Origin of the sequence: Anabaena sp. UHCC 0187 (assembly GCF_009712035.1) — a bacterium.
Classification (GTDB): domain Bacteria; phylum Cyanobacteriota; class Cyanobacteriia; order Cyanobacteriales; family Nostocaceae; genus Dolichospermum.
The window spans coordinates 61,465-119,135 of sequence record NZ_VILB01000010.1 but is presented as its reverse complement, the minus strand read 5'-3'; the positions used below and the strand labels follow the sequence as shown (position 1 = coordinate 119,135).

Genomic DNA, 57,671 nt, shown 5'->3' with positions numbered 1-57,671 from the left:
TGCGTTCTTTTACTCGATTTTCTAATGTTTGAAAAGATTCTTGTAACTGTTGTGCCATCAAATTAAATGAATTAGCCAGAGTTGATATTTCTGTAATATTTTTAGTTTCTAATAAATCATTTTCTATATCAGAATTTTGCCATTCTCCTAGTGCTAAAGCCTGACTAAAACGACTTAATTCTAAAATAGGAATAGTAATCCAACGAGCAGTGAGAATACCAATTATTATGGCAACAATCAGGGTGAGACCACAGAATACAATTGTCAAACGCGCATTTTCCTGAATATGTTCCATGAAGTCAGATTCAGGAATGACAATAACTGTTAGGAAGTTTAAATTTTGTTGGCTCACTGGAAAAACCTGCACAAAATAGTTCTGACCATCAACTGACAAATTAAGTTTTTGAATGTTTTTAATATCTTCTAGCTTAAAGTTATCTGTTAAATATTGGGATGTTGATCTAATAACTTTATTTTTACTAGCTGTTGCTTTTAAGCGGCGGGAACTAGCATTAACATTTTGAGATAATTCACTTTTAGCGGTAGTTATAAATGGGACTTCGTTAATAGAATTGGCGATCATTTGTCCTTGTTGATCTATCGAAAATGCTTGTCCTGTATTCCCAATTTTTAAATTTTGAAGAAAGTCTCCAAACTGAGTTAGATTTAGACCAGAAACAAGTACCCCTTGAAATTGTCCCTGTGCATCTTCAAATGGCAAAGTATAAGCTGCTGCTAGAAGTGGGTGATCTTTTCCCCGTGATAAATTGACCAAAATATTCCAATTTCCCATCTTCGCTTCCCTTGCAACACCATACCAAGGCTTTCAATGATTTTGAACCAGGTTTTCCATAAAAATAACCGAAGAACCGTATTTTATAACTTAGTTTTTTGTAAAATTATAATTATCTATTTTTTAATATACTTCTCTCGATAATAGGTAATAGCCCAAATTAGCAACTATTACCCATTACCAAGAATCAAATTAACCCAATAAACCTTGGATTAATCCAGAATTAACTGTCAAGAAAAAAGCGACTACTGCGCCACCGATACCACCAATTAAGAAAGCACTGGCAAAATTATTCCAGCTTTCCTTAGAGTTAAAAGCATCAACTGGAGGATTGGGGACAGCAATACTAGCAAGAGCCTTATCAGGATTGCTGTTGGCATATAAGGATAGGCAAGCTGTCAAAATGACAACCAACCCAATACTACCCAACAAACCAGCTAAGGTAGCATTGGGGGCATTGCGTAAAGGGCCTAATCTATGGAAAGGTCCAAATAGTAAATAACCATGAGCCATACCAACTTCCAAACCGCGTCTAAAGGGATTTAGACCGGGGCGATAAGCTGGTAAGTTGCTGATAAACCACTTCACCAAAGGAGCGGAATTGATGGGGGTTTCTAGATCGCCTCTTTGTGGATCACGTGCTGCTACTGCCATAACTATTTTTCGATCCCTTGAATCACTAGGTGGGTTTTTGATGAGCTTACTGCTTGAGTCATGTTGTTTGCTCGCTTTTAAATTAGAAAGATGGCATTTTTAATGAAAATTAATTTTGCCACTTTCTAATTTAGAAAAGTATGAAACCCGCAAACAGTAGACAACATGACGAGTTTCATACATTAGTGAAGATTGCTAATTTGAGTGATATTTTCACCTAACTAGTCCACTGCGGCGTAAGTTAATGAACCATTTTCAATCGTTCAAAAGCTGATTCTATATTGCTTTTGACTTTTGACTTTTGACTTCCGCCTTGCGGTACTAGGTTTGATAACTTAATTAGACAATCTACAAGCAAAAGCTAATTTACTTAGCTTTTCTGAACCGGATTTTCAACCTATAGTGGGTGGAAAAGGAGGTCAGGGAAGAAGCGATTAAATTCAATCAAAATCCCGGCTGTGATTGTCAACCAAATGGTAGCTGCAACGGGAGCAGTGGAAATGAATGTAATCAAGTAGTTGGTTTCGTTACCTTTTTCAGCCATGAATTTAGTCTCCAGAATAAGTGAGTGACAACAAATGAATTAACGTGGTGAAACGGTAATTTCTGAATCCTTCGCTGTTAACTCCCCAGAGAGCAATTCTTTGATTGCTGCTGCTGGCCAAGCAAAACCGGAGGTGATGATAGGTAGAGCAATACCCAAATCAATTTGGATTTCTTTTTGCTCGGCATTTGCTCCTTTTTGGATTGCTTGGAGATAAGCACGGCCTACCCAACCAATCCAACCAGCAATGTAGAGGAAGAGAATACTAGGGATTAAAAAATCACCAGCATGATCAAGACGGCCATCTACAATCAAGTGAGGATAACCTTCTGGTCCACAGAGTGCCTGGGAATAACGCTCAAACCGCTTTTTACCTGATTCAGGGTCAGGGGTGGTGTTACGGGCATTTCGTGCTAGCTCTTGAAAGGCGGGAGAGTCTTTACAAGGGACAAGGTTTGCGCCTAATGCTTTAGCTTCAGGAGCAAAATTGAACCAAAGAGTAATCGCCAAAAGCAAAGCAAACAATCGTCTCATGGAGTTGTTTCCTTTTATTACAAAACGAGAAGTTTCTTGTACAAAACGAAGCGGCTTGTACAGTCTTTATTTTAGATAACTAGGAAGTTATCATACTCTTGGCTGGGGACTGAGTAAAGTTTAAGTCAACAAAAGTTAAAGCTTCTCAATCAAAAGATAGGGAAGCAGGGGGCAGGGAGCAGGGGGCAGGGAGCGGGGAGCAGAGGGCAGGGGGCAGGGGGCAGGGAGCAGGGAGCAGGGGAGGTATGAGAGAATGTATGTTGCCCATTAGCAATTACCAATTACCAATTCTATGACAACCGTTTTAGCCATTGAAACCAGTTGTGATGAGACTGCTGTTGCAATTATTAAGAATCGTGAAGTGTGTAGCAGTATTGTTGCTTCACAAATTTCTGTTCATCAACAATATGGTGGGGTAGTACCAGAAGTGGCCTCACGTCAGCATTTGGAAACGCTGAATTATGAAATAGAGCAAGCGATGGAGTCTAGTGGTCTAGATTGGGGTCAGATTGATGGGATAGCTGCCACTTGTGCGCCTGGACTTGTGGGGGCGTTGCTGGTGGGCTTAACGGCTGCCAAAACCCTGGCAATTGTCCATGATTTGCCTTTTTTGGGAGTGCATCACCTGGAAGGTCATATTTACGCGACTTACTTGAGCGAGCCAAGTTTAAATCCTCCCTTTCTTAGCTTACTTGTTTCCGGCGGTCATACAAGCTTGATTTATGTTAAGGATTATGGTATTTACGAAACCCTGGGAGAAACCCGTGATGATGCGGCGGGTGAGGCTTTTGACAAGGTAGCACGGTTGTTAAAACTGGGTTATCCCGGTGGGCCAATAATTGACAAACTGGCACAAACAGGTAATCCCCAAGCTTTTGCATTACCGGAAGGAAAAATTTCTTTACCAGGTGGGGGTTATCATCCCTACGATTGTAGTTTTAGCGGATTAAAGACAGCGGTATTACGTTTAGTGCAGCAGTTGGAGAAAGAAGGTAAAGAAGTACCAATAGCTGATGTTGTGGCTAGTTTTCAGGATACCATAGCGCGATCGCTGACCAAAAGAGCGATCGCCTGCGCTCGTAATTATGGACTAGATACCATTACTGTAGGTGGTGGCGTAGCTGCTAATAGTGGACTGAGAAAGCATTTACAAGCAGCAGCCAGCAAACATAACTTGCGGGTTCTATTTCCCCCGTTAAAATTTTGCACCGACAACGCCGCCATGATTGGCTGTGCAGCCGCCGAACACCTATCACTTGGTAGAACATCACCTCTCACTTTAGGAGTCCATTCCCGGCTCTCACTGAACCAAGTTATGCAGTTGTACGAAAATTAGTTCAGGAGTCGCCGAGTCAGGAGAAAGAAAGAAGAATTTTCTCAATAACTAATGACTAATGACTAATGACCAATAACTAATGACCAATAACTAATGACCGAATATGTTCAGCTACGGCTTCTGGTTGCTCTAACATAGCCAGATGCCCACAATCAGGAATTTCAATCACATTGTTGCCAACGGATTGAAAAAGCCAATGAAAACTCGCTAAATGGCGGATATATTTGGGTTCCATTACCTTATCGTCAGCACCAGCTAAAAAATACACTGGCTGCTTTAATTTAGATACTAATTCAGGTAAACAGTTAATTTCTGCTTCCGTAGTGGATTCAAAAAGAGTTCCCAAAGCAGCTTCGGGATCAGCGACAATAAAATCAATTAGTCGTTGACGCGCCCAATATCGCTCTAAAGGATGCAATACACTAGCTTTGGTAAACAACAAATCAATCCAAGGCATTTGGGAAAGCCAACGGGGACGGACTTGTAAAAATTTCTGCCCTGCGGCACGGAATTGCTCAAATGCTTCTTTGAGATAAATCCCACCACCGGCATTAATACAAATTGCACCTTGAACACAATCAGGTAATTGAGTCGCTGTCCATAAAGCAATAGTGCCACCTAAAGAATGACCTATTAACCAAGCACTAGAAATATTCAAGTGTTGGAGAAGAACAGCTAAATCCTGAGCATAAGCAGATGGAGAATATAGAGAATCCAAGGACGAACTAACCATACTAGAGTCTGTGGAAGTCAGTTCTATATCTGATGTTACCTGGGACTGTGATTCACCAAAGCCTCGTAAATCATAAGATAAACACTGCAAATCTACTGATAGACGAGAAATCACAGGTTGCCAGTATACACGGCTATTCAGCCAACCGTGGATAAATACTAAAGTATGGGGGCATGATGTAGGAGCGGTTAGCTCATAAGTATGTGGAACGCCTAAGATTTCTATTGTTGCCATAGTTAAATATCGTCCCCTTAAAAATGGGTGCGACTCAATACAAACAGAGAACGAATAACTCAAAAATTTTGAATTTTGAATTAGCTAATTCTATTGACCAAGTAACCTATTTTTAACTCCTTCCGCAATTCTGTGACCCAGATATTCAGGAATTAGACTTTCATTTGGACCGAGTAAGTAGAGAATTAGCCGAGTGCGTCCGCGCCACACCAGTAAATTGGCGTTAACTACCAGTAGGTCTTCTTGCCAGATAGCGTACATGACTTTGTAAAATAATCCGGGTTGATTATCAGCTTCAATGACTAAAGCGGGAAGATGAAAGACAGGATCAACATAGAAGTCGGTTTGTACCTGCTCTAAACCAGCATCAAGATTAAATTCTACCGCCAGCATTTCTTCTACTTCAAATCTGCCTCCTAATGCTTCACGAATAGCACGGCAAACATTATCAGCGGTTTTTTCAGTCAGTGCTTTACTACCACGAGATACCAGTAATTTAATAAAAACTAGCATCGGTGGTCGAATTTGACCGTATAAACTCAGACCGTGAATAGTTAAACCATAAGCTGCCAGGACACCAAAAATATCGCTCAGAAGGAAAGATTGATTGCGGTAGGCAAAATGCAGGGCGCTTTTGCTCCCTTCTGACTTCATCTCGATTACAGCCCGTCTGGTTTTATAAAGACGGTATGCCAGACGTAAATTTTGCAGTTGAATCTCACTGCTAACAAATTGCTCATAGAATTGGGGGAACGCTCGATTAAAGCGTTTAAGGAGTTCTAGAGTTGAAGATTTTAAACCAGAAGCCATTGTTGGGGGTAAGACTTACTTGTTTTGTACAAACTGGGGATTGGGGACTGGGGACTGGGGACTGGGGACTGGGGACTGGGGACTGGGGACTGGGGACTGGGGACTGGGGACTGGGGAGCAATAAGAATTTTTCTTGCCTCTTGCCTCTTGCCTTTTGCCTTTTGCCTCTTGCCTCTTGCCTATCCCGAATCCCCGGACTTAGTTAGAATTCTGAAATAATGTTATCTCTCAAAGTCTACAGCGTATCAGTTAAATTACCTGTTCTCATTGTGTCATTGAAGTTGACATTGATTAGCACAGGGTCAGCTTTATCTTGTTTATTTATAAAACTGTGCTGCCAAAATTTATCACTTAAGGCGGAAAGATACTTGGATTTTGGAAATTTTTTGCCTTTGGGTGAGTTTTATTGAGTAGTGTTAAAACAAAATGCTAGAGTTGAAAGTGATTGGTAAGAAACACCTGATAACTAGCTATGACTATTGCAAATCGCCAAAACACCTAGATTATTTCTAGCTGATTGGCTAACAATGATCATAGTAATGTTAAATGTGAATCAACACTCTTAAAAAGTGGCAACCAATTCAGTCATACTACCCGAACTGCATTGGCATGGGTTTTTGGAAAACTTGGTTTAGCACTCCTGAATCTTTAGCGGCAAATAAAAACACTGCTGTTAATGAGCATACAGCGGAAGTTGATGGTAATTCTAGTGTAGGTAAGGATCAAATCCTTTTCAGTACGGAAAGAGATATTGACCTCTATGAACTAGAAGAACTTTGTGATGCAGTTGGCTGGTCACGTCGCCCTCTCAGAAAAGTAAAAAAAGCGATTGAGCATAGTTTTCTCGTGGCCTCTATGTGGCAAGTGCGAGGAAATAAAAAGCGTTTGATTGGTTTTGCCCGTGCTACCTCAGATCATGCTTTTAATGCCACTATTTGGGATGTAGTCGTTCATCCTGATTTTCAAAGTAGAGGGCTAGGTAAGGCATTAATGAAATATGTCCTCAAAAAACTTAGGAGTGAAGAAATTAGCAATGTCACTCTTTTTGCTGACCCTCATGTTGTAGATTTCTATAAGACAATGGGCTTTATGTCAGATCCTGAAGGTATAAAAGGAATGTTTTGGTATCCTCAGTGATCAAGGTGGCTGGGGTTTGGGGATTAGGGAATTTAAAATATTTCCCTAAATCTTATTTTTTCTAGATTATTGGGTTTGCATTTATTTTTTTTTGTGATATGATAGTCGGGATGAGCCAAAAAAACATAATTTGATTTATGTGGAGTTTGGTTTCTATGACTTTACGGGATGTAGCGCAGCTTGGTAGCGCGCCTGCTTTGGGAGCAGGATGCCGCAGGTTCGAATCCTGTCATCCCGATTTGTGAGATAATAGAACCCCAACCCCAAATTATTGGGGCAATCACGGGGGATTGCCCCTACGATTCTGGGCAACCCCGAAAATTGCCCCTACGTGGGGAAATTTTCGGGGTTGTTGGGATGAAGGGTGTCAACATCCCATAATATTGGATTATCTCTTATATATTCTCGTAAGCGATCGCATGATTTTTCGTTACGAATAATGTGTTCATGATAATTGCGTTGCCATAGTCTCTTTTCAAAAGCTGGCCATTCTTTTTCATAAACACCATGACGATATCTAGCAGTGGTTAAAGATTTAAACCGATGAACTACATCTGGTAATTTCATGGAACAATTAGGTTCAAGGATAATAATACCATGAATATGATTAGGCATTAAAACGAAAGCATCAATATCAATTCCTTGGTAATGGGCAGGAATTTCATCCCAAACAATTTGTACCATTTCTCCTGCTGGTGAAGGCTGCATTATACCTTCTTGAATATTACCAAGGAGAGATCGCCTTTGGTTAATACAAATAGTCACAAAATACGCCCCTGCCTGAGAATAATCATATCCTTTCAGGCGAATAGAACGGCGACGATGAATATCAGGATTATACGCCATAAAAATATGTAGGGGCAATCCCCCCGTGGTTGCCCCAATAATTTGTGGTTGCCCCGATATCAATTATATATGGGTTTTGATTTCATGCGATCGCCCAAATAAATCGCATAAAATACGTAGGGGCAATCCCCCCGTGGTTGCCCTCATAATTATCGGATTAATGATCAATTCTACATGGGTTTTGATTTAATGCGATCGCCCCAATAATCAATTTATTGATCAATACAAATATCGGGTCAACCAAATGATTACCACAAATATTAAGGTAATCGCGTGGTAATTATAAATATCGGGGCAACCACGGGGGGTTTGCCCCTACACACATACTACACGAAAACCGAAGCTGAAGTAGTAGTAGCCCGCGCTATCGTTTTCCCGATAGCCAGCAGTGCAATTATTACTAACATTGCACCAACTACCCCCACGTAATAGCTTGTTGCTTTCAGATGTATTAACATAGGATTTACCATTTTTAGGTAAATCAGCAACATTACTTGTCCAGGAATCTGCACACCATTCCCAAACATTACCGTGCATATCCACTAAACCCCAAGGGTTAGTATGGGTATCCTCTTTTTTTATCACGGAATGGGTTTGACTATTAGAATTATCTGTGTACCAAGCATGGTTTTTTAACTGGCTGTCATTCTCTCCAAACCAGAATTTTGTGGTTGTACCAGCACGACAAGCATATTCCCATTGGGTTTCACTAGGGAGGGTAATTTTGACGTTAATTCCCTGTTTGTTTAGGTGTTCAGTCAGCTTTTGACAAAATTCCGTTGCCTGATGCCAATTAACGCGCTCAACCGGGTGATTTTCCTTACCAATACCTAAGAAATGGGAGGGGTTTGTACCCATAACTGCTTGATATTGTGCTTGGGTAACGGGATATTTACCTATGCGAAACTCGGAAAGATTTACAGTATGTCCACCTTTCATTTTTAATACTCCAGCATCAATCCAAACTAATTGTAAGGTTTGATTATTGGGTAAAGGTAAAATCAAAGCTCGACGACGTTCTTCTTCCTCAGCACGTTTACGAACAGCTTCAGCTTCACGGCGTTTACGTGCTTCCTCTTCCTGACGACGGGTATCATTCCATTCTTTTTGCAAAGCATCCCGTTTATCGGTGGAATGTCCTAAAGTTACCGATTGATTATAGTTAGCTAGGGCAATTTCATCGTTATTTAATTTTAGGTAAGTATCACCCCGTAAATCGTAAAATTCAGCCCTTTGAGGTTGGAGAGAAATAGCCTTATCTAAATCAGAAATAGCACTATTATATTCCTTCAATCCATAACAAGCCATAGCTCGTTGATAGTAAACACTTGCTTGAGGATTTAAAGAAATAGTCCGATCAAAATCAATCTTGGCTAGATCATGACGTTGGACTTGTAAATGTTCCATGCCACGCTTAAAACATGATTTAGCAATATTAAGATAATTCGTTACTCCTAAAACTTGTAAATAAGCATTGAAAGATTGGACAAAATTACTATCTTCAGGTACAAGCATTTTACCAATGTCAATAATTGGATCAACACTATTATTAATACCTCGTTGTTTCAACCAGGTTTTCATAATTGCTTGTACTTGATTAGCAAAACTATAGCGTGACGGAACAGACTGTAAAATTTTTGCCCAACCTAAACGCAATTCCACCATAACAGCGGGTTCAGTTTGTTCTAAACCATCAAATAGGGCATTACAGTAGTCAATTACAGCTTTTGTTAAAGCTATACGTTCATCATCATCAAGATTAGCTTCATCAAATAAATCAGGCAATAATGTAGGCAAAAGGGGTAATTGCCGTTGGGGTGCATAAATTAAGAAATATTCATCTGTCACCATTCCCACATGAATAGAGTGTAAAACTTCCATGTAGTGAGTGAAAGTTTCCCGACTACGGCGACTAAATTCGGCTCTATCCAAGTCTGTTTGTATGGCTTTTCCTTGTTGTTGCCATTGTTGGAATAGGTTTTGAGAAATTTCGCTAATGGTATCTTGCCAACGCAGTTTACGCACAACGGTTTCAAAACGAGCATCATCAAAATCATTGTTCCAAAAACCGATGTTGATGTTAAAAAAAGATTCTTCTACTTCAGTTTCTAAAACCAGCACGGGAATAGAACGTAATTCACTAAATATCTGATTAACTGCTGACTCTGCACGACGGTTTTTTGTTACCCATTCTCCCGCCATAAATTTTACTGGGCGTTGGTTGAGGGTATATTGTTTAAATAGTTCTCGTAAAGCACCAGAAAGGGTAGATTCCATCATGGGAAATTGACTCTGAGCGGTGCTATTTGGTAAAGGGTCGTAACGCAATACCGGAGGGGAAAAGAAGACTGTTAGGGGCATTTCTGGGCGGTTGTGGACTATTTCCAGAATGTCATCAGCAACGGCAAAAAAGGGACTATTGTGATCTCTTCTAATTTGTTTATCTCGTTGTCGGGTAATTTGCGCGTCAAGATAGCGGATTTCAATGGCAAATTGTTGATCTGTTTCAGTTTTCCATTTTTGAAAGGCAATATTATCAGTTTGGATGGCAATTTGTACTTCTGCTTTGAATTTTTCAATTGCTTGGGTAAATTCTCGTTGTTTTTCTGCTTCTAATGCTTGAAATGCTTGCCGCATTTTTTCTTGTGTGAGCAAAGTTTCTGCTTCCATAGCTTTAAGAGTAAGGCTAAATTCCTTATCTCCTTGACGTTCTCTAGCTCTGACACTTTGCCGCATCATTTCCATTTTGGCATCAAATTCCATGCGTTTCATTGCCAACTGTTGAGTGTCATTATCCCGTTTTTGAGCAAGTGCTAAAGATTGTGTTTGGGTAGTAATGATCCGGGTTTTATTTACTGCCATTAATGTGGGAGCGATAGTCCCAGCTAATTTAGCAATACCACCGACTATAGCACCGAGAATACTCATGGATAAACTCTTTTTTTGTGGTTATTTATTGTGATGATTGAGATTCTTTTTCGAGTAAATTTTGTAATTGTCCTGCTATTTTTCTAAATCTTTTACTTCTTTGGGAACTCCCGCAGTTAAAACCTCATTTCCATCTTCAGTAACTAAGACATCATCTTCAATGCGAATCCCAATTCCTACCCAACGGGGGTCAATTTCCGGTTGGTCTTCGGCTGGTTTGGTGTCGGGGACTATATAAAGTCCTGGTTCTATAGTTAGCACTTGGCCAGGTTGTAAGGTTTGGGGGTTTTCTCCATGTTGATAAACTCCCACATCATGGACATCTAAACCTAACCAATGACTGGTGCGGTGCATATAAAAGGGTTTATATTTTTCTTCTTCTATTAATTTATCAATTTCTCCTTTGAGTAAACCCAGTTCGACTAATCCTTCTGTTAATATCCGCACGGCTGCATTATGAGGTGCATGGAAGGAATTACCCGGTTTTACTTCTGCTATTGCTTGTTTTTGTGCAGCTAATACAATTTCATATAATGCTTTTTGTTCTGGTGTGAATTTACCACTAACGGGAAATGTCCGGGTAATATCAGAGTTGTAATAACCATAAGCGCAACCAGCATCAATCAAGAGTAAATCATTCTCTTGCATTTGACAGTTGTTTTCGATGTAATGTAAAACGCAAGCATTCTTACCTGATGCGACTATGGAAGGATAAGCTGGCCCCATGCCACCCCGAAGACGGAAAATATGTTCTATTTCCGCTTGGATTTCATATTCATAACGTCCTGGTGCGGTGGTTTTTAAAGCATGATTATGAGCTTCTACGGCAATTTCTGCGGCTCGACGCATTAGGTCTAGTTCTGTCTTGCTTTTATATAACCGCATATTGTTGAGGACAATACCAGGATCAGCTATGGATGTTGGTCCTGTACCGCGTTTGGGATAGGTTCGCAGTAAGTTTTGGTAATGTTTGAGGATTTTGTCGTTGAAATTGTGATCGCGTCCTAAATGATAATAAATACAATCGGCTTTTTCTAAATATTGGGGTAGCTTCTCATCTAACTCCGCAATGGGGTAAGCTGCGTCTGCACCATAAAATTCTTTGGCTGCGTCTATTCCACAACGATAACCACTCCAAACTTCTTTTTCCCGGTCTTTGGGTTGAACAAATAATATAAACCGATGTTCTGGGTGATGGGGTGCTAATACTGCTACTGCTTGGGCTTCATTAAAGCCAGTTAAGTAAAAGAAATCACTATCTTGACGATAAACATACTCGACATCGTTGTGCATTACTGCTGTGGGCGCACTTCTAAAAATTGCTGTACCACTGCCTATTTTCGCCATTAACTGCTCACGACGTTGCCGATATTCTGTTTGCATAGTTGATGTATTGATAGTGTTGTTTTTGGCTTTAACAATTATAGACTACTGAGAAGGATGTCAGAAAAATTGCTAATTTTGCCTATTCTAGCCAATTTTTAATTTCCTTGACAATCCCCTAGGAATTCTATAAATAAGATTGTCAAGAAAACAGGATTTGATCTTTAAATAATGACTTTGATAAACAGAATATAAAATATTTTTTGATTGTTTAGATATTACTTTTAATTTTTAATATTAGTGGTTATGAACATTATCAAAATATCTATAAACAATGACATTCAATTAAAATAATTAAACAAATGTTTGTTATTTACAGAATCTTCATAAAAATCAAATTAAAAATGGATATTAATTACCGATAAAAACACACCATGTTTCAATCAGCAAATCGCTCAGGATTAGATTTAAAAGAACTAGGCACATCAGGATTAGTATCTCTCGAAAAATCACAAGGTTTGATAACATCTCTTGATACTCGTCAAAGTTCTGCACCTCAAGCACAGGAAGATCCATTAATTCCTTTACCAATTGATGCTTTACCGGATCTCCAAATCCCAGTTGGAGGTAGTGCTAACCCCAATCCTAACCCCTATTTAACTAGTGCGGCCATTGTTCCTGATTTCAATGGTGATGGTAAAACAGATAAACTTTGGGTAAATGTACAAACAGGTGAAATTTTAGTTCGCCTCATGAACGGAACACAAGTTTTAGAACAGTCTTCTTTAGGTCAATATGACTTAACAACCTGGGAATATAAAACTGCTGATTTTAACAGCGATAATAAGACTGATTTCTTATTACGCAATAAGACAACTGGTGAGAATGTAGTTGTGCTAATGGATGGAGCAAGAGTTGCTAGTTTCATGGCTTTAGATCGCGTTGATCCAGGTTGGAATGCAAATATTGGCGATTTCAATGGCGATCGCAAAACTGATATTTTCTGGCATAATGACACCACTGGTCAAAACGCTATTTGGCAAATGGATGGAACAACAGTAGTTAGTGCTAATGTTCTAGAAACTACAGATCCATTATTGAGTGCAACCATTGTTGATTTCGATGGTAACGGTAAGAGTGATATTTTCTGGCGCAATACCACCACAGGCGAAAATAGCGCGTGGTTTATGAATGGTAGTGAGGCTACTAAATATGATCTTCAATCCCAAGATGCTTCCTGGGGTTATAGCCTAGGCGATTTCAACGGTGACTTAAAAACTGACGTTCTGTGGCGCAACTCCCAAACAGGGGAGAATAAGATTTGGACAATGAATGGTATTTTTGTGACCGAAGGTGTTGTTAATACATTGGGTACAGATTGGACTGCTAATATTGGCGATTTCAATAGCGATGGTAAAACAGACATCTTCTGGCACAATGCTACCACTGGTGAAAACACCGCTTGGTTGATGGATGGTACAGCAGTTAGTTCTGAAGCCTTCTTACCCAGCAATGCTCCTGGTTACACCGCATCTTTAGGCGATTTCAATGGCGATGGTAAGACTGATATTTACTGGAGAGATCAACAAACATCCGCAGATAAAATCTGGACTATGGATGGAACTCTAGCTACTGAAACTCCTGTTGCTGATGCAGATAAGCTAACTCCAGAATGGTATACAGGTTGATTTGGTAATGGGGACTAGGGACTGGGGACTGGGGACTGGGGACTGGGGACTGGGGACTGGGTAATTAGGAAAAATTACCCGTTTACCAATACTTTTACTAACGATTATACAGCGGTTTCCGCTCTTATGAGTTACATCTTAGCCCCCTCATCGCTTGCGGGGAGGGGGTTGGGGGTGGGGTTCTTGTACCTCATAACACCTGGAAGTGCTGTATTAAGCGATCGCTATCCATGATTTCTAGGAAAGCGATAGCGAAGCGCGACCTAGGAATCGCTTTTTATGTTCTATTTTCTAATCAAGAACTCATCAAAACTTATAACTCAAAACCTGAATTTCCATATTTTCCGGTAAATTCTGAGAATTAATCATCAGAGAATCACTGTTACTCCGGCGGATATTAACACCCTGCATCAAAGTCAGAAAATCATCTATTGGGGTAATGTCACACTGGTTAGGATCAGCGGCTTGGGTGCGGTAATGGGTGGGAATGACTATCTTAGGATTTAGGACTTCAATAGCTTGTTTTGCTTCTTGGGGATTGTAGGCTTTAGCACTGCCTCCCACGGGAATAAATAACACATCGGGGCTACCCATGAGGATTTTTTGTTCTAGGGTAATGGGTGCAGCCGAACCCCCTAAGTGCAGCAGATTCATTCCCCCTGGGGTCAATTTCCAAACCACATTTTTTCCAAATCGGTTTCCACCGTTACGATCATGGTCTGTGGTAATTCCCTGAAATTTAACACCGCGAAACTCATAAACCCCCGGCTGATAAACTACTTTGGGATTTCCTGATAGTTGATCTATTGCCCCTTCATCTAACAGTTGACTGCTAATTAATACCAAATCTGCGGCAACTTTTGGGGGACGATACTTAGCTGTACATCCTAAAGTCCGAAAGGGATTAATGAGAATTTTGACCTTTCCATTAGTCAATAGAAAGCAAGTATGGCCTAACCACTGAATTGATACACCGCTAGTTTGGGCATTTACTGGAACTTGAGAACTTAAATTAGTAATTACAGCCGTTACTAAACCCGCCCCAGCACAGCCTATCAATTGTCGTCGTTTCATTTATATTCTCGCTTTATAAAGTTCGCAAAAAATTTCTCAGCAATTCCTTACCCAAAGAAGTGAGGACACTTTCTGGATGAAACTGGACTCCTTGAATATGAGGATAGTTCCGGTGTCTCACGCCCATGATTGTGCCATCTTCTACCCAAGCAGTGATTTCCAATACTTCCGGGCAAGTTTCGCGCTCAATAACTAAACTATGATATCTGGTAGCGGTCAATGGATTTTCTAATCCCTGAAAAATTCCTATGCCGGTGTGCGATACCTGAGAGGTTTTACCGTGCATCAATTCTGGGGCAGAGACGATTTTACCACCGAAAACCTGACCAATACTTTGATGTCCTAAACACACGCCTAAAATCGGTATTTGAGATCCTAGTTGAGCGATCGCATTCAGGGAAACTCCGGCATCATCTGGACGACCGGGACCTGGTGAAATCACCACTGCATCGGGGTTTAATGTCTTAATTTCGTCTACAGTAATCTTATCATTTCGGACTACTTGCAGGTCATTAGCCACTGGAAAATCTGCTGCTAATTCTCCCAAGTATTGTACTAAGTTATACGTAAAGCTATCGTAATTATCAATGACTAATATCACAATTTTTACCTAATTATATTTAAAAATATCAAAGACGTTCCCCGGAAACGTCTCTACTATTCACAATCTACTATCTAGAAAGTAGATAGGATTAAAGTTGCTAAAGGAGGCAATATTAGTGTAGAGGCAACCAATAATGCAACTAAAGCTGAAACAAGTACAGCACCAGCAGCGCAGTCTTTAGCGACTTTTGCCAACTCATGATAAGACTGTTTTACCGTTAAGTCTACAATGGACTCAATGGCAGTATTTACTAACTCTAAGGTCAAAACTAAGCCGCTGGTAATAGCAATTATGGCTATTTCCACTGTTGCCAAGCGCAAAAATACACTTAAACCAATAGCCAAGGCGCAGACGGCTACATGAATCCGAAAATTCCGTTGAGTCTGAAAACCATAGGTAATTCCAGCCCAAGCATACTTAAAACTAACAAGTAAATTAGAGGCAATTTGCCAGGAAAGTTCCCTATCTTTGGACACAAGCGTTGGTAAGCTGTTATTGGTGGATGATGACGAAACTTTTGGGGACATAGACACAAAAATACGAGATATGAGGGAGTAAGAATTTACCGATTTTCATAAGGATATCCGGTAAGTGGGAAACGAGCGTGGCTTTAGCCCTGAAAGGAAAGCGACACGGGCGGTTTTAACCGCTTTGAATCTTTTTTCATTACCGCCTTGGAGTTAAGAAATTCGGGGTACTTTTGTGGTGTACTTTCAACGGGACAATTACCGATTCAAATTTCCCAACTCTGTACGCATAATGTGTTGCTCCGAAGAGCCTCCCATTTCTGGGGTAATGTTAGCTTTGTCAATGTTTTAAGAGCTTGTTAGGCTTGCAACACTGTTTCAGTGACTTTGAAACTGTTTAATCACAAGCGACAGAGCAGGGAACTAGCTACGCATTCCAGGGTGTCGTGACTCAAAAAACGTAGTCAGTGAAGACTTAAACTGGTCAGTACAGCTTGCAATTTCTTACAAGCTCAGTCCCTTTAGGGCTGAGTTACTGACAGCCAGATAAACTTTGAGGTAATTGTAGGCTATTTTAAATATCTCAACTATAAAGTAATTACCAAGATTCGCAGTTGTCAAGATACATCTACAACTCTAAGTTAATAATAATACCTATTTTTTTCAGTAATACAACTTGCTGGGTTAACATTTCCATCAAACTTTCTTCGTCAGGATGATCCCAACCTAACAAATGCAATAAACCATGAGCCGTTAACCAAGCTAATTCTGTAGATAAGCTATGTTCCTGCTGTTGTGCCTGACGGTTTGCTGTATCTATAGAGACAATAATATCACCCAAATACAAAGGCATAGAAGCCAGCATTTCTTCGCTTTGTGGTAAATCTGCTTCTAGAGATGCAAAGGCTAACACATCTGTAGGTTTATCCTGCTGACGATATTGAGAATTGAGGGTTTGAATTTCTGTGTCGGTTGTCAAACGCAAGCTGATTTCATAACTAGGTGCAGTTGGTAGATAATCATCAAGAATTTCTAACCATTGCCAAAACCAGTTTTCCCAAGTTTCGAGAGGAATTGCTGAAGAGTCATCAACACAATTTTCTAAATATAATTCTACCTGTAGAGGCACTATTTTTCCTCACTTAGCGGGTAAGATATGCTAAACCCACAAGGACAGATAAAAGTCCTACGGCAGTTAGGGCAAAGTGTTTGAGGGAAGTGCCGCCTTTTCTGACCATGTTTCGCATGGCGAGTTTGACATAGCTAGGTTGGGGTTCTGTGGCAGGAGATTTGTCCATAATTCATTGAAGATCATTTCTTTTATTAATGTAACCGGTTGTGGGGGAATAGGTGATGAGGAAGATGAGTTACATATCTTGATTTTGTTTCGCGCAAAGAGGCAAAGGAGCAAAGACGCAAAGGAAGAAATTTCTCCCCCTGTTCCCTGTTCCCTCTGACTTACGCGTCAACTATTTGGTTTTCTTGTCTGAGATAGGCTTGAATGAACATATCAAGTTCACCATTCATGATATCGGTGACGGCTGTTGTTTCCATGTTTGTCCGGAGGTCTTTCACCATTTGATAAGGGTGAAATACATAGTTACGGATTTGATTACCCCAGGAGGCTTCGACCATATCGCCACGAATTTCGGCAATTTCTTGGGCGCGTTGTTCTTTGGCAATGATTAACAACTTGGCTTTAAGACGGGCTAGGGCTTTTTCTTTGTTTTGCAGTTGGGAACGTTCTTCTGTACAACGGACTGCTAGACCGGTGGGGAGGTGAACAATTCGGACTGCGGTTTCTACTTTGTTGACGTTTTGCCCACCTTTACCGCCAGAACGGGTGGTGCTAATTTCTAAATCTTTTTCTGGAATGTCCAATTTGACGGTGTTATCTATTTGCGGCATGACTTCGACTCCAGCAAAGCTGGTTTGTCGTTTTCCGTTAGCGTTGAAGGGAGAAATTCTGACTAGACGGTGAGTACCCATTTCCGAACGCAAATAACCATAGGCATAACGTCCGGTAATTTCTAGGGTGGCAGATTTAATGCCGGCTTCGTCACCTTCTGATTCTTCGGCTAGGGTGACTTTATAACCATGATCTTCTGCCCAACGGGTATACATCCGCATCAGCATAAATGCCCAGTCTTGGGCATCTGTACCACCAGCACCGGCGTTAATTGTCAAAACTGCGCCTTTATCGTCGTAAATGCCGGAAAGTAGTTGTTGTAATTCCCATTGGTCAAGGTCATGATTGAGTTTGGTAATGGTAGATTCCGCTTCTTGCAATAGTGCGGTGTCGGTTTCTAGTTCCAATAGCTCAACTACTACCCTAGTATCATCTAGGTGAGAATGCCACTGATAATACTGATCTAAATGGGATTTTAGATCATTGAGTTCTTGCAGGGTGTTTTGTGCCTGGGTTTGGTCTTCCCAAAATTCTGTTTGGGCTGAGATTTGTTCTAAGTCGTGAATTTTGGCTTTGAGTGCGGGTACGTCAAAGATAGTCCTGGGTTTTACCCAGGCGGCTAGATAACAGTTCGATTTCGCGTTTTAGTTCTAATACGTCCATAATTTTGGCTCAAGTTGTCAGGACTTGAGATTTGTCTAAGATAATTTGTATTTTAAATTTTACTGGATTTTGGTCAGGTCTCAGGGTGTTGCTGAGTTAATGGGATGATTTTTTTCTCACGCAGAGGCGCAGAGGCGCAAAGAGAAAGAGTTGAGGGGAATTAGAATTTGATGGGGAATTTGGGGATGTTTTGGGCTTTTGTGCGGGCTTCTATGGCTTGCTGGTAGTCTGGTTTATATTCTATGGCTTTGTCGTAGGATGTGATCGCTTGTTGATATTGTTGCAAATTTAATAAGGCGTTGCCTTTACTGTACCAACTTTGATAATGATTTGGTTTATAGCGGATTGCTTTGTTATAGGAAGTGATCGCTTCTTGATATTTTTGTAAATTATATTGTGTATTTCCTAAATTATACCATACTAAATAATCATTTCCCTTTAAACTAATAGCTTTCTGATAAGATTCTATTGCTTCTGGATAGCGTTTGACTTGATGCAATGCCCAACCCCGATTATACCATGCTTGATATTGTTGAGGATTAGATTTAATAACTTGGCTAAAAGAATCAATTGCTTCTGGATATCTACGTAATGTCATCAATACATTACTTCTAGATAACCAGGCGGCGGAGTTATTTTGATTATACTGTACGGCTTGATCATAAGCCTGTAAAGCATATTCATAACGATTTAAATTAACTGAACAATTACCTAAGTTATACCAAGCTAATTCATAATCAGGTTTTAATTCTATGGCTTTTTTGTAAGCTACAATTGCTTCTTCATACTGTTTAAGATTTTGTAATGCTGATGCTTTTTTGTACCATAATTGAGCATTGTCAGGTTGCAAGTTAACCGCTTGTTCATAAGCTTTAACTGCATTATTATATTGATTAATTTTTATAAAAACATCACCTTTAATTTGCCAAACTTGAGGATTATCATTTTTTAGTTGTAATGCTTTATCAAAGGTGGCAAGGGCTTCCGAATAACGTTTGAGGCTGACTAAAACAAAACCTCGATTAGTCCAAGCTTCTAAATAATTAGGTTGAATTTGAATGGCTTGATCATAAGCTATTAAAGCTTCTTGATATTTCTTTAATTGAAATAATGCTTTACCTTGACCATATAAAGCTTGAGAATAACTAGGTTTAATATCTACAGCTTTTTCATAAATTGCTAAAGCTTCTTCATAGCGTTGTAATTGAATCAGAGTATTTCCCTGATTATATAATTCTATAGCATTCTGATTGTTGATACGATTGAGCATAAATATTGCGCCAACACTACCAATACCTAACACAAATATTCCTAATAATAATTTCCAGAATATCCCTTTTTTAGTTTTGGAAGTATTTGCTTGAGTTGGTAAAGTAGCAGGAGAAAAAACTATAGTTCCCGATGTATTTTTATTTAAGTTTTCTAAGGCTTGTAATGCTATGGTCGCGGAAGCATAACGTTGACGAAAATCATAACACACCATTTGATTTAAAAATTGTGCGAATTCTGGAGATACAGTGGCATAATTTTGCCAAATAATCTCATTATTTTCGGGATCTTTGTCTAATTGTTCAGGAGATAATCCGGTTAAAGCTTGAATAGCAATAATTCCCAAAGCATAGATATCACTACTAAATTTTGGTGTGCCTTGTGCTTGTTCCCCTGGAGTGTAACCGGGTGTGCCAATAGCAACAGTAGATTTAGTAATATCTAGAGAATTTACTAATTTTGTCGTAATTTGTTTAACTGCACCAAAATCAATTAGAATTAATTTATGATCTTGTTCCCGTCTGAGAATATTCCGAGGATTGACATCACGATGAATTACTTTTTGTTGATGTACAAAGTCCAAAATTTCTAAAATTTCTTGTAATAGGCAAATTACCTGATCTTGAGTGAAGATTATACCAGGTTTTAATTCTTGACTAAGATCATTACCAACAATAAGTTCCTGAACCAGATAGAATTCGGCATTTTCTTCAAAGTAAGCTAAAAGTTGCGGAATCCGATCATGAATCCCTAATTTGTATAAAACTTGGGCTTCTGTGTCAAATAACCTTCTAGCTATTTCCAGGTGTAAAATATCAGTGGACTGAGGTTTGAGTTTCTTGACTACACACTGAGGTGAGCCTGGTAATTGCGTATCATTAGCGACATAAGTTTCACCAAATCCTCCACCTCCGAGGTAATTGGTAATTTGATATCTGCCTACAAGGGTGTTTCCCAACATTTCACCAGCCTATTTGACTATAATGTTACATTATGACAATCTTGCCACACAAAAATGAGAAGATAAGCAAAAATATTGATTAGTAACCAAAAACCAGTAACCCAAATGCTAAAGTTAAGATGATTCCTATAGATGACAATATCCACAGTTGGCAAAAGCCAATTATTAATTATTGGTTAGTTGGGATTAACCTAGTGATATTTCTCTGGGAAGTCAAATTAAACTGGAGTGATGAATTAGGGAATTTAATTAATAATTGGGGGATTATCCCTGAGCAAATAAATATTGCAATTGCCAATGCTTTTTTTGACAATTCTGCGGCTTGGGTAGTTGTATTTTGGCGGTTACTTTCTTTACTGGTGTCGCTATTCCTCCATGGCAGTTTTAGCCAAATTTTAGGTAATATGCTGTTTCTATGGGTATTTGGGAAAACGGTAGAAAGTATTTTGGGGCATAAACAATATTTACTACTTTACTTAACTGCTGGCTTTTTTTGTGGCATAGTCCAAATTATTTTATCATCGGATATAACAGTTCCAATCATTGGGGCAAATGGAGCAATTGCAGCTATTTTAGGTGCATATATCATCAAATTTCCCCAGGCAAAAATATATTCAGTTCTGACTTTATTAGTTTTATATATACCTGTTGAAATACCAGCTATTTTCTATTTATTTTGGTGGTTTGTACAGCAGTCATTTTATGGAATAGGTAGTTTAAACATTGTCGGTGGTCGTTCTTTCTCTAGTGTCAGTTACTGGGGACAATTTGCCGCTTTGGTGACCGGTGCGACTTTCATGAGAATCAGGCAGAGACTTTAAAATATTTGGATAAATCATGTTAAGATGTTATATTTACTTATAATATTTTTTTAGCTAAATCATAAAAATTAATTTTCTTAAATAACCATAGCAATAACTAAGGAAAAGGTAAGAATTTTATGACAAGACTTAATCCTGAGAACTGCTTAATTTTGGTGGTAGATGATGTCCTCCTAAATTTACAAGTTATGGCACAAGCCTTAGAATCAGCAGGCTATGAAATTACCTTAGCCTCCAGTGGGAACCAAGCTTTAGAACGAATGCAATTGGTACGTCCAGATTTAATATTATTGGATTTAATGATGCCAGATATGAATGGTTTTGAGGTATGTGACAAAATTAAATCTGATCTCAGTTTAGCAGATATTCCGATTATTTTTATCACTGCCAGTAATGAACAGGAGCATATATTACAAGCTTTTGACAAAGGTGCTGTTGATTATGTAGTCAAGCCATTTAATACCTATGAACTTTTAGCTCGTGTCAGGACTCATTTAGAGTTGAGATATACACAAAATCAACTAAAAAAAATGCTGGAGGAGCAAAAAGAATTAGTGAAAAGTCTAGAAAAATTAGCTAATACAGATTCATTAACAGGAGTTTGGAATCGTCGTTATCTTTTAAATATAGCAGAACAAGAAACTCAACGTTCTCGAAGATATAATCGTCCCTTATCTGTACTAATGATTGATATTGATCATTTCAAAAATGTTAATGACACTTATGGACACGCTATAGGAGATGAGGTACTAATTATCATGACAGAAACTGTCATGAAATATTTACGCAATATAGATGTTTTAGGGAGATTTGGGGGGGAAGAATTTGTGGCATTATTACCAGAAACTGACAGTCAAGCCGCAGTAATTACGGCTGAACGGATTAGAGTAAATATAGAAGAAATAAAGATTCCTATTGATGACAAATTAGTATCAATCACAGTTAGTATTGGTGTGGGTAGCTATCAGAAGGGTGATACAGATATTGATGTCCTGATTCAACGGGCTGACAAGGCACTTTATCAAGCTAAAAATCAAGGACGTAATCGAGTAATTGCTCATCATTTTCCTCAAGAAGTATATTCTTGAATGAGAGTTTTTCGCACAGATGGAAAATCATTGACGATCTGAGTTATGTTTACTATATCAAAAGTATTTAAATTAGTTTTGAGATGATCAGCATAGTCTAATAATAGCTGGCAATCATAGTTTTTTGCTAACTTTTTTAGGCGTTGATTAAATTTCTTTAATTCACGAATTTTAAGAGTTTTACGTAAGGTAAACCAGACTATTTCTTCTTGATCTAACTTAATAAATAAATCTGGTAAATTAATTGGACAAGTTAATATTATTTGGGTAGTAGGATCAGAAATATCAGGTTCTTTATTTGTTTGTTCTTGGATTACAAGACCCAATTTTAAATGTTTTTTGAGTTCACTAACTAGTTGTTGACGACTAACTGGTTTACGTAAAAATCCTTGACAGATTTTCTCAAGTTCAAACTGCTCTTCTTGTTGAGATGAAGCAGTAAGAATAATGATGGGAATATCTTGGGTATTTTGATCTTGTTTCAAATATTTTAATGCTTCTTTTCCATCCATGCGAGGCATTCTCAAATCGAGTAATATTAGATGAGGATGATGCAATTTGGTTAAATTAATAGCCTCTTCTCCATTCTCTGCAAATATCAGGAAATGGTGAGTTTTTTCAAAATATCCTCTAATTAATTCCCGATTTGATTCTATATCATCAACTACTAAAATTTTACTGGGTAAAAATTGGTTGAAATTATCGTCTTGACGAGATGATGTTATTTCTTTAACCACAGTAGCAGGTAAAACTTGAGGAAATACAAAAGTAAAAATACTACCTTCACCTAAGGTACTTTGAATTGTGACCATTCCCCCCATCATATTGATTAATTTGCGTGTGATTGCTAGTCCTAAACCTGTACCACCATATTTGCGATTACTTTGTCCATAACTTTGGACAAAAGCTTCAAAAATACTTTGTTGTTCTTGGCTATCAATGCCGATTCCTGTATCTTTAATAGCAATTTCTAGCCAGATATTTTCTTCATTTTCTATAAAATATGTTTGAGCGCGAAGAAATATTTGAATATATCCTTGTTCTGTAAATTTTAAAGCATTACCAACTACATTAAACAGAATTTGCCGTAATCTAATTTGATCAATATAAATAGCATTAGGAACTGTTTCTGAAATATGGCAACATAGGTTTAATTCTTTTTCAGTTGAGAGAGGTTTAAAAATATGGATAATTTCTTGAATTAGCGATCGCAAATTTACAGGTTCATAATATAGTTCGAGTTTACCAGCTTCAATCTTAGACAGATCAAGAATATCATTAATTAATCTGAGTAAAGTTTTACCACTGGCAGCAATAGCATCAACATAAAAACGAGAACGATCTTCAATTACTACTGATTTCAACAAATCCGCAAAACCAAGAATAGCATTCATTGGTGTCCGAATTTCATGACTCATATTAGCCAGAAATTCACTTTTAGCACGGTTAGCAGTTTCTGCTTGTTGTTTTGCTTGCTCTAGGGCTGAGTTTTTTAGTGTTAATTCTTCCCGTCTATAGGTTTCTGTTTCCAAAAAAGTTGCTTGAGCTATAGCAATACCGACTTGAGCAGCTACAGCTTCTAATAATTCAATTTCATCAGGTGTCCATTTCCGAATTTTTGGCTTTATATTCTCTTGTTCCCAGCAATAATGTAAGCCTATTATGCCATTGGGTTTTCCTTGATAAGAAGTCTGAATAGTTAGCAAGGACTTAAGTTGCAATTGGTGACAAAGATTAATAGCAGATTGCAATAATGGTTCATTATCAATATCAGGTGTAGCAATTGCCAGATCTGTTTTTAATACTTCTTGAATATGAGGATTACCTATAACCGGAACTTCTATTCCTTTCATTGATTGATAATTGCCATTTAAGTATTCTGCAACTAAAGGTAAATGCGGCTCTGGTTCAGCATTATAGGTATGAATGAGACAGCGATTAACAGCAAACGCCTGGCCAATTTGCACAGCAGCAGCTTCAAAAACATCCTGTGTTTTCAAATTCTGGCGAATTTCATCAGTAATTTGCTTAAGTAGCAACATTTTTTGTAATTGCTGTTGCAAAGCTACTTCTGCTTTTCTCCGTTCACTAATATCTCGAATTACACTTAATAATCCCATCTGATTACCATATTCGTCTTTGAGAATTGTCACTGATGATTCAACAAATATCTCTTCTCCATTCAGCTTGCGATGAATATTTTCCCCTTGCCAATAACCTATAGTGACTAAAGCTGCAAAAGCATTTTCTTCATCTGTTGATTTTATCCAAAGATATTCATAACATTCATTGATCTTTTTACCTATTGCTATTGCCGCAGTAATACAATACTGTTTTTCAGCAGCAGTATTCCAATGAATAATCTGGTGATTGAGATCAACCGCTACTACTGCATCACTAACTTGTGCTAATAACTGGGCTTGAAATTTGACTTGTTTTTCGGTTTCTTGACGCTCGGTAATATCCAAAATAACAGCTAAAAATACTTTTTTCCCCAACTCTTTCATCAGTTGTAAATGAACTTCCACAGGATACAAACTACCATTTACCCGTTGATGAATAGTCTGAAACTGGATAATTTCTTGTTCACTAGCTATTAAGGGAGCAATTAAAGATTGGAATTTAATCACTGTCATTTCTGGTTTAATGTCCAAAGGTGTCATTTGTTGGATTTCTGTCAAAGAGTAACCTAAGTTTTGAAGCGCCCCCTGATTTACGTACCGAAAAACTAATGTTTTGGCATCAAAAACGTAAATTTCATTTAAACTAGCTTCCAAAAGATTTGACAGATAAACTCTCTCTGCTTCGATCATGAAACGGGCGCTCATATCCTCAACAAAATATGTAAATTGCGGATAATTATGATCACCACTGCCAATATAATTAACTGTAGCCGATAAATATTTAGGAATATTATTAACCGTTAGCTGAGACTCAAAGTGGACAGATTCACCTGTGTATTGACTTTTTTGGTAATATTCTATCCATTGGCGAATATCTTTTTCAGACCTACCCATTTGACTAGCAAGTTTATTGGGTATATCCTCTGGAGTAGTTCCTAAAAACCTAGCAGTAGTTGAATTATCAGATAAATGACGAATATCATCATCTAGTAATTCCACCACACCCATCATCATGGGTGCAGAATCATAAAAGCTACGCAGGATAGCTTCCTTGTCTCTGACTGCTGCTTCCGCTTTTTGTAAGCGTTGGTTAATAGCTTCTAATTCCGCAGCTTGTTCTGCTAATTTAGAATATACACAGTGTAGCAACTGTTGATAAAATTCGTATAACTGCATTTTTCAGCAAAATTATACCATAACCAATAAATCTAGGGTGTGTCAAGAATCACCTTCCTAACACACCCTATAAATTGAAAATTTTTTGCTAAATTTAGTACACAACAGCGGAAGTCAACTAACTATTAAAAATTCCTAAAAAGCTTGTATAGTCTGCTTTTTTAATTTTTAATTATTAATTTTTAATTCCGAGAAAGCGGTACTAGCGTTTACCACGGTAAGGAACAGCATTTAGGTAATCAATGTCAAAGGAAGATAGCTTTTGAGCGTAATTACCTTTACCAGATACAGCACCAGCCATAGCGGCAAACTTGCGAGGATCTCCTTCTGCCATGCGCTTTTCTTTGGCTTTGGCACTGTAGAAGTTTTCCAAGGTAAAGCGCCAGTCGGTTTTGACTGTACCGGCTGTTTCTTGGAAGTCTACACCGTAACGAGGAGTTACCAAGTTAAAAGGACGATCTACAAACCGTTTACGTTGGTAAGGAACGGTATTTTCACCAAAGTTTTGGTTGTACTCTTCGCTATCTAATAAAACATCAACAAAGCCGCTAAAACCTTTGTTGCAAATGACAATTGACCAAGCAATTTCTTCTCTTTTATTGTAAGCACAACGACCCAATAAGCGTTTGAGGGTGATGTCTACTAAACGGTAGTTGTTGTTAACAGAAACAACTAAACGATAGAAAGCTTCAGATTTAGCCAAACCCCGGATAAAGTCACGAACTGACAAAGAACCGTTTTTAAGTTGAGATTCTAAAGTCACTTGACGGTTAAACTTGAGAATTTCATGTTCGCTGAAAACTTGGCGATAAGCAGCCCAAATGATGTTTGTCATGTCAGTGTAAGAACTAACATCTTCAATCCGATAGATATAAGGTGTATCTTCATTTTGGTCAGCAACGCCAAAGCTGCCCACCCGATGATTTTGACTGCTTGGATTGTATTGAAGTAATGGCAATGCCATATTAATTTTCTCCTTTTATGATCTAATTAAACAAAGATAATGAAACAGGGAATAGGGAATAGTTTTACCCTATTGCTTATTCCCTATTTCCTCTTGATCTTATTTTCCCCTTAAAAGGTTAGTAGATATTACTCATTCCTAACCAATGGAGGATAAATAAGAAAGTAATGCCTGCGGTTATTACTAGTAATACAGCAGACAATGCCCCCAAATCAACATTTGGCCTTGAGCTTGGGAAGAAAAACCGACCTTTTTGGACAATACCTGCCCGGTCACGATAATCAGCACCATAGCGAGGCGTAAAGCTGATTGGGCGGTCTGTGGTCATCCGTTTGCGTTGATAGGGTACGGTATATTCGCCAAAGGCTTGTTCATACTCGCTACTATCAATCAGAACATCCACAAATTTTCCCCAACCTAGAGTAGCAATTTGAATTGACCAAGCAATTTTTTCTTGCTCATTGTAGGGAGAACGACCTAAGATCCTTTTCAGGAACATTTCTACCAACCGATAGTTGTTATTTGGTGTCACAACTAGCTGATAAAACCTTTCTGATTTCACCAAACCACGAATGAAGTCTTTAACCGTAATTGACCGATTTTTGAGTTGGGTTTCTAAGGTAATTTGGCGGTTAAATTTGAGAATCTCCTGTTCGTTGAAGACTTGGCGATAGGCCGCCCAAATTAGTTGTTCAATTTCGCCGGCAGAGTTAGCATTTTCAATGCGGTAGATATAAGGATTGTCTTCGTTAATATCTGCCGTACCAAAGCTGCTAACTCTTTGGTTTTGAGTTGTAGGTTTGTATTCAAGTAAAGGAATTGCCATTTTAAAGAACCTGCCTTTTGGTAAAGTTGGCATCTTAAAATGTCGTCATACTTAGCAAACTAACTAAAATTAAAATCCTTAAAAAAATACAAACTTTATCACTTTTGTAACCGAGATTACCCAGCTAGTTAAAAAACTATCTAGCGTCCGGGAAACCCAGCACTAGGACTAATGGAAACAGGAATACCTGTTGATGTTGTTTCCCTAGTAGTGTTAGGAATTTGGATATTGGCAGTGCTAACTGGTTTGTGAGTCACTGTTTTAATCTTAATGGAATTTGCCATATCCAAAAAGTTTTTGATGTCACCCCATTTATAACGAGCTTCTTCAAGTTGGTCGCGCCAGTAATCGCTGTATCGTGGTGTTACCAAATTAAAGGGTCTATCTTTATAACGTCGTCTTTGGTAGGGAACGATATTTTCACCAAAGTTGCTTTGATATTCTTCAGAATCTAGCAAAGCATCCACAAAACCACCCCAACCTTTGGTAGCAATCACAATTGACCAAGCGATTTCTTCTTCTTTGTTGTAAGGTGCGCGACCTAATAACCGTTTCAGCCCAATTTCTACTAATCTGTAATTAGAATTACTCTGAATTACCAAACTTTGGAAAGCTTCAGATTTAGCTAAACCTCGGATAAAATCGCGGACGGTAATAGCCTTGTTTTTTACTTGGGATTCTAAATGAACTTGGCGGTAAAATTTGAGAATTACGTGTTCGCTAAAAAGTTGCCGATAAGCTGCCCAAATTAATTCTTCTACTTCTCCACCAAAGCCATAGTCTTCGATGCGGTAAATTGTGGGTGTATCTTCGTTGGGGACTTCATAACCAGAAACGCGCTGGTTTTGAGAACTGGGTTTGTATTCTAGTAAAGGTATTGTCATGTTTGTTAGTTGTCAGTTGTCAGTTGTCAGTTGTTAGTTGTTAGTTGTTAGTTGTTAGTTGTCAGTTGTTAGTTGTTCTTACCAATGACTAATGACTAATAACTAATTTTTAGCGTTAGCAGGAATATAACGATAAGGTAAAGAAACTGCTACAGGTTTAACTGTGGGTTGTTCTTGATTATCTCTGCTTGTATCAGGGATTTCGCCGCTACTAACGAAAGATTGGGCGGTAGCCAAACTGCGTTGGTAGTTGCATTCGTTGGTAATAATTGCCCCTGCCATAATGAAGAAGTTGGCAGGAATTGCCCGACGGATATCTGCTGTAGTTAGTTGTCCTGATGTGCGGATGCTATAGTAGGAACGGCCAGCCATACCACGAATGTTTTGAGTATCGCGCCAGTCAGCACCATAACGGGGATTAACTAGATTAAAGGGGCGAGAACCAAAGCGACGACGTTGAAAAGGGACAATGTCATCACCAAAGTTGTCTAAATACTCGTCTGATTCTAATAAAGCATCTATAAAACCGTGTAACCCTTTGGTAGCAATCACAATTGACCAAGCGATTTCTTCGTCTTTGTTGTAAGCAGCCCGGCCTAAGAACCGTTTTAAGGTGATGTCAACTAAGCGATAGTTGGTGTTTGTCTCTGCTACTTGGGTGCGGTAAACGTCTGATTTACCCAAACCTCGGATAAAATCACGCAGGGTAATCGCCCGATTTCGCAATTGTGATTCTAAAGCGGTTTGCTTATAGCTGGCTAAAATCAGGTGTTCGCTGAAAATTTGGCGGTATGCAGCCCAGATGATACTATCAATATCTTTATCTGACGTAGCCCGATCTAAGCGATAAATAGTTGGGGTGTCTTCGTTGGGAACTTCATAACCTTCTACTCGCTGGTTTTGCGATTTGGGCGCGTATTCTAGTAGTGGTATTGACATCTTTACTTTTACCTTGTTATATGGTATATAAATCAGTTTACTGGGCTAAGGCCAACTGAACGCGAGCGCGAACGGCTTTTTCAGTATCGTTAGTCAGCATTAATTGCAATTTAGCAAAAATAGGCGATTGAACTATAGCTACTTTTGCCAAAGCTTGTAACCCAACAATAGCAGCATAACGAATTGACCAATCTGTATCTTCGCAGATAAACAGAAGTGTCTCTAGGGCGCGGTTGATGGCTATTTGACTTGCAGAAATGTCTAGCTTCTGCCATTGTAGATTTCCTAGTCCCTTAGCAGCGGCACGGCGAACACTGGGGGCAAAATCAGTGAGTGTGGTAGAGATGAGAATATCCAAAGCACGGGGATCGGAGATCGCAGCTATTGTACGAATCGAATAAGCCCGTGCGCCATAGTTATAATCATCAATTTGGTCTAGCAATTGTGGAACTGCTATCTCTCCCAACTGCGTCAATGCTGCTGCTGCCACTATGCCCGCTTCTGGATTGTTATAACCAAAGACAGCAATTAAAGTCGGAATTGCCGATGGATCTTTGGTTGCTGCCAGATTTTTAACCGCTGTCACCATTTGGTCAGGTGTTTCTGCTACAGTGACAGCCCGAATTAGTTCATCCATTTTTCCGTTGTCAGTAGCAAAAAACAACTTTGTGGGCGGGGAAACCCCATCATGGGCGGGGAAACCCCATCATGGGCGGGGAAACCCCATCATGGGCGGGGAAACCCCATCATGGGCGGGGAAACCCCATCATGGGCGGGGAAACCCCATCATGGGCGGGGAAACCCCGCCCCTACAAGAGTGAATCCATGAGATTCATGACTCGGATAGCTTGTTCAGATATACCAAAAGTATCAGACTGTTGTGGCAGTTGATACTCTAATAATCCTTTCAAAGCGATAAGTTTAAAGCTATTTTCCACTTGTGCAACGGCGATCGCTTCGGCTGCGGCCAAATACCCAATTGCCCCCAAGTCCCCCAAAACAACGCGACGCATTTTCAAATCACCTGTTGCCAAAGTTTTCACTAACAACTCACCATAAATAGAGTCTTGTGTCAGTTGATACATGGCTCGCGCGGCGGAGCATTGTAATCGAGGAACTGAATGCTTGAGAAAAGGCTGAACAAGGGAAATAGCCTCAGTTGCACCCATAGCTCCCAAGGCTTCTATTACTGCTGTATAGGGCTGGGCAAGGTGGGGAAAACCAGGTACTTGTACAGCAGCCTCAACTCCCCCATCTAGCAGTTTTATCAGGGCTGGTAATGCTGTTTTATCCCCAAGCATAGCTAAAGATTGGGCTGCTGCTTCGCGGACATAAAAATCAGCACATTCTAAACACCTAATCAAACCTGGTACGGCTTTGAAATTGCCTAATTTACCAAGCGCCCTGGCAGCATTACGCCGTAAGGGATAACCACCCAGTTCGGTTCTGTCAGATTCATCCTCTAACGCAGCGATGAGTGCGTCTATGGCTTCTGGCTGACTGACGCGGAACTTACCCAACCACCAAGCAGCATAATAGCGGAGACTTAAATCTGGTGATTGCAGGTTAGCAATAGCTATCTCTGGTGTGAGATTTGGTGCATTCTCTACAGAATATTCTTCTCCACTGGTTTCTATCATTGCCAGGGTGCTATTCTGAATCTGCCACAGTCAAAGCTTCAATTTTGACGATTCTGCCACCTAAACGGCTAATCCGCTGCATTTCTTCAGTCATGCGTCCGTAGGGTACGGTAATAAATACGCTACCACTGCGGCGAATGTCGAATTTATTTTTGTCGGTTTCTTGGTTTTGCTTTAAGCCGACAACTTCGTAACGAAATACGCGGCTGGCAGATGAAGAAACACTACTAGCGCCAAGTGTGGTTTGACCGAACATTACTTCTATATCTCCTATGATGAGTTTTGTCGGTGAACAGCACCGGATCTTACGTGGAAATTACGCTGACAATTTTGCCGCCAACTCTCTGAATTTGCTGCATTTTGTCTAACAGGCGCTCGTAAGGTACGATAAATACTGTACTGCTACGGCGCACGCTGGGGTATCCTGGATTGCGAATGCCTGTAACTTCAACACGGTAAGTGCGATTTGATTCTCCTACAGCATTACCGAGATTTTGCTTAGGAGCGTTATCCGCAGATACACGGAAACCCCAATTATCGTTACTACCAGATGGTCCAACAACTGAGGAAGATTTATTACTAGCTAATTCCCGCGCTAAACGAGATTTAGAACCTTCAACTTGAGCAGTATCGCTGTTGGCATAACCACGGTATAAACGGAACATCCGCGTAAAACCGGCTGCACTTTGTCCTGCTTGAAAATCAAAACCGCGATAGTAGGGAACAACACTTTCCCCAAAGCTGTTTTGATATTCTTCAGAATCAATGTAGGAGTCAATTTCCGCGTCGTAACCTTGGTTAATATATAAGTCTAAGTGGTAAGTTACTTCGGACTCATTGTATGGTGCGCGACCCAACAAATGTTTATAGTTGAGTTCAATTAACCGAGTTTGGAAACTGTTGTAGAAGAATTTAGCTTTGTAGAGTTCTGATTTAGCGACGCTGCGGACAAACTCGCGCACGCTTAAATTGCCATCACGGAGAAGTGATTCTGCACCAATCAAACGATCTGATGCCAATATATAGTCATTTCCTAAGACTTGCCGATAAACGGCACGAATTACCGCTTCGACTTCTTCACGGCTGGCAGCGGGGCGTAGTTCAACTTTGCGTGCGTCACTAAAAGGCTCTGTTCCTAGTCTGGATGCTGCTGTTGTAATTGCCATATTTTTCCCCTTTATTGTTTTCAATCCAAAATCACTTTTTCCAGTGATTTTCACGCTCTGATTAACAACTTCTATCTGGAGATAAAACTATGCCCGGAGCTAGATCCAATTGCTAGGTGAACCAGAATGATCTTGGAGATTTTAACGCCACTCAATTCCCAGTTGGAATATTTTCCAACTTACGCAGTGACTCCCCATGAACGACTGGCGAACCCCTTTAGGGGTAACTCCATCTAACAATTGTATCCCTCTCCGGGCATGACGCTATCTAGCTAAGAGCGTTGATTGCGTAGTCAATGTAGGTGTTAGCTTCGTTAGCAGCTTGACCGCTCAAACCATGATTAGATTTGATAGATTTCAAAGCTTCTACGTACCAGCTAGGAGATAAGTCGAAAGCTGCGTGCATTTCAGTCAAACCAGCAATCAAGAACTCATCCAAAGGACCTGTTCCACCAGCAACTAGGCTGTAGGTGATGATGCGGAGGTAGTGACCAACGTCACGAGCGCATTTAGCTTTACCACGAGCATCCATAGCAAATTGATTGCCTGGTGTGGAGGTGGTGTAAGGGAATTTGCTATAAACAGCACTGGTAGCGCCGTCAATTAATTTTTGAGCGTTAGCTGTCAAACCACGAGCAGCTTCCATGCTGGCAGCAGCACGAACTAGACGACCATTAACTGCTTGTAATTCGGTGTTGCTTAAAAAGCGTCCTTGGGTATCAGCAGATGCGATTGCTTCGGTAATTGGTGTTTTCATTGGTGAAAATCTCCTAGATAGTTTCTTGCTTGTTTTGCTGGGAAAAGCTCAATTAAGATTCGAGCTAATTTGTAATGAGTTGTTAGGCAACAGCAGCCGCAGCGCGGTCAAAGTAGCTTGCAACTTCAGAAACCAAAGAACTGCAATCACCTTTGGTGATACCGTTAGGATCGTTAACGATCGCGATTGCTGCTTCTTTCATTTTGCCAACACCAACTGCTACAGAAGCACCAGGAGTACCCAAAGCTTGGTATGTTTCGCGCAAACCATTTAAGCAACGGTCATCAAGAACACTAGCATCACCAGCGATAGCGGCGTAGGTTACATAGCGTAAGATGATTTCCATGTCGCGGAGGCAAGCAGCCATACGACGGTTGGTGTAAGCGTTTCCGCCAGGAGCGATCAAGTTTGGTTGTTCTTCAAACAAAGAACGAGCCGCGTTGGTAACGATAGCGGAAGCGTTGCTGGTGATGCGGTTAACAACATCTAAACGCTTGCTGCCGGAAGCTACAACTGCGGTTAAAGCATCTAGTTGTTCGGTGCTGAGGAATTCGCCTCTAGCGTCGGCTTGGGAAACAACTTTGGAAAATACATCTAATGTCATGGACTCTAATCTCCTAAATTACTTAGTTGAGAGATGTCTAAATTAAAACTAATTTGGATTTGTTCGCAACGGAGTCAAATCAAAGCGTTTCTCAATTCATTCTCTCATTTACTAGTTTACAGTTTACAAACCAGAAATTATGAGAGTCAAGGGGAATTTTATGAGAAACTGGCAAACTTGATGAATTGCCCGCTTTTTTCAACTTTCCTCTGTTGTTTAACCCCTACAGTTTATGTTTATACAATGCCATAGAGCCTTTATTTGTTACAAATTATGAATAAATAAGATGATCGCCTAAGAAAAGCCTCAAATCCTTTACATATAAGGAGTATAACTGATAAAAATTCGATATTTCTGTTACAGAACTTTACAATTTTTGACAACAATCGCAATATTCAGCAGTTAAAGATTGTTTTAATTTTCCAGAAACTCCCTGTTATAAACAGATTACAGCCGTTTTCTGTTGCATAAGATTTATCTGAGTTTTGTTAAGGAGTGTTAAATTTACATTTCTAAATATTTTGAAAACTTTCTGTTTTTTTCCCCCCTGGGGGGATATAAATGGGAAAAAAGCTATATTCACAAATTGAGAGTAAATTGCTATTTTTGCAGAAATTCTTAATAAAGACCGCTGCGACGGCGCAATACTTCCAGTAAAGTTGCGAAGCTGCGGGGAAGGGGTGCTGTCACTTCCACCAAGTTTCCAGAAACGGGATGTTGTAGCTGGAGTTTCCAAGCGTGTAATGCTTGTCCTGGCAAATTTACGCCGAGGGAATGACCAGAACTATAAATTGGGTCGCCAACGATAGGATGACCCATTTTGGCGCTGTGGACGCGAATTTGATGGGTCCGGCCTGTTTCGAGTTGAAAGTGGATTAATGTGTAGTTTCCAAAGCGTTCTTTTACTCGCCAGTGAGTGACTGCATTCCGTCCACCATCTTCTATGGAAACAATGGCCATTCTTTTGCGGTCTTGGGGATTGCGACCAATGGGTAAGTCTATAATTCCGGTTTCTGTTTTGGGAACACCGTAAATTAAACCTAAATATTCTCTTCTGGCGGTTTTTGCTTGTAGTTGTGCTTGTAGATGTTGATAAGCTAGGTCTGTTTTAGCGATCGCAATCGCTCCCGTTGTATCCTTGTCTAAACGATGGACTATTCCCGGCCGTTGCACACCACCGATGCCCGGTAAATTGGGACAGTGTGCCAAGATAGCATTGACTAAAGTTCCGTCAGGATGGCCGGGTGCGGGATGAACCACCAAACCAGCGGGTTTATTGAGAATGATTAACTCATCATCTTCATAAAGGATATCTAGGGGAATATTCTCGGCGATTAGTGCTAAAGGTTGGATGGCGGGAATTTCGAGAATAATGCGATCGCCTGTTTTGAGATTAATCTTCTTAGATGTGCAAACTGTATCATTAACTTGCACATGACCCTGTTCTATTAACTGCTGGATGCGAGAACGGGATAAATCTGATAACTCTTGGGATAAGTAGCGATCTAGGCGATCAGTATTTTCGGGAACTTGGATATTAATTGCAGACACGATGGGGTATTAAGTAATGGGTGATTTAAGAAACATGGAGATTAAACATTAAAAGTGTTCCAGGAGAACTTCTATACTTCATTTTTTCATCATAGCTTTAACATACTTTTTTATTCATCTAAAAAATATATAGTAACCTAAAAGAAAGAATTCAAGAATAAGAATTCAAAACCGTTGTCAAATCTAGTGATTAAATGATCATGAAAGAAAAATTTAATGATCAATGTCAGAACATGAACACAATTCCTATTAGTAGATATAGATTCTTCCAAAAGCTACAACCAATTACCTTATTAAAGAAGATTACTAATGACTCCTTTACTGGTTGTTTGCAAGTATTTAGTGAGTCTGGTGCATGGTCAATATATATGGATCAAGGCAAACTAATATATGCTGGTTACTCAGAGGAAATGTTTGAACCTCTTTACCGTAACTTACAGAGGTTAAGTCAGCAAATTTCTACTCTTCCTCTGGGTATTAATGAACAGGTACGGATGATTTTTGAAAAAGACATTGAGAATCAGTCCATCCCCAATCCTGATTATTTAGCTATTTGTTGGTTAGTTAATCAAAAATATATTAGTCACTTTCAAGCTGCTTTATTAATTGAACAATTAGCATTAGAAGTTTTAGAATCATTACTAGATTTAGAATATGGTAGTTATGAGTTCGTTCCCCATACTTTTTTAGATAATTTGCCTAAGTTTTGTCATTTAAACTTAAGAACTTTAGTGGAACAATGTCAAACAGGGGTAAAAGTTAATATTCAAGAAAATCTCAATTTTGAAACTTATCATCAACCAGAAGCACACAAAAAAGATCAGGAACAATTAACCAAAGGCAATACTGATCAAGTTGATTTTGAGCCAAATATCAAGCAACCTATCAACTCCCCAGTGACTGAGAGAAAGAAATGCAGTATTTTTTGTGTAGACGATGATTATAACATATTAAATACTATAGAAGATTTTTTAGATGAGAAAATATTTTCTATTATTAAATTCATGGACTCTTCCCAGGCTTTAATGGAAATTTTGCGCGTGCAACCAGATATCATTTTACTAAATGTAGAAATGCCTGATTTAGATGGTTATGAAATCTGTTCCTTATTACGGAAACACACAAATTATAAAAATACTCCGGTAATTTTAATGACAGAAAGAATGGGATTAAGAAATAGAGCAAAAGCCAAATTTGTCAAAGCTAATGGCTATTTAGAAAAACCTTTTTCCCAAGGGGATTTACTGAAAATTATTTTTCAGCATATTGTGTGAAAGTTTCCAGATATCTAATTTATCTAATTGTTTCAGCCTTAATTTCTTGGATAATTTTAGAAACTTCTTCCTGAGATTCAATATGACGTGACAAAACTTCCACAGTTGTATTTAATAATCGTTCATTAAATAATTTGGCTATATCTTCTCGTAAACCTTGTCCGATATAAAATTTCAGCAAAGCTTCTATAGACATATCTTTATTAACAGCTACTTCTTCTAGTGATGCTAAAGTATCTGTGGGTATTTTGATGGAAAGAACTTCTGTGAAACGAGGACGCAATTGTAATTTCATTTCTTCATTATTGCTCATATAATCTCCTTTCGGGTTTTGTCGCTAGACGAGCAGAAATAATTCTGTTTCTGGTTTGTCGTTCTACATAAACAACTAATAGTAAACGTTGTGATAATGAATATCCCAAAATAAAATTCCGTTCTTCATTATTAGCACTAGCATCTCCTTCTTGATAAAAAGGATCAAAAAATGCTTCTACTGCTTCTTCAAATCTAACACCATGTTTAACAAAATTGCTCTCGGCCTTATTTATATCCCATTCAAACTCAATTCCCTGGGTTTGGTAAACAAAATTCATTACTTATTGAATTTTCTTTCTTTACCGGATAATATACCGTGCATTTTAACAACTGCACCAATTACCGCTATTGCTGGAGCAAGAAATCCCTTTGCTTCCACTTGTGCCACAATTGTCCCCAATTCACCAATTAATTCTTCCTGTTCTGGCCGAGTTCCCCAACGGATTAGGGCAATGGGTGTATCTAAACTCAACCCAGCTAGAGTAAACTGTTCAATAATGTAGGGTAAATTGTGAATACCCATATAAATAACTATAGTTTCTGAACCGTGAGCGATGGCTTGCCAATTTACCTGGGGTTTATACTTACCAGCGGATTCATGTCCAGTTACAAAAGTTACCGAAGAACTATAAAGCCGATGGGTTAAAGGAATACCAGCATAGGCCGCTGCGGCGATTCCTGATGTAATCCCTGGCACAACTTCCACGGAAATCCCTGCGGCTACCAATTCTGCCATTTCTTCCCCACCACGACCGAAGATAAAAGGATCACCACCTTTAAGCCGGACAACTATGGCATGATTTTCTGCTTTCTCAATCAGTAATTGGGTAGTGACTTCCTGTAACAGTGAATGTCTACCCATGCGTTTACCCGCATTGATTTGTTCTGCTTCAGGATTGATCATTTCCAGCACTTCTGGACTCACCAAAGCATCATAGATAACGACATCTGCACAGGCTAATAAACCTTTTCCCTTGAGAGTCATGAGTCCAGGATCTCCAGGCCCAGCACCAACTAAATAAACTTTACCCAAAAACTTTTTCCTCTTCTTTAATGAAATCCCAGATTAAATCAGCAAATTCTCGACTTGTTCCTAGAGGTTGCGCGAGTTGAAAAGTTACCGATGGAAATTGTAATTCTAGCGTTTTTACTGCCAGAGCGATCGCATCAGTGATGCCACCTGTAAATAAAAAATAGGGGAAAATCGCAATTTGTCCATAACCAGCGGCTATCAATTCCTGTACTCTGACTTCTAGACTCGGAGGTACAGACCAATAAGCCGTAACTGCGCCCACCGTAGCTGCTATATTTTCCACAGAGGTATGAGAATCAGCCCGACGGCTACCATGAGCTAAAATAATTGATACATCAGATGTTACTGTCATCATCATCCTCGTGAAAAACTTGGCTAAACCAGGATAACTACCAACATAAGGACGCAATTCTATTGTCATTCCTTCAGTTATAGCCTGTTCTGCAAGGGCGATTTCTGCGGGAATATCAGTCATCACATGAAATCCCGGTAACAAAAATAGGGGGATAATTTGCACCCTTTTACAGCCAAAAGCCTGAACACGATCAGCAAAATCTTGAATTTGCAGATGTAAAGGTTGAATATTAGCCTCTAGGGTAGCAACACCTACGAAATTTTCACCTTGGGGTAACATCTCACTCAAAAGCCCAGCTAATTGCTGCATAGCCAGATCAGGACGAGGATCACGACTCCCGTGAGATACTAAAAGATAAGCTGTAAAGTTGTTAATTTGCATATTTGGGGACTGGGGACTGGGGACTGGGGACTGGGAAACACAGGAGAAAAATTTCCCAATTACCAATTACCAATGACTAAATTTGATTAATTGTAACAGCTTGTTACCTTTGCCGCTAATGCTTTCATGTGTCTTCCTAACTGATTACCACTAACCCAAAAGTGAGAAGGTAAATGGCCTGTTGGTGCTGATAACTTAAAAGATAATTGTTGACGGACAGAAGTAGAATAGGGCAAATACCAACCTACCGTAGCGCAGAATTGTCCATAGTCGCTATCACAGGTATGATAAATTTGGGTTTGGATACTAAAACCAAAATGTCCTTGGCTATATTTTGTCCACAATTGGTCAATTATTTGAAAATCCTGACAAGGTAAACTTTCTAAATCACTATTAGATAAATAACTACCTATGCGTTTAGATAAAGCTTGACACATTAACGCCCAAGTTTCTTTATCTGCCTTTTCCCACTGTTTCCAGACCAGGAAATCACGTAACTTTTGGTAATTGACACCAGTATCAGAACGAAGAGTATTAAGTTGCTGTTTTTGTGCTGGTTGGGTTTTTATTTCTATTGCAGCTAGGACTTCTTGAGCAGATTTGTAACGTTGAGCCAGGGCATTATGAATAAGTTTATCAATAATTTCACTTAGATGGGATGTAATATGATTTTCTGGAGGTAAATAGTCTCGCCAAACCCAGCGATCGCTTGTGTCATCATATAAATCAAAGGGAGAAATCCCCGTCAAGAGTTGAATACAACTAACACCCAAACTATAAAGATCACTAGCTGGTAATACCTTACCGCGTATTTGTTCAGGAGCCATATATTCAGGACTACCAATGGTTGTCCCTGTTTTCATCATCCCAGTGGCAGAAATAAATTTAGCAACACCAAAATCAATCAAAACTAAATCTCCTCCTGGGGATTTTCGCATAATATTTTCCGGCTTAATATCTCTGTGAATGACATGATGAATATGCACAAATTCCAACACAGGTAATAAATCTTGCAGTAGTTTCTGGATTTTACCCTGATTAAAAACCCCTTGCTGCTCCAATTCCTGCGCTAATGTCTGGCCTGTAATTAATTCTTGTATTAAATATAACTTATTTTCCTGTTCAAAATGTGCCAATAGTTGGGGAATTTGGGGATGACGCAACTCATCTAAACGCACTGCTTCTTGACGAAATAAATCCACAGCTTTTTGAAAACTGGCTGGATTCTCTTCAGGAAAACAGAGTTGTTTAATTACGCATTGAGGTTGAGAGGGGATATGCTCATCCACTCCTAATAATGTCCTGCCAAAACCACCCTGACCTAGAGGATAAAGGGGACGATAGCGATCTTTAAGTAACAGCGGTTTACCACATTTGAGACAAAACCGCGCATTATCGGGATTTTGCGGATACAGACAGTTAGTACAAAAACTCATCACATAGTAGTACACAACGGCGTAAATCAACCAACCATTAAAAATCTCTGAAAAGCTTATACAATCAGCTTTTTTAATTTTTAATTTTTAATTTTTAATTCCGCCCTGCGGTAGTAGTTATTTTCCAGGACTACTTGTATCTTAAGTCTTGATCTGATTTATGCTGATTTATTTTTCTTCAGCATTGTAAGTATAAAATTGATTCAATGCTCCCACTGTTTCAAACTTGTATCCTGGTATCCAAGAATCAAGTTTAATTTCCGTGCGGTAAATACTAAAGATCATATAATCTTGGCGGTTAGTTGTGGTGGTAATTAGTTCTTTGATGTGTGGTGTGGCGGATTTAAGCAATTCTTGACAATTAACTTTGATTAATTTTTCTAGAAAGCTCGGTGTTTTTTTACAGACATCAGCTTCTAAGTATGTCGTCAGCTTTTGGATTGCATACTGTTCATATTCAGGCTGGTTAGGATTGGTTTTCGCCATAATTGCGCCCAGGATGGTAACGCTCGCTGCTCCTACACATATAAGAATAGTCAAAGGTTTCATATTCTAGCCTGATCTGGTATAGTTATTAGTCTTTTAAAGACTACCAAGAAAATTATCTAATTTCTGGCGAAAAAAGCTTGATTATTTTCTAGAGGTAGTGCTATACTCAGGAAGTGAGTTAAATGGCGAGCGTAGCCAAGTGGTTAAGGCAGTGGTTTGTGGTACCACCATTCGTGGGTTCGATCCCCATCGTTCGCCCTATTAGATTATATGATCTGTGATTTCACAGTTGTTATGAATTAAAAAAGATAATTCTCAAAAATCCTGCTAAAGTAACTATTTAGATTGGCAGATTTATAATGAATAACAATGATTTAGCTTTTACCCCAGCTTTAGAGTTAGCACAATTGATCCGTCTGCGGGAAGTGTCACCTCTAGAGTTGGTGGAAGTATATTTAGAAAGAATCGAACGCTTAAATCCCCAATTAGGTAGTTATTTTACAGTCACGGCAGATTTAGCCATTGCTGATGCTAAAAATAAAACAGAATTACTGACAACAACTTCAGAATTACCGCCATTTTTTGGTGTGCCAATTTCTATTAAAGACTTGAGTGCGGTTGCAGGTGTTACTTGTACTTACGGAAATCCGGCACTGTTAAATAATATTGCTAATCATGATGATGGTGTAGTTACAAGAATTAAACAAGCTGGTTTTATTATTCTTGGTAAAACCGCAACGTCAGAATTAGGTTCTTATCCTTACAGTGAACCTGCGGGATTTCCCCCAGCGAGAAACCCTTGGAATTTAGAATATACTCCTGGTGGTTCTAGTGGTGGTGCAGCAGCATCAGTAGCAGCGGGATTAAGTGCGATTGCCCAAGGTTCAGATGGTGGTGGTTCAGTGCGTGGTCCAGCGGCTTGTTGTGGTGTTGTCGGCATCAAACCAGCCAGAGGAAGAGTCTCTAAAGCCCCTGTAGGCGATCGTTTGGGGGGTATTGCGGTTGATGGTCCCCTTGCCCGCACAGTGGCTGATGCAGCGGCGATGTTAGATGTGATCTCTGGTTATGTTACCGGTGATCCTTATTGGCTACCAGATCCCCAACCATCATTTCTGGCCGCAACTGAAGTTAAATTAGAACCTCTGAAAATTGCCTTTAGTACCAATATTCTGCCCTTTGGAGAAGCTGACGCTAACTGTAAACAAGGAGTATTAAAAACCGTCGAATTATTAGCACAATTTGGACATCAAGTTGAGGAAAAATACCCAGATTTTAGCAGTTTAATCGAACCATTTATAGTGGTTTGGCAAGCTGGAATAGCAGCAGCGGGAATTCCTTCGCAAGCCTTACAACCTTTAAACCAATGGTTATTAGCCAAAAATGGTTCTGTAGCTGAATATCTGCAAGCACTTTCCCAAATGCAAATTGTCTCCCGGCAAATTATCGCATTTTTTGATACCGTAGATGTGTTGGTATTACCCGTCTATCTACATTCTCCCATTCGCATAGGTGAATGGGCAGATTTGAGTCCAGAAGAGACATTTGCCAAAATTGCCAACTGGGTTGCCCCTTGCCCAGTAGCGAATGCTACCGGATTACCTGCTATCGCCCTTCCCGTCGGTTTCGATAGTAATGGTTTACCCATAAGTGTGCAGTTAATTGGTAAACCTGCGGCTGAGTCTACTTTAATTAGTTTAGCAGCGCAATTAGAAGCCGCTAATCCTTGGATTCAACATCGTCCCGCACTTTAGATAGACTGTCTGAATCAGGATTTACAGGATTTGAGGATTTACAGGATGAATAAGGCTCACGCAAAGGCGCAGAGGCGCAAAGAATCTTTCTTGAGTCTATCGCAAAATCTCAATTCATCCCCTGATTCAACAATGCCAATTTTCAGCAGGTATGTATTCTTAATCCGGTTAATCCTTTAATCTTACTAATCCTGATTCTGACATTTTAATTAGCAAGTTTTTCCTGTTCACGAGCATCAACAACTAAAACTAAACAAAGTGCTGCAACTGCTTTTTCCCATGCTTGACGCACTTTTATATCTTCAACTCCATCAAATAAACCCACCAACCGGGGAACAGCTTTTTCTAGTGCTGCGTGGGGTACGGGACGATGTAATTCAACTAGATGATTGATACTTTCTTGATTGTTGAGAAAACCAACTACCCATTTTGTTGTATGATTTGGACTGTCAGGAACATTCTGAACGCCTAATTCATTTTTTAACCAATTATAAAAAGGTGGTAAATGTTCAGCTAAAACTGCACCTGCTGTAGGTAAAGTTTGTTTGAGCAAGTTAATATCTAAACTGTCTAATTCTTGTTTTAATGCTGGTGAATTTAGCACCTCATTTAAGGGTGTGGAAAGTATTGCTTCTATTTCTGATTCGGAAAAATCTAAATTTTCGGTGAAAGTTGCAATTAAAGATTTCATTTTGTCTACTTCAGGGATAATATCCTAAGCTTTGCCATGATTATAGCCATGCCATACTAGAATCTGTTACCGAATAATTACTTATCTATTGCTTTTGTACGGGAGTATCCACCAAAATTAATCCAAAAATCTGATTTTATTTACCATTTATTCTTTGATATTTATTTACAAAACTTAACTAATGTATAATTGATTTAGCATCAGAAACAATACAGACACCACCATATTTTTTTAAAATTGGTCTAATAGCCTCGACTACTTGATGTTCTTGTTCTTCACTACAAATAGTCATTATATAACCATTGGTAAGTGCATGACCTTCTAAGTCGTCAATAACTCTGCCTCTGTGTCCTTTACCTATGACATCTTCAATAATCGTATATCCCGAAACACCTGCATGATCTAAAATTTTCAGAACCTTTTCTAGTTCTAAGGAATTAGTAATTATTTCGATTTTTTTGACATTTTGCACCTGATTATCCTCCTATAGTTTTGATAATGTTGAAATACAAAGGTATACCGACAATAATATTAAATGGGAACGTGATAGCTAAAGCCATGGATACATATAAGCTGGGATTAGCTTCAGGAACAGTCATTCGCATTGCTGCTGGTACAGCAATATAAGAAGCACTACCACAAAGTACCGCAAATAACAGCGCATTACCTTCGGACATCCCAATTAGTTTACTAATAAAAATACCAATAATTGCATTAATTACAGGCATCAAAACCCCAAAACCAATGAGAAAATAACCAGTATTACTCAAGTCTTTGATTCTTCTAGCAGCTACCATACCCATATCTAGTAAAAAGAATGATAGCACTCCATAGAATATATCTTGGGTAAATGGATGTAATTTTTCCCAACCTTTTTCTCCTGTGAGAATTCCCACAAAGACACTACCAACTAAAAGAAATACTGAACCATTTAAAAAAGCTTCTCTGAAAACTTCACCCCAGGAAAATTTTTCTGCTTCTCCTGCTTCTGTATCTGATTGACTTTTAGCAAAGAATCTCACTAAGACAATTCCCACAATAATTGCGGGAGATTCCATGAGTGCTAAAGCTGCTACCATGTGTCCACTAGAATCAATATTGAGAACTTTGAGAAAAGATTGCGCCGTAATAAAGGTAACTGCACTAATAGAACCATAAGTTGCAGCAATAGCGGCTGCATTATAGACATCTAATTTTAATTTGAGGATAAAAAATGAATAGATAGGAACAACAGAAGCCATGAATATTGCGGCTAAAAGAGTGAGGGCAATTTCTGGATTAATGCCACTTTCTTCAATTTCATATCCACCCTTAAAACCAATTGCTAATAGGAGGTAAAGAGAAAATAATTTGGGTAATGGTTGGGGAATTTCTAAATCAGACTGGAGGAAAATTGCCAGCATTCCTAAAAAGAAGAATAACACTGGCGGGTTTAAAATGTTTGATAATAAAATGCTATAATTCATTTTTTATTAATTTTGAGTTTGTGATTTTATATTCCGAGCGTAACTCTTCAATATACCTGTTGATATAGCATTTTGTAAATGAATAGCATAATTATTAACAATGGAAAAACTGGAGAAATGAAGATGAAGCTGTATAGAATCAGATGTCAAGAATAGTTAAACGCAGATAAACGCGGATAAACGCGGATGAATTAATGGATTTCATGATAGATTTTTTTGATAAAGTTGCCAACTCTCTCCCATAAAAGCACTTAAATAATGAGAATTTAGTTTATGAAAGTTGTAGAAGAAACTCATACTAGATTGGTTATTAAACATCAACCAATTTCTGACTGGTTATCAGGAGGTTTATTATTTATATTTGGGTTAAGTTTTTGGATTTATTTTATAGCTTTTGATTTTACTTCCCTGCGTCTTACCTGTACTCGTTCTGCACCTCCAGAAATTAACTGTGAATTAAAGAAATTTACATTTTTTGGAAGGATGACAAAACTCAAAATATTTGATCCTCAACAAGCATATATTCAGACAAAAACTGGGAGTAAAGGCAGTAAAAGTTATCAAGTAATTATTGTTAGTAAATTTGGAGAATTTTCCCTGCTATCTCAAGTTAGCTATCAAGAAAATGAAGTATTTGTCTCTCAACTTAATAGCTTTATTAACTCTAGTGAAAGCTTTATAATATTACAACAAAATCAACGTAATTATCTCTTTTTTATCAGCTTATTTATGTTGACAATTATAGTAACTGGTGCCTATTCAGCAACATCATCTGCCACAACTTGCACCTTTTATAAAAGTATCAATAAGGTTTTTATAGAACGTAAAGGTTTCCGAAGTAAAAAAATTATTGAATATCCCCTAGAAGAAATTGGGAGTTTTCATATTCAAGATAAGCAAAATAAATATTCTAAAGTTTATCAGGCTGTAATTTTATTCAAAAATGATCAAGAGATTCCCATTAATCCCCAATATACAGATAAAACAAGTGTTGAAAATGTAGTTGCTAGAATCCGTTATTTTCTCAAACTTGAATATTAAATCTTTGCGTTCTTCTCTGCGTCTTTGCGTCTCTGCGCGAAAAAAAAGAATTTGGTAAAAGGTAAAGAATTACCAATTACCAATTACTCAAAATTACGCTTTCTTTAACCAGCTAAACATAGCGCGTAAATCCTTACCAACAGCCTCAATAGGATGTTCAGCTTCTTGACGACGCATAGCAGTAAAACCAGGTTTACCAGCTTGGTTTTCTAATACGAATTCCCGCGCAAATTGTCCAGATTGAATTTCGCTGAGAATCTTCTTCATTTCTGCTTTAGTTTCAGCAGTAACAACTCTTGGACCACGAGTATAATCACCATATTCCGCAGTATTAGAAATACTATCGCGCATGGTAGCTAAACCACCTTCTACTACCAAATCAACAATTAATTTGACTTCGTGCAGACATTCAAAATACGCGAGTTCTGGTTGATAACCTGCTTCCACCAAAGTTTCAAACCCGGCTTTGATTAAAGCACTCAAACCACCACACAATACTGCTTGTTCCCCAAACAAATCGGTTTCGGTTTCTTCACGGAAAGTGGTTTCCAAAATACCGGCGCGTGTACCACCAACACCTTTAGCATAAGCCATGGCGCGATCGCGGGCATGACCAGTAGCATCTTGATAAACTGCAAATAACGCAGGTACACCTTGTCCTTGTTCGTAGGTACGACGCACCAAATGTCCGGGTCCTTTGGGTGCAACCATGACTACATCAACATCAGCAGGGGGAACAACCTGTGCAAAGTGGATATTAAAACCATGTGCAAAAGCTAAAACGTTACCAGCTTCTAAATTTGGTTCAATTTCGTTTTTGTAAATTGTTTTTTGGACTTCATCAGGTAATAAAATCATGATGAAGTCAGCAGCCTTAGCCGCGTCTGCAACATTTTTTACAGTCAAACCAGCAGCTTCGGCTTTAGCTGTGGACTTACTGCCGGGATATAATCCGACAATGACATTAACACCGCTATCTTTGAGATTCAGCGCGTGAGCATGACCTTGTGAACCATAACCAATAATAGCAACGGTTTTACCTTTTAAAAGGTCTAAATTAGCATCTTCATCATAATACATACGCGCCATAGAAGCATCTCCTGTCCGCAAGGGTTGTTGTGAAATTGGCAGACTTTTGATTGTATCGCAAATTGGGTAATGGGGAACACTGTCCGTTCAGCAATTCTCATTTTGAAAAAAATAAATAAAGTATTAGCCCCGATTTTGGAATTAAAAATATAGTACAAAGTAACTATTTTTTAGACATTGCCTCTGGCTAAAAAAACAGTCGGGTTAAAGATTAAGTATTTATACTTAATCAATTAGAGAGATTGCCTGACAACGAAGATGAAGAAATTTTAATTGCTTTAGATGGTACAGAATATTTCTCATCTAAGAAAATTAATTGCCCTCATTGTAATTTTCGTAATCATCAAAATGGAACTACAACCTACTTTCATAGCTGTGTCACACCAATTGTGGTTTCGCCCAATCAAAAACAAGTGATTAATTTATCACCAGAATTCATAAAAAAAACAAGATGGTCATCAAAAACAAGATTGTGAAAATGCAGCCGTTAAAAGATGGTTAAACAAGAATCATCAAAACAAGTATGGTTATGCTGCAACCCTCTTAGTAGAGGATTTGTATTCTCACCAACCTATTTGTGAACTAGCTCTAAAACAAGGTTATAATTTTATTTTTGTTTGTCTGGAAACATCACATAAAACTTTGCATGAATGGCTAGAATTTTTAGAAAGAAGTGGAGAAGTTACAACCATTGAAAAGAAACAATGGGATGGTCAAAAAATCTAATTTATCGTTATCGTTATACTTCTAGAGTCCCCTTAAAAGATGAAGACTCAAGTCTCGAAGTTAATTGGTGCGAAGTGACTGTTATTAATGAGAAAACAGGAAAAATTATCTCCCAAAATAATCGGATAACTAATCATGAAATTACTGAAAATAATGTGGAAAAAATTGTCAAACTGGACGCAGCAAATAGAAAGTTGAGAATGAAGGCAATAACGTTCTTAAAAATCACGGTTATAATTTAGAGCATAACTTTGGACATGGAGAAAATTATTTGTGTGAGTTATTATTGTCTTTAAATTTGCTAGCTTTTTTATTTTATACTGTTTTAGATTTAGTTAATTATATCTATCAGAAATTTCGTGAGTTATTAGTAACTCGGACTTCTTTCTTTAATGATATTAGTACTCTATTAAAATTTATTTGGTTTAAAGATTGGTCGGATTTTTTCTCATTTATTTTCAGAAAATATGTCCCATTTAAAAAGGCAAATTCTAGTTAAAAAATTTCAATTTATTGAAGGATGAGGAGAAAGTTATTTATTAAAAAAACTACAAATTTGCGTAGAATTTCAGCTAGATTGATGAGTTGAAATCATTTTTTCATGTCTAGATTGTTAAAGATTTTTACAACCCTGTCTATCTCCAGGGTCGGATAATAATTATCTATCAAAAAATGATAATTTGATACAGGTCTTCTACTTAAATTAAGAGAATTTTATCTTATTTCTTTCAAAATGAGAATTGCTGCCTCAATAACGGCAGGAATGACTACTCAAGGAATCTTAAAAGCTTGTTTGGAAAGGGTTGGACGGTGATTCTGTCAGCTTTTGGGACTATTTCATGATCCTGTCAGACTCAATATAATAATTAATCAAATACGGTAAAAAAGGTTGCTTCTTTATCTCTACTTCAAATAAGTCCTCTCTATTTAAAGACATGGTGAAAATACGAATATGCCTATTGGATATTTCTGACCCTGTGTGTATCATACAAAACAAGAGGTCAAGAACAAATAAACAAACTACTCAACCACACAGGGGAAAATAAAATGATAAATAAAATCTCTGCTGTCCGTTCGCTCATTTTAGAAATCGAAGAAGGAATTAAGTCTTGCATGGCAAATAAAGAGACACAGTAAATTCCGATGTTTGTGTTTAATTTCATTAAGATTACGGTATATAGTATATTATTATAAGCTTTTCAATTCTTATCCCTACTCCTTCATTGATCATAAATCTCATGGCAAACGCACAACATAACCGCCAAATTGCTTTTATTGACTCTAGCTTAGAAGCACAACAACAATTAGTGTCTGGGCTTTTAGAGGGTATAGAGGTCATTAGACTCAAACCTAATCAAGATGGCATTGCTCAAATTACCTCAGTGCTAGAGCAATATCAAGATAAAGCTATCACCGTTCACATTGTCTCTCACGGTGCGCCTGGTTGTGTTTACTTGGGAAATGCTCAACTGAATTTGGATACTTTCGGTCAGTATGCCCACCAATTACAACAATGGTTTGCCCCAGTTGGAAGTGTCTTACCTAACTTGTTTATTTACGGCTGCCAAGTTGCTGTGGGTGATGCTGGTGCAGAGTTTCTTGATAAGTTGCGTGCTTTGACAGGAGCAAATATTGCTGCTTCGGCTAACTTGACCGGCAACGCAGCACTAGGAGGAGATTGGGAGTTAGAAGTCACCTTGGGAGAAGGGAAGTTTGTTCCGGCTTTTACATCAGAAACAATGGCCGCTTATCCGGCTGTATTAGACACGACTTCAATTCTAGTTCCTACCTTTATCACTGATTGGTTAAATTATAATAATCCTAATGTGACAGTCACGACAACGGAAGATATAACAGAAGCCACCTACAACGGGACTGTCAATATTTCCGATGCGATTAACCAAATAGCAAGCCAACTTAAGTTAGGCAGCATCACTCAACAGATTGAGGCAACAAATCCCAAAGTCGTAGTCAAAGGATATCCTAGTAATACTAGCTATTACGAACTCTCACTTTCCCAACTCTCCGCCGGACAAATTATGGACGGGTTGGGACAACTCACAGGAGCGGATTTATTTAAAGGGTTAAGTAGTGTCGGTAGTGTAGATTTAATGCTGGCAAGCAATGGCATTAACCTCACCTATTTAGATAATTTGACCTTAGATGTGAATAGTCTAGTGGGTAGCGGCTTCATGCAAGATGCCCTCAATGAGATTCTGGCTGGACTTTTTGGAGATGGGAATGCTGATCCGTCAGACGGAACTCAATTAGTGCTGTCGCAACCGCAACTGGATTTAATTAACAACAACGAAGGCAAACAATTAAGTATTGCTGGCAGTTTGAATGGCACAGACTTTGGCATCAATCTTGACGTTCAAGACCTGGGCTTTGAGTTCCAAATGCCCACAGTCAATGTCGAAAACCTCACAACTGCCCTCTCCAAGTTGGCGGGAGAATTACCCGGATTTGCGACCAGTTTTCTTGAGCTTCTCAGTGCGAGTACCCAATTAAACTTTGAATCCAATGCTGATGAATTCAAAATCACCTATCTCGATACTCTCAATATTCAGACTCTCCTAAATACGTTATCGTCTGAATTGGGGTTAGGAGAAAATGTTTTCCCCTCAGAACTTTCCGTCACTAATCCGGGTTTACTGATTAAAAAAGAAGATGATGGTCAGCGATTCTATGAAGTGTCCATTGGGGAAATTTCTCCGGGTGAAGTCGTTAATTTCCTCACCAGTTTAGCTGGTACATCCTTACCAAATAGTATCCAATCAAAACTAGATGAAATTGGTAATGCCAGTTTAACCTTATCTAAACAGGGAATTGTCCTCACCTATTTAGATAATTTGACCTTAGATATTAATAGTCTCATTGGCAGTGATAATCAATTCCTTCAAGATTCTGTTAATCAGATTACCGCAGGACTTTTAGGGGATGGAGATGAAAATTTACCTGGAACTCAGTTGGTTCTGTCACAACCGCAACTGGATTTGATTCGGAAGGATGGCAAAACAGAATTAAGTATTGCCGGCAGTTTTAATGGTACAGACTTCGGTATCAATCTTGATGGTACAGATATTGGTTTTGACTTTGAGATACCATCTGTGGATGTAGCTAGTCTCAAAACTGCACTATCTAAAATTGCTGGAGAAATACCGGGATTTATTACAGGTTTTCTAGATTCACTTCAAGCCCTCAACGCATTACAATTTGAATCCAACAAGGATGAATTCAAAGTTACTTATCTTGATAGTCTAGATGTTAGCTCTATCATTAATAGCCTATTATCTGAATTAGGTTTAGGTCCAAATTTCACTTCATCACTTTCCGTCACTAATCCGGGAATACTGATTAAGAAAGAGCAGGATGGCAACCGGTCTTATGAATTCTCTATTGATGAAATTTCTCCGGGTGAAGTCGTTAATTTTCTCGCCAGTTTAGCTGGTACGTCCTTACCAAATAGTATCCAATCAGAACTAGATGAAATTGGTAATGCCAGTTTAACCTTATCTACACAGGGAATTGTCCTCACCTATTTAGATAATTTGACCTTAGATGTGAATAGTCTAGTGGGTAGCGGCTTCATACAAGATGCCCTCAATGAGATTCTGGCTGGACTTTTTGGAGATGGGAATGCTGATCCGTCAGACGGAACTCAATTAGTGCTGTCGCAACCTCAACTGGATTTGATTCGGAAGGATGGCAAAACAGAATTAAGTATTGCTGGCAGTTTGAATGGTACAGACTTCGGTATCAATCTTGATGGTACAGATATTGGTTTTGACTTTGAGATGCCATCTGTGGATGTAGCTAGTCTCGAAAAAGCAATATCTGAAAATGATGAAAAATTACCTGAATTTGTGACAGGGTTTCTAGGTTCACTCCAAGCCCTCAACGCATTAAAATTTGAATCCAACAAGGATGAATTCAAAGTTACCTATCACGATAGCCTGAGTATTAAGTCAATCGTGAATGGATTATCTTCTGAATTAGGTTTAGGACGTTATTTAGCAGAAGACCAAGACATCTTTGTCACCAATCCTAGTTTAGTCATTAAAAAAGGGAATGACGGCAAGCGGTTCTATGAATTCTCTGTTGATGAAATTTCTCCGGGTGAAGTCGTTGCGTTTCTCGCCAGTTTAGCTGGTACAGATTTACCAGATAGTATCGAATCAGAACTAAAGGAAATTGGCAACGTCAGTTTCACTTTATCCAAACAAGGAATATCTCTCTCCTATCTCAAGGATGTAACATTAGATCTGAACGAGATTACTAGTACTGCTGGCATCGGATTTATTCAGGATGCTGTTAATGAAATTAGTAATCAACTTCTAGGTGATGGTGACTCAACAAAAGAAGGTACTCAGCTTGTTTTATCACAACCTCAGCTAAAGGTTGTTAAGCAAAATGATACTAAAGAATTTAGTCTAGCTGCACTCCTCAATGGTCAAGAAATTGACCTTAACTTTAAAGGGGATGACATTAAGTTTAGTTACTCCCTTCCTGATGAGATAGATTTTGGTTCTATAAAAGCTGAAATTCCTATTCTGAGTGCGTTTAAATTAACAAACCCAGAACTAACTATTTCTGATGTATCTGAACAGATCAATCATCCTACCTTGGGACTAATTAATTTAACTCAAGGGTTTAACTTCACAGGAGATATCAATTTTGCTCAGGGAACAGATGTTTATTCTCGTTTTATTAGCGAACAATTAGAGATAGACTCTCTAGGAGTTCATGTTGGACTGAACACCAGCACTGGTGGCGCAAGTTTAACAGGTATTCTGGCTGGTAATGTTCCTCTCTTCTCCAGTGGAAATTTTAGTGCCACACTGACGGACGCTAAATTAAACCTAGCTGTAGATAGCACTATTTCTCCAAGCTTTGGTATTGCAGCAGGTATAAGTTTTACAGGTTACGATCCTTTCCAAACTGATGAACCGACTTTAAAATTGACAGGAGGACTAACTCTTGATCCAAAAGCACTAACAGGGTCATTTTCACTTAATACCGATACTGCATGGGAAAAACCATTTAGTTTACCGGATATAACTGTTAGGAATTTAGTAGTCCAGTTGGGTGGGACTTATCTAACACCGTATATTGATAATATTGGCTTCTTAGGAGATTTCCAGTTTGGTAAATTCAATCTAAAGGGTGGTTTCTTACTAGATACGAACGATCCAAGCAAAATTGGTTTGGAATTAACGGCAAATAAGAAAGTCAGTTTGGTTGACCTGATTGTCGGACCAGTTGGTTCTTTTGTGTTGCAACAAGGTGCTAAAGAATTAACTATTGTCAAGGACGCGCTGGAGTTTTTGAATAAAATTATTGATGTCAGCGTTGTATCTATTGATGGACCCGATGAAGATACAATCATCGATCCACTGATCAAATTTGTGCCAGTTGAGACAAAAATTGGTAACACAATCTTCACTCAAGGAATTGGTATCAATGGACAGGTGGAAGCTTGGAAAAAAACAGCCGATCTCAATATCAACGCCAATCCATACGCAGCGAATCCTACCTTAACAGGGTCTTTGAAACTTTCTGAGATTGATTTGGGATTTTTGCAGCTTTCAGGTGCTAACGATCCGAACTTAGATTTAGCACTGGAAGTATCTTCGGAAAAGCAATTCTTAAGTGGTGACGGAAAGCTGGTGGTTTTTGGCAAGGAAGTTGCCTCAACTGAGTTTGAAATCACTTCAAGCAGTATCACCATTAAAAAATTCAATGTTGATATCGGACTTGTAGGGTTATATATTAACAATCTTTCAGTCATCACTAATAAAACTAATCCACTTGAAAGTAGGGCTAGTGGATCGGGTAGAGTGACTTTACTCGGTCAGGAGGTTGCATCAGCTAGTGTTGATATCACTCCAATCAGTGTCAAGATCAACAATTTGAAGTTCAACTTCTTTAAACTCTTAGAGTTAGATATTCCCTCTCTTTCAGCCATCATTGATAAATCTAATCTGGCTAATAGTGCAATAACAGGATCGGCTACGGTCAAGGTATTCGGTTATTCGCTTGCAGATGCAAAGATGGATATCAATTCCACTCAGCTTCAAGTTACAGGAAATCTTGACTTATTCAGTGTCCTGAAAATAGAGAATGCAATAATTTCGGTCACCTCTTCTAAATTAGAGATTGGCGGTACAACAAAAATCCTTGGGCAAGAAATTGCAAATGCCAGTATTACTGCCAATCAGGGTAACTTTCAAATACTTGGAAATCTTGACTTATTCGGTGTCCTGGCGATAGATAGTGCAACCATTGCGGTCACCTCTGGTGGTTTAAACATTAGCGGTACAACAAAAATCTTTGGGCAACAAATAGCAAATGCCAGTATCACTGCCAATAGTAATGGACTCACCGTTAGAGGAAATATTGACTTATTTGGTGTCCTGGCGATAGATAGTGCAACCATTTCGGTCACTACTTCTTCTGGTTTAAACATTAGCGGCATAACAAAAATCTTTGGGCAACAAATAGCAAATGCCAGTATCACTGCCGATAGTAATGGACTCACCGTTAGAGGAAATCTTGACTTATTCGGTGTCCTAAGCATAGAGAACGCCGAGATTTCAATTCCAACCAACAATAATTCACCAATAAAAATAGCAGGTAAAGCAAAATTCCTGGGTCTAGAGTTAGGTACTAGCATTGAGATAGTGAATGGCGAGATCAAGGTTACAGGTCGTTTAGGATTCTCTATCTTTGGCTTCGATGTTGGAGCTGACCTTACGATTACCTCAGATGGCACATTTGATGGTTCACTCTTAAATCTCTCATATTACAGTACGTTGGGTGATGGCGACATTAATATAAACCTGGGTTCTGTGACCAATATCCCAAGTTTGTTTGCAGATTTGTTCGATAGCGTCTTCGATGGCTTGGAGGAATTTTTTGGAGATATCATCAATGATATTGGTGGATTATTAAAGGACGCTTATGATTGGATTATTGGAGGTAGTAACTATGGTGATAATGGAAATGACGAACTCCATGGTATAAATGGCAATGGCGATGACTATATGTATGGTTACGGAGGCAATGACAGGCTCTATGGTAGTGGAGGCAATGACAGGCTCTATGGCGGACGCAATGAGGACAAACTTTATGGTGAATATGGAAATGACTACCTCTATGGTGACGATGGGTATGACGACCTTTATGGTGGACCTGGAAATGACCAACTCAGAGGTGGCAATAATGAGGACAGACTCTATGGTGAAGATGGAAATGACTATTTAGAAGGTAATGATGGACATGACGAACTTTATGGTGGCAATAATGAGGACAACCTTTATGGCGGCAATAATGAGGACAAACTCTTTGGTGAAAATGGAAATGACTATTTAGAAGGTAATGATGGATATGACCAACTCTATGGCGGCAATGGTGATGACATACTCAAAGGTGGCAATGATGAGGACAGACTCTTTGGTGAAGATGGAAATGACTATTTAGAAGGTGAAGATGGAGATGACTATTTAGAAGGTGGATTAGATAGAGATACTCTCCTTGGTGGCGAAGGCAATGACGTTCTCTACGGCGATCCGGAAGCCGATTCGAGGGAGGAGTTTGTCGAGGAAAAATACTTTACTAATATTTTTTCCGCCACAGTACAGAAAGAAAAGGATAATTACATTTCCTATTACACTTCACTGGGATATCGGGTAGAAGTAGTAGGAACAACCTTAGTAAAGGTATATAAAACCGTCGATATCGTGTCCCAAAAGGGTGATGATAAGCTTTATGGAGGGTCGGGCAATGACGTTCTCTACGGCGGACATGGTAATGATTTTCTTGATGGTGGAGACGACAACGACCAACTTCACGGCTATCACGGTGAAGATACCCTAGAGGGTGGCACAGGCAACGATATTCTCTACGGTCAGCAAGGTTACGATTTACTCAAAGGTGGAGATGGGGACGATTACCTGTTTGGCGAAGATGACGGAAAACAGGGACAAACCTATAATGGGTCTTTCGATAATGACACCCTACACGGTGGCAATGGCAAAGACTATCTTTTTGGTGGAGTGGGCAACGACTTACTCTACGGTGATGGAGGCGATGATATTCTTGATGGTGGAGATGGGGACGACAAACTTATTGGCTCTCACGGTGAAGATATCCTAGAGGGTGGCAAAGGCAACGACATTCTCTACGGTCAACAAGGTCACGATTTACTCAAAGGTGGAGATGGGGACGACACTCTGTACGGCGAAGATGACGGATCAGAGGGACAAACCTATAATGGGTCTTTCGATAATGACTTTTTAGAGGGTGGCAAAGGCAACGACAAGCTCTATGGTGGAGTGGGCGACGACAATCTCTACGGCGAAGATGGCAACGACGATTTAAGAGGCGAGACAGGTAATGATTTTCTTGATGGTGGAGTAGGCGACGACACTCTCTACGGCGGTGATGGCCAAGATATCCTCAAAGGTGGCGATGGGAATGACTTACTTAATGGTGAGGAAGGCAATGATATCATCTATACAGGCTGGGGCAATGACACTATTCACGGAGGCTCTGGTGACGATATCTTAGTTTTGCCAGGCATTGAGAGTGACTATACATTTACCAACAGTGCGGCAGGATGGAAAATTACCAGCAAGTACATTGAAAAAATTGCTACTGGAGTTGAGGAATTTCAGTATGAAGTTTTAGTGAGAAATGGCAGTAGTGATAGCGACACTATCTACGGTGTCCCTATTAATGAGGTACTCAACGGTGAGGATGGCAACGACTATCTTTACGGTAGTGATGGTGATGACAAACTACTTGGCCAAAAAGGAAACGATGACCTGCGAGGCGAAAATGGAAACGATACCATTTATGGTGGTAGCGAAAACGATTTACTCTACGGCGGCTCTGGCGATGACAAACTTTATGGAGAACAAGGTGAAGATACCCTCAATGGTGAAGTAGGCAATGATCTCCTTGATGGTGGCGATGGCAATGATACCCTCAACGGTGGTGATGGCAATGACTCTCTTGACGGTGGTGCTGGCAATGATACTCTTGATGGTGGCAATGGCATCGATACCCTCAATGGTGGTGCTGGTATTGACACTGCTGATTACAGCTATCGGACAATTGGAATTACGGCGAATTTGTCCCTACAACGAGTAAATTTTGCGGGTTCTTCCGACTTCGAGGGGTTAATTTCCATTGAAAATATCATCGGTTCTTCTGGCAACGACACCTTAATTGGGAATAGTGGTAGTAATACCCTCAAAGGTGGTGCTGGCAATGATACTCTTGAAGGTGGCGATGGCAATGATTCTCTTGACGGTGGTGCTGGTATTGACACTGCTGATTACAGCTATCGGACAATTGGAATTAGGGCGAATTTGTCCCTACAACAAGTAAATTTCACGGCTTCTTCTGAAAGCGACCAGTTAAATTCCATTGAAAATATCATCGGCTCTTCAGGCAACGATACCCTATATGGGAATGGTCTTACTAATACTTTAGAAGGTGGTGCTGGTAATGATATCCTGGAAGGCAATGAGGGCAACGACACCCTTAATGGTGGGGCGGGTGACGACATACTCATTGGTGGTTCTGGAAATGATACCTACAACTTTGATGCAGATATCAATTTAGGGACAGACACAATCAGTGAGCTAACAGTCAATTTACAGACCGCTCATGGACTTTATCTGCAAGCTACAGATGCAAGTGGAGGCTACCGCATCAAGCAGCAAACCTCGCCTAGTACCTGGGAAACCTTTGAAGTTGTGCCTCTGGAAGATGGCAAAATTGCCCTGAGAACTTTCCATGATCGCTACGTGCAGGCCCAAGATCAATCAAGCAACTACAGCCTGGTTCAACAAGATTTTATAGACACTTGGGAGAGTTTTGAGGTTATTCGTAGTGGCGGAAATAATATAGGGCTGAAAACATTTCATGATCGCTATGTGCAGGCCAAAGATTTTTTCTCCGGTTATGCAGTAAGCCAACAATCCTTCCGCGATACATGGGAAACCTTCCGTGTCATTGAATCAAATTCAGGAGTTGACTCGCTAAATTTCTCAAATACTACCAATAACAGCATCAATATCGACTTGACTAAGACGGGTAAACAGACTGTCAACAGCAATCTATCCCTCGTTATTGGTTCAGTGCTAGGTAGTGGCATTGAAAATGTCATGGGTGGTAGCCAAGGCGACTATATTAAGGGCAATAACCTCAATAATAACCTCAACGGTGGTGCTGGCAATGATACCCTCAACGGTGATGGTGGCAATGATACCCTTATGGGTGGAAGTGGAAATGACTCCCTCTCTGGTGGCATAGGTACAGATTATCTCTATGGCGAAGTTGGGGATGATCGAATTTTCGGTGAAGCCGGGCATGATATCTTAAATGGAGGTAGTGGCAATGATACTCTAGACGGTGGTGATGGTAATGACGACATCCAAGGTTGGAACGACAATGACTCGCTCATCGGTGGTGCTGGTAACGACATCCTCAATGGGATGTGGGGTAACGACACCCTGATTGGTGGTCTTGGAAATGACGCCCTCTATGGTGGAACTGGTGCAGATG

46 protein-coding genes, 2 tRNA genes and 2 pseudogenes (2 of these 50 only partly in view) are annotated in these 57,671 nt (G+C 39.2%); 12 read left to right on the top strand and 38 right to left on the bottom strand.

The window, feature by feature from the left end:
• The 4 genes and pseudogenes from FJR11_RS23865 to FJR11_RS08805 all read right to left on the bottom strand — a co-directional run.
• Positions 1-793 carry the 5' portion of a histidine kinase dimerization/phospho-acceptor domain-containing protein gene (locus FJR11_RS23865; RefSeq protein WP_168503319.1) on the bottom strand. 242 nt of this gene lie to the left of the window's left edge, so the window shows 793 of its 1,035 coding nt (coding positions 1-793); it begins with the start codon at positions 791-793; its stop codon lies beyond the left edge, outside the window.
• Positions 794-985: 192 nt separating this feature from the next.
• Positions 986-1,509 (bottom strand): annotated as a pseudogene (locus FJR11_RS08815) (photosystem I reaction center subunit XI).
• 335 nt (positions 1,510-1,844) lie between these two features.
• The gene (psaJ, locus tag FJR11_RS08810; protein ID WP_015079100.1) at positions 1,845-1,991 is read right to left on the bottom strand and encodes a photosystem I reaction center subunit IX; all 147 of its coding nucleotides are present in this window, start codon (positions 1,989-1,991) and stop codon (positions 1,845-1,847) included.
• Between the two features lie 39 nt (positions 1,992-2,030).
• Positions 2,031-2,525 (bottom strand): Photosystem I reaction center subunit III, encoded by a 495-nt coding sequence (locus tag FJR11_RS08805; RefSeq protein WP_168503318.1) that lies wholly within the window; start codon positions 2,523-2,525, stop codon positions 2,031-2,033.
• Positions 2,526-2,817: 292 nt separating this feature from the next.
• Between FJR11_RS08805 and tsaD the strand changes: the two genes are divergently transcribed.
• Complete coding sequence (gene tsaD / locus FJR11_RS08800) at positions 2,818-3,861, top strand: tRNA (adenosine(37)-N6)-threonylcarbamoyltransferase complex transferase subunit TsaD (RefSeq protein WP_168503317.1); 1,044 nt, start codon at positions 2,818-2,820, stop codon at positions 3,859-3,861.
• A gap of 76 nt (positions 3,862-3,937) precedes the next feature.
• Here the strand turns inward: tsaD and FJR11_RS08795 are convergent, their stop codons facing one another.
• On the bottom strand, positions 3,938-4,828 hold the full coding sequence (locus FJR11_RS08795; RefSeq protein WP_168503316.1) for an alpha/beta fold hydrolase: 891 nt from the start codon (positions 4,826-4,828) through the stop codon (positions 3,938-3,940).
• 90 nt (positions 4,829-4,918) lie between these two features.
• A complete protein-coding gene (locus FJR11_RS08790) occupies positions 4,919-5,638 on the bottom strand; it encodes a hypothetical protein (protein ID WP_168503315.1) in 720 nt (239 codons plus the stop codon).
• A gap of 609 nt (positions 5,639-6,247) precedes the next feature.
• Here FJR11_RS08790 and FJR11_RS08785 point away from each other — a divergent pair.
• Positions 6,248-6,775, top strand: a complete 528-nt coding sequence (locus tag FJR11_RS08785; protein ID WP_168503314.1) for a GNAT family N-acetyltransferase — start codon at positions 6,248-6,250, stop codon at positions 6,773-6,775.
• A 164-nt stretch (positions 6,776-6,939) separates the two neighbouring features.
• A tRNA-Pro gene (locus FJR11_RS08780) sits at positions 6,940-7,013 on the top strand.
• A gap of 89 nt (positions 7,014-7,102) precedes the next feature.
• On the opposite strand, the gene FJR11_RS08775 is transcribed toward FJR11_RS08780, so the two are convergent.
• The 3 genes from FJR11_RS08775 to FJR11_RS08765 all read right to left on the bottom strand — a co-directional run bounded on the left by FJR11_RS08775 (position 7,103) and on the right by FJR11_RS08765 (position 11,932).
• On the bottom strand, positions 7,103-7,621 hold the full coding sequence (locus FJR11_RS08775) for a transposase (RefSeq protein ID WP_168503313.1): 519 nt from the start codon (positions 7,619-7,621) through the stop codon (positions 7,103-7,105).
• Between the two features lie 315 nt (positions 7,622-7,936).
• Positions 7,937-10,549 carry an SUMF1/EgtB/PvdO family nonheme iron enzyme gene (locus FJR11_RS08770; RefSeq protein ID WP_168503312.1) on the bottom strand — a complete coding sequence of 871 codons (2,613 nt, stop codon included), beginning with the start codon at positions 10,547-10,549 and terminating at the stop codon, positions 7,937-7,939.
• A gap of 75 nt (positions 10,550-10,624) precedes the next feature.
• Positions 10,625-11,932: an aminopeptidase P N-terminal domain-containing protein gene (locus FJR11_RS08765; protein WP_168503311.1), complete on the bottom strand. Its 1,308-nt coding sequence runs from the start codon at positions 11,930-11,932 to the stop codon at positions 10,625-10,627.
• A 374-nt stretch (positions 11,933-12,306) separates the two neighbouring features.
• On the opposite strand from FJR11_RS08765, the gene FJR11_RS08760 reads away from it, so the two are divergent.
• Positions 12,307-13,560 (top strand): VCBS repeat-containing protein, encoded by a 1,254-nt coding sequence (locus tag FJR11_RS08760; protein WP_168503310.1) that lies wholly within the window; start codon positions 12,307-12,309, stop codon positions 13,558-13,560.
• Between the two features lie 306 nt (positions 13,561-13,866).
• On the opposite strand, the gene FJR11_RS08755 is transcribed toward FJR11_RS08760, so the two are convergent.
• The 7 genes from FJR11_RS08755 to FJR11_RS08725 form a co-directional block, all read right to left on the bottom strand.
• Positions 13,867-14,634, bottom strand: coding sequence for an MBL fold metallo-hydrolase (locus tag FJR11_RS08755; protein ID WP_168503309.1), 768 nt, complete (start codon positions 14,632-14,634; stop codon positions 13,867-13,869).
• 13 nt (positions 14,635-14,647) lie between these two features.
• Complete coding sequence (locus FJR11_RS08750; protein ID WP_168503308.1) at positions 14,648-15,235, bottom strand: aminodeoxychorismate/anthranilate synthase component II; 588 nt, start codon at positions 15,233-15,235, stop codon at positions 14,648-14,650.
• Positions 15,236-15,309: 74 nt separating this feature from the next.
• Positions 15,310-15,765 carry a diacylglycerol kinase family protein gene (locus FJR11_RS08745; protein WP_168503307.1) on the bottom strand — a complete coding sequence of 152 codons (456 nt, stop codon included), beginning with the start codon at positions 15,763-15,765 and terminating at the stop codon, positions 15,310-15,312.
• A 568-nt stretch (positions 15,766-16,333) separates the two neighbouring features.
• Positions 16,334-16,834 (bottom strand): rRNA maturation RNase YbeY, encoded by a 501-nt coding sequence (gene ybeY / locus FJR11_RS08740; protein WP_168503306.1) that lies wholly within the window; start codon positions 16,832-16,834, stop codon positions 16,334-16,336.
• Positions 16,835-16,847: 13 nt separating this feature from the next.
• The gene (locus FJR11_RS08735) at positions 16,848-17,003 is read right to left on the bottom strand and encodes a DUF3285 domain-containing protein (protein WP_015079087.1); all 156 of its coding nucleotides are present in this window, start codon (positions 17,001-17,003) and stop codon (positions 16,848-16,850) included.
• A gap of 160 nt (positions 17,004-17,163) precedes the next feature.
• A protein-coding gene (prfB, locus tag FJR11_RS08730; protein ID WP_168503305.1) for a peptide chain release factor 2 occupies positions 17,164-18,277 on the bottom strand; the annotation gives its coding sequence in 2 pieces (ribosomal slippage) (positions 17,164-18,204 and positions 18,206-18,277; 1,113 coding nt in all).
• Between the two features lie 160 nt (positions 18,278-18,437).
• Complete coding sequence (locus FJR11_RS08725) at positions 18,438-20,507, bottom strand: tetratricopeptide repeat protein (RefSeq protein ID WP_168503304.1); 2,070 nt, start codon at positions 20,505-20,507, stop codon at positions 18,438-18,440.
• Positions 20,508-20,626: 119 nt separating this feature from the next.
• Between FJR11_RS08725 and FJR11_RS08720 the strand changes: the two genes are divergently transcribed.
• Both FJR11_RS08720 and FJR11_RS08715 read left to right on the top strand, forming a co-directional pair.
• On the top strand, positions 20,627-21,328 hold the full coding sequence (locus FJR11_RS08720) for a rhomboid family intramembrane serine protease (protein ID WP_168503303.1): 702 nt from the start codon (positions 20,627-20,629) through the stop codon (positions 21,326-21,328).
• A gap of 119 nt (positions 21,329-21,447) precedes the next feature.
• On the top strand, positions 21,448-22,416 hold the full coding sequence (locus tag FJR11_RS08715) for a diguanylate cyclase (RefSeq protein WP_168503302.1): 969 nt from the start codon (positions 21,448-21,450) through the stop codon (positions 22,414-22,416).
• Here FJR11_RS08715 and FJR11_RS08710 read toward each other — a convergent pair.
• The 12 genes from FJR11_RS08710 to FJR11_RS08655 form a co-directional block, all read right to left on the bottom strand.
• Complete coding sequence (locus tag FJR11_RS08710) at positions 22,398-25,715, bottom strand: PAS domain S-box protein (RefSeq protein WP_168503301.1); 3,318 nt, start codon at positions 25,713-25,715, stop codon at positions 22,398-22,400. The genes FJR11_RS08715 and FJR11_RS08710 overlap by 19 nt on opposite strands.
• Positions 25,716-25,917: 202 nt before the next feature.
• The gene (locus FJR11_RS08705; protein WP_168503300.1) at positions 25,918-26,679 is read right to left on the bottom strand and encodes a phycobilisome rod-core linker polypeptide; all 762 of its coding nucleotides are present in this window, start codon (positions 26,677-26,679) and stop codon (positions 25,918-25,920) included.
• A gap of 118 nt (positions 26,680-26,797) precedes the next feature.
• Positions 26,798-27,505 (bottom strand): phycobilisome rod-core linker polypeptide, encoded by a 708-nt coding sequence (locus FJR11_RS08700; RefSeq protein ID WP_168503366.1) that lies wholly within the window; start codon positions 27,503-27,505, stop codon positions 26,798-26,800.
• A 140-nt stretch (positions 27,506-27,645) separates the two neighbouring features.
• Positions 27,646-28,389: a phycobilisome rod-core linker polypeptide gene (locus tag FJR11_RS08695; protein ID WP_168503299.1), complete on the bottom strand. Its 744-nt coding sequence runs from the start codon at positions 28,387-28,389 to the stop codon at positions 27,646-27,648.
• Positions 28,390-28,491: 102 nt separating this feature from the next.
• The gene (locus FJR11_RS08690) at positions 28,492-29,328 is read right to left on the bottom strand and encodes a phycobilisome rod-core linker polypeptide (RefSeq protein WP_168503298.1); all 837 of its coding nucleotides are present in this window, start codon (positions 29,326-29,328) and stop codon (positions 28,492-28,494) included.
• A 37-nt stretch (positions 29,329-29,365) separates the two neighbouring features.
• Positions 29,366-29,965 carry a HEAT repeat domain-containing protein gene (locus tag FJR11_RS08685; RefSeq protein WP_168503297.1) on the bottom strand — a complete coding sequence of 200 codons (600 nt, stop codon included), beginning with the start codon at positions 29,963-29,965 and terminating at the stop codon, positions 29,366-29,368.
• 172 nt (positions 29,966-30,137) lie between these two features.
• On the bottom strand, positions 30,138-30,968 hold the full coding sequence (locus FJR11_RS08680; protein ID WP_168503296.1) for a HEAT repeat domain-containing protein: 831 nt from the start codon (positions 30,966-30,968) through the stop codon (positions 30,138-30,140).
• Between the two features lie 10 nt (positions 30,969-30,978).
• On the bottom strand, positions 30,979-31,224 hold the full coding sequence (locus tag FJR11_RS08675; RefSeq protein ID WP_168503295.1) for a phycobilisome linker polypeptide: 246 nt from the start codon (positions 31,222-31,224) through the stop codon (positions 30,979-30,981).
• Between the two features lie 49 nt (positions 31,225-31,273).
• Positions 31,274-32,134, bottom strand: a complete 861-nt coding sequence (locus tag FJR11_RS08670; protein WP_168503294.1) for a phycobilisome linker polypeptide — start codon at positions 32,132-32,134, stop codon at positions 31,274-31,276.
• A gap of 268 nt (positions 32,135-32,402) precedes the next feature.
• Positions 32,403-32,891: a phycocyanin subunit alpha gene (gene cpcA, locus FJR11_RS08665; RefSeq protein ID WP_168503293.1), complete on the bottom strand. Its 489-nt coding sequence runs from the start codon at positions 32,889-32,891 to the stop codon at positions 32,403-32,405.
• 82 nt (positions 32,892-32,973) lie between these two features.
• Positions 32,974-33,495, bottom strand: a complete 522-nt coding sequence (locus tag FJR11_RS08660; protein WP_168503292.1) for a phycocyanin subunit beta — start codon at positions 33,493-33,495, stop codon at positions 32,974-32,976.
• 618 nt (positions 33,496-34,113) lie between these two features.
• Entirely contained in the window at positions 34,114-35,046 is a 933-nt protein-coding gene (locus FJR11_RS08655; RefSeq protein WP_168503291.1) for an RluA family pseudouridine synthase, read from the bottom strand.
• 233 nt (positions 35,047-35,279) lie between these two features.
• On the opposite strand from FJR11_RS08655, the gene FJR11_RS08650 reads away from it, so the two are divergent.
• The gene (locus FJR11_RS08650; protein ID WP_168503365.1) at positions 35,280-36,320 is read left to right on the top strand and encodes a response regulator; all 1,041 of its coding nucleotides are present in this window, start codon (positions 35,280-35,282) and stop codon (positions 36,318-36,320) included.
• A gap of 19 nt (positions 36,321-36,339) precedes the next feature.
• On the opposite strand, the gene FJR11_RS08645 is transcribed toward FJR11_RS08650, so the two are convergent.
• From FJR11_RS08645 to FJR11_RS08620, 6 genes are all read right to left on the bottom strand, one after another.
• Positions 36,340-36,633, bottom strand: coding sequence for a hypothetical protein (locus FJR11_RS08645; protein WP_168503290.1), 294 nt, complete (start codon positions 36,631-36,633; stop codon positions 36,340-36,342).
• Positions 36,623-36,913, bottom strand: a complete 291-nt coding sequence (locus FJR11_RS08640) for a BrnT family toxin (RefSeq protein ID WP_168503289.1) — start codon at positions 36,911-36,913, stop codon at positions 36,623-36,625. Before FJR11_RS08640 ends, FJR11_RS08645 begins: the two co-directional genes overlap by 11 nt.
• Entirely contained in the window at positions 36,913-37,668 is a 756-nt protein-coding gene (gene cobA, locus FJR11_RS08635) for a uroporphyrinogen-III C-methyltransferase (protein ID WP_174762983.1), read from the bottom strand. Before cobA ends, FJR11_RS08640 begins: the two co-directional genes overlap by 1 nt.
• Positions 37,661-38,404 carry a sirohydrochlorin chelatase gene (locus tag FJR11_RS08630; RefSeq protein WP_168503288.1) on the bottom strand — a complete coding sequence of 248 codons (744 nt, stop codon included), beginning with the start codon at positions 38,402-38,404 and terminating at the stop codon, positions 37,661-37,663. Before FJR11_RS08630 ends, cobA begins: the two co-directional genes overlap by 8 nt.
• Positions 38,405-38,490: 86 nt before the next feature.
• Positions 38,491-39,840 (bottom strand): GUN4 domain-containing protein, encoded by a 1,350-nt coding sequence (locus FJR11_RS08625; RefSeq protein WP_168503287.1) that lies wholly within the window; start codon positions 39,838-39,840, stop codon positions 38,491-38,493.
• 168 nt (positions 39,841-40,008) lie between these two features.
• A complete protein-coding gene (locus FJR11_RS08620; protein ID WP_168503286.1) occupies positions 40,009-40,389 on the bottom strand; it encodes a DUF4359 domain-containing protein in 381 nt (126 codons plus the stop codon).
• 125 nt (positions 40,390-40,514) lie between these two features.
• Here FJR11_RS08620 and FJR11_RS08615 point away from each other — a divergent pair.
• Positions 40,515-40,587 (top strand) — tRNA-His (locus tag FJR11_RS08615).
• A gap of 101 nt (positions 40,588-40,688) precedes the next feature.
• A complete protein-coding gene (locus tag FJR11_RS08610) occupies positions 40,689-42,080 on the top strand; it encodes an amidase (protein WP_168503285.1) in 1,392 nt (463 codons plus the stop codon).
• A 205-nt stretch (positions 42,081-42,285) separates the two neighbouring features.
• On the opposite strand, the gene FJR11_RS08605 is transcribed toward FJR11_RS08610, so the two are convergent.
• The 3 genes from FJR11_RS08605 to FJR11_RS08595 all read right to left on the bottom strand — a co-directional run bounded on the left by FJR11_RS08605 (position 42,286) and on the right by FJR11_RS08595 (position 44,237).
• Positions 42,286-42,771, bottom strand: a complete 486-nt coding sequence (locus FJR11_RS08605) for a hypothetical protein (RefSeq protein WP_168503284.1) — start codon at positions 42,769-42,771, stop codon at positions 42,286-42,288.
• A gap of 178 nt (positions 42,772-42,949) precedes the next feature.
• Positions 42,950-43,243 carry a P-II family nitrogen regulator gene (locus FJR11_RS08600; RefSeq protein ID WP_168503283.1) on the bottom strand — a complete coding sequence of 98 codons (294 nt, stop codon included), beginning with the start codon at positions 43,241-43,243 and terminating at the stop codon, positions 42,950-42,952.
• Positions 43,244-43,247: 4 nt separating this feature from the next.
• Positions 43,248-44,237, bottom strand: a complete 990-nt coding sequence (locus FJR11_RS08595) for a sodium-dependent bicarbonate transport family permease (RefSeq protein ID WP_168503282.1) — start codon at positions 44,235-44,237, stop codon at positions 43,248-43,250.
• Between the two features lie 273 nt (positions 44,238-44,510).
• On the opposite strand from FJR11_RS08595, the gene FJR11_RS23315 reads away from it, so the two are divergent.
• On the top strand, positions 44,511-45,278 hold the full coding sequence (locus FJR11_RS23315) for a hypothetical protein (protein WP_174762982.1): 768 nt from the start codon (positions 44,511-44,513) through the stop codon (positions 45,276-45,278).
• Positions 45,279-45,371: 93 nt separating this feature from the next.
• On the opposite strand, the gene ilvC is transcribed toward FJR11_RS23315, so the two are convergent.
• Entirely contained in the window at positions 45,372-46,367 is a 996-nt protein-coding gene (ilvC, locus tag FJR11_RS08585) for a ketol-acid reductoisomerase (RefSeq protein WP_168503281.1), read from the bottom strand.
• A gap of 257 nt (positions 46,368-46,624) precedes the next feature.
• On the opposite strand from ilvC, the pseudogene FJR11_RS08580 reads away from it, so the two are divergent.
• Both FJR11_RS08580 and FJR11_RS23310 read left to right on the top strand, forming a co-directional pair.
• Positions 46,625-47,506: pseudogene (locus tag FJR11_RS08580) on the top strand (ISNCY family transposase); the annotation flags it as partial.
• A gap of 825 nt (positions 47,507-48,331) precedes the next feature.
• On the top strand, positions 48,332-57,671 hold the 5' portion of the coding sequence (locus tag FJR11_RS23310) for a DUF4347 domain-containing protein (RefSeq protein ID WP_174762981.1). 233 nt of this gene lie beyond the right edge of the window; 9,340 of the gene's 9,573 nt are visible here — the first part of the coding sequence; it begins with the start codon at positions 48,332-48,334; its stop codon lies off the right edge, out of view.

Coding starts and splice junctions, on each gene's coding strand:
- psaJ (WP_015079100.1), bottom strand. CDS start 1,991: ATGGCTGAAAAAGGTAACGAAACCAACTACTTGATTACATTCATTTCC.
- FJR11_RS08805 (WP_168503318.1), bottom strand. CDS start 2,525: ATGAGACGATTGTTTGCTTTGCTTTTGGCGATTACTCTTTGGTTCAAT.
- tsaD (WP_168503317.1), top strand. CDS start 2,818: ATGACAACCGTTTTAGCCATTGAAACCAGTTGTGATGAGACTGCTGTT.
- FJR11_RS08795 (WP_168503316.1), bottom strand. CDS start 4,828: ATGGCAACAATAGAAATCTTAGGCGTTCCACATACTTATGAGCTAACC.
- FJR11_RS08790 (WP_168503315.1), bottom strand. CDS start 5,638: ATGGCTTCTGGTTTAAAATCTTCAACTCTAGAACTCCTTAAACGCTTT.
- FJR11_RS08785 (WP_168503314.1), top strand. CDS start 6,248: ATGGGTTTTTGGAAAACTTGGTTTAGCACTCCTGAATCTTTAGCGGCA.
- FJR11_RS08775 (WP_168503313.1), bottom strand. CDS start 7,621: ATGGCGTATAATCCTGATATTCATCGTCGCCGTTCTATTCGCCTGAAA.
- FJR11_RS08770 (WP_168503312.1), bottom strand. CDS start 10,549: ATGAGTATTCTCGGTGCTATAGTCGGTGGTATTGCTAAATTAGCTGGG.
- FJR11_RS08765 (WP_168503311.1), bottom strand. CDS start 11,932: ATGCAAACAGAATATCGGCAACGTCGTGAGCAGTTAATGGCGAAAATA.
- FJR11_RS08760 (WP_168503310.1), top strand. CDS start 12,307: ATGTTTCAATCAGCAAATCGCTCAGGATTAGATTTAAAAGAACTAGGC.
- FJR11_RS08755 (WP_168503309.1), bottom strand. CDS start 14,634: ATGAAACGACGACAATTGATAGGCTGTGCTGGGGCGGGTTTAGTAACG.
- FJR11_RS08745 (WP_168503307.1), bottom strand. CDS start 15,765: ATGTCCCCAAAAGTTTCGTCATCATCCACCAATAACAGCTTACCAACG.
- FJR11_RS08735 (WP_015079087.1), bottom strand. CDS start 17,003: ATGGACAAATCTCCTGCCACAGAACCCCAACCTAGCTATGTCAAACTC.
- FJR11_RS08725 (WP_168503304.1), bottom strand. CDS start 20,507: ATGTTGGGAAACACCCTTGTAGGCAGATATCAAATTACCAATTACCTC.
- FJR11_RS08720 (WP_168503303.1), top strand. CDS start 20,627: ATGATTCCTATAGATGACAATATCCACAGTTGGCAAAAGCCAATTATT.
- FJR11_RS08715 (WP_168503302.1), top strand. CDS start 21,448: ATGACAAGACTTAATCCTGAGAACTGCTTAATTTTGGTGGTAGATGAT.
- FJR11_RS08710 (WP_168503301.1), bottom strand. CDS start 25,715: ATGCAGTTATACGAATTTTATCAACAGTTGCTACACTGTGTATATTCT.
- FJR11_RS08705 (WP_168503300.1), bottom strand. CDS start 26,679: ATGGCATTGCCATTACTTCAATACAATCCAAGCAGTCAAAATCATCGG.
- FJR11_RS08700 (WP_168503366.1), bottom strand. CDS start 27,505: ATGGCAATTCCTTTACTTGAATACAAACCTACAACTCAAAACCAAAGA.
- FJR11_RS08695 (WP_168503299.1), bottom strand. CDS start 28,389: ATGACAATACCTTTACTAGAATACAAACCCAGTTCTCAAAACCAGCGC.
- FJR11_RS08690 (WP_168503298.1), bottom strand. CDS start 29,328: ATGTCAATACCACTACTAGAATACGCGCCCAAATCGCAAAACCAGCGA.
- FJR11_RS08685 (WP_168503297.1), bottom strand. CDS start 29,965: ATGGATGAACTAATTCGGGCTGTCACTGTAGCAGAAACACCTGACCAA.
- FJR11_RS08680 (WP_168503296.1), bottom strand. CDS start 30,968: ATGATAGAAACCAGTGGAGAAGAATATTCTGTAGAGAATGCACCAAAT.
- FJR11_RS08675 (WP_168503295.1), bottom strand. CDS start 31,224: ATGTTCGGTCAAACCACACTTGGCGCTAGTAGTGTTTCTTCATCTGCC.
- FJR11_RS08670 (WP_168503294.1), bottom strand. CDS start 32,134: ATGGCAATTACAACAGCAGCATCCAGACTAGGAACAGAGCCTTTTAGT.
- cpcA (WP_168503293.1), bottom strand. CDS start 32,891: ATGAAAACACCAATTACCGAAGCAATCGCATCTGCTGATACCCAAGGA.
- FJR11_RS08660 (WP_168503292.1), bottom strand. CDS start 33,495: ATGACATTAGATGTATTTTCCAAAGTTGTTTCCCAAGCCGACGCTAGA.
- FJR11_RS08650 (WP_168503365.1), top strand. CDS start 35,280: ATGAACACAATTCCTATTAGTAGATATAGATTCTTCCAAAAGCTACAA.
- FJR11_RS08645 (WP_168503290.1), bottom strand. CDS start 36,633: ATGAGCAATAATGAAGAAATGAAATTACAATTGCGTCCTCGTTTCACA.
- FJR11_RS08640 (WP_168503289.1), bottom strand. CDS start 36,913: ATGAATTTTGTTTACCAAACCCAGGGAATTGAGTTTGAATGGGATATA.
- FJR11_RS08630 (WP_168503288.1), bottom strand. CDS start 38,404: ATGCAAATTAACAACTTTACAGCTTATCTTTTAGTATCTCACGGGAGT.
- FJR11_RS08625 (WP_168503287.1), bottom strand. CDS start 39,840: ATGAGTTTTTGTACTAACTGTCTGTATCCGCAAAATCCCGATAATGCG.
- FJR11_RS08620 (WP_168503286.1), bottom strand. CDS start 40,389: ATGAAACCTTTGACTATTCTTATATGTGTAGGAGCAGCGAGCGTTACC.
- FJR11_RS08610 (WP_168503285.1), top strand. CDS start 40,689: ATGAATAACAATGATTTAGCTTTTACCCCAGCTTTAGAGTTAGCACAA.
- FJR11_RS08605 (WP_168503284.1), bottom strand. CDS start 42,771: ATGAAATCTTTAATTGCAACTTTCACCGAAAATTTAGATTTTTCCGAA.
- FJR11_RS08595 (WP_168503282.1), bottom strand. CDS start 44,237: ATGAATTATAGCATTTTATTATCAAACATTTTAAACCCGCCAGTGTTA.
- FJR11_RS23315 (WP_174762982.1), top strand. CDS start 44,511: ATGAAAGTTGTAGAAGAAACTCATACTAGATTGGTTATTAAACATCAA.
- ilvC (WP_168503281.1), bottom strand. CDS start 46,367: ATGGCGCGTATGTATTATGATGAAGATGCTAATTTAGACCTTTTAAAA.